58 protein-coding genes, 3 pseudogenes and 1 riboswitch (1 of these 62 cut by a window edge) are annotated in these 54,898 nt (G+C 67.9%); of the genes and pseudogenes, 34 read left to right on the top strand and 27 right to left on the bottom strand.

The genetic code is table 11. The features are described from left to right. Window positions 1–516, top strand: the 3' portion of a protein-coding gene (locus K3M35_RS16015) for an MFS transporter (protein WP_006551675.1). It extends 1,161 nt beyond the left edge of the window; 516 of the gene's 1,677 nt are visible here — the last part of the coding sequence; the start codon falls outside the window, past its left edge; its stop codon occupies window positions 514–516. Between the two features lies 1 nt (window position 517). Beyond that, entirely contained in the window at window positions 518–1,006 is a 489-nt protein-coding gene (locus tag K3M35_RS16010; RefSeq protein WP_006551676.1) for a DUF2771 domain-containing protein, read from the top strand. A gap of 68 nt (window positions 1,007–1,074) precedes the next feature. On the opposite strand, the gene K3M35_RS26670 is transcribed toward K3M35_RS16010, so the two are convergent. Next, the gene (locus K3M35_RS26670; RefSeq protein WP_006551677.1) at window positions 1,075–1,482 is read right to left on the bottom strand and encodes a cold-shock protein; all 408 of its coding nucleotides are present in this window, start codon (window positions 1,480–1,482) and stop codon (window positions 1,075–1,077) included. Window positions 1,483–1,676: 194 nt separating this feature from the next. Between K3M35_RS26670 and K3M35_RS26195 the strand changes: the two genes are divergently transcribed. From K3M35_RS26195 to K3M35_RS15990, 3 genes are all read left to right on the top strand, one after another. Continuing rightward, window positions 1,677–1,919 carry a hypothetical protein gene (locus tag K3M35_RS26195; protein ID WP_024103084.1) on the top strand — a complete coding sequence of 81 codons (243 nt, stop codon included), beginning with the start codon at window positions 1,677–1,679 and terminating at the stop codon, window positions 1,917–1,919. Next, window positions 1,916–2,308 (top strand): YccF domain-containing protein, encoded by a 393-nt coding sequence (locus tag K3M35_RS15995; RefSeq protein WP_006551679.1) that lies wholly within the window; start codon window positions 1,916–1,918, stop codon window positions 2,306–2,308. Before K3M35_RS26195 ends, K3M35_RS15995 begins: the two co-directional genes overlap by 4 nt. Window positions 2,309–2,635: 327 nt before the next feature. Further along, window positions 2,636–2,770, top strand: a riboswitch (cyclic di-AMP (ydaO/yuaA leader). Between the two features lie 10 nt (window positions 2,771–2,780). After that, complete coding sequence (locus K3M35_RS15990; protein ID WP_006551680.1) at window positions 2,781–3,362, top strand: transglycosylase family protein; 582 nt, start codon at window positions 2,781–2,783, stop codon at window positions 3,360–3,362. Between the two features lie 159 nt (window positions 3,363–3,521). Here the strand turns inward: K3M35_RS15990 and K3M35_RS15985 are convergent, their stop codons facing one another. Then, window positions 3,522–3,710: a hypothetical protein gene (locus K3M35_RS15985; protein WP_006551681.1), complete on the bottom strand. Its 189-nt coding sequence runs from the start codon at window positions 3,708–3,710 to the stop codon at window positions 3,522–3,524. A gap of 59 nt (window positions 3,711–3,769) precedes the next feature. Between K3M35_RS15985 and K3M35_RS15980 the strand changes: the two genes are divergently transcribed. After that, window positions 3,770–6,049, top strand: coding sequence for a helicase-associated domain-containing protein (locus K3M35_RS15980; RefSeq protein WP_006551682.1), 2,280 nt, complete (start codon window positions 3,770–3,772; stop codon window positions 6,047–6,049). 70 nt (window positions 6,050–6,119) lie between these two features. Here the strand turns inward: K3M35_RS15980 and K3M35_RS15975 are convergent, their stop codons facing one another. From K3M35_RS15975 to K3M35_RS15960, 4 genes are read right to left on the bottom strand one after another with little or no spacing between them, the layout of a single operon-like run. Next, window positions 6,120–7,475: an LLM class flavin-dependent oxidoreductase gene (locus K3M35_RS15975; RefSeq protein WP_220666686.1), complete on the bottom strand. Its 1,356-nt coding sequence runs from the start codon at window positions 7,473–7,475 to the stop codon at window positions 6,120–6,122. Between the two features lie 28 nt (window positions 7,476–7,503). After that, window positions 7,504–8,229, bottom strand: a complete 726-nt coding sequence (locus K3M35_RS15970) for an ABC transporter ATP-binding protein (protein ID WP_220666727.1) — start codon at window positions 8,227–8,229, stop codon at window positions 7,504–7,506. Continuing rightward, entirely contained in the window at window positions 8,205–9,068 is an 864-nt protein-coding gene (locus tag K3M35_RS15965; protein ID WP_024103079.1) for an ABC transporter permease, read from the bottom strand. The genes K3M35_RS15970 and K3M35_RS15965 overlap by 25 nt, the downstream gene beginning before the upstream one ends. After that, window positions 9,065–10,129: an ABC transporter substrate-binding protein gene (locus K3M35_RS15960; protein WP_220666685.1), complete on the bottom strand. Its 1,065-nt coding sequence runs from the start codon at window positions 10,127–10,129 to the stop codon at window positions 9,065–9,067. The genes K3M35_RS15965 and K3M35_RS15960 overlap by 4 nt, the downstream gene beginning before the upstream one ends. A 188-nt stretch (window positions 10,130–10,317) precedes the next feature. On the opposite strand from K3M35_RS15960, the gene K3M35_RS15955 reads away from it, so the two are divergent. From K3M35_RS15955 to K3M35_RS15940, 4 genes are all read left to right on the top strand, one after another. Next, entirely contained in the window at window positions 10,318–10,755 is a 438-nt protein-coding gene (locus K3M35_RS15955) for a hypothetical protein (protein ID WP_144376970.1), read from the top strand. A gap of 15 nt (window positions 10,756–10,770) precedes the next feature. Further along, window positions 10,771–10,938, top strand: coding sequence for a hypothetical protein (locus K3M35_RS15950; protein ID WP_019289942.1), 168 nt, complete (start codon window positions 10,771–10,773; stop codon window positions 10,936–10,938). Between the two features lie 23 nt (window positions 10,939–10,961). After that, a complete protein-coding gene (locus K3M35_RS15945) occupies window positions 10,962–11,120 on the top strand; it encodes a hypothetical protein (protein ID WP_019289943.1) in 159 nt (52 codons plus the stop codon). 132 nt (window positions 11,121–11,252) lie between these two features. Next, window positions 11,253–12,911, top strand: a complete 1,659-nt coding sequence (locus K3M35_RS15940; RefSeq protein ID WP_006551687.1) for a DNA repair helicase XPB — start codon at window positions 11,253–11,255, stop codon at window positions 12,909–12,911. Window positions 12,912–12,951: 40 nt separating this feature from the next. On the opposite strand, the gene K3M35_RS15935 is transcribed toward K3M35_RS15940, so the two are convergent. The 3 genes from K3M35_RS15935 to K3M35_RS15925 are packed head-to-tail and all read right to left on the bottom strand — an operon-like array spanning window position 12,952 to window position 16,686. Continuing rightward, window positions 12,952–13,614 (bottom strand): response regulator, encoded by a 663-nt coding sequence (locus tag K3M35_RS15935; RefSeq protein WP_006551688.1) that lies wholly within the window; start codon window positions 13,612–13,614, stop codon window positions 12,952–12,954. After that, window positions 13,596–15,266: a sensor histidine kinase gene (locus tag K3M35_RS15930; protein ID WP_220666684.1), complete on the bottom strand. Its 1,671-nt coding sequence runs from the start codon at window positions 15,264–15,266 to the stop codon at window positions 13,596–13,598. The genes K3M35_RS15935 and K3M35_RS15930 overlap by 19 nt, the downstream gene beginning before the upstream one ends. 49 nt (window positions 15,267–15,315) lie before the next feature. Then, a complete protein-coding gene (locus K3M35_RS15925) occupies window positions 15,316–16,686 on the bottom strand; it encodes a CitMHS family transporter (RefSeq protein ID WP_024103076.1) in 1,371 nt (456 codons plus the stop codon). A gap of 271 nt (window positions 16,687–16,957) precedes the next feature. Between K3M35_RS15925 and K3M35_RS15920 the strand changes: the two genes are divergently transcribed. Beyond that, window positions 16,958–17,626: a DUF3239 domain-containing protein gene (locus K3M35_RS15920; protein WP_024103075.1), complete on the top strand. Its 669-nt coding sequence runs from the start codon at window positions 16,958–16,960 to the stop codon at window positions 17,624–17,626. Between the two features lie 100 nt (window positions 17,627–17,726). Here the strand turns inward: K3M35_RS15920 and K3M35_RS15915 are convergent, their stop codons facing one another. The 7 genes and pseudogenes from K3M35_RS15915 to K3M35_RS15885 form a co-directional block, all read right to left on the bottom strand. After that, window positions 17,727–18,713, bottom strand: coding sequence for an LLM class F420-dependent oxidoreductase (locus K3M35_RS15915; protein ID WP_220666683.1), 987 nt, complete (start codon window positions 18,711–18,713; stop codon window positions 17,727–17,729). Between the two features lie 89 nt (window positions 18,714–18,802). Beyond that, window positions 18,803–19,354, bottom strand: a pseudogene (locus K3M35_RS15910) (MFS transporter); the annotation flags it as partial. 37 nt (window positions 19,355–19,391) lie between these two features. After that, window positions 19,392–20,255 (bottom strand): ABC transporter permease, encoded by an 864-nt coding sequence (locus tag K3M35_RS15905; protein WP_064060230.1) that lies wholly within the window; start codon window positions 20,253–20,255, stop codon window positions 19,392–19,394. Further along, window positions 20,242–21,069, bottom strand: a complete 828-nt coding sequence (locus K3M35_RS15900; protein WP_006551693.1) for an ABC transporter ATP-binding protein — start codon at window positions 21,067–21,069, stop codon at window positions 20,242–20,244. Before K3M35_RS15900 ends, K3M35_RS15905 begins: the two co-directional genes overlap by 14 nt. Beyond that, entirely contained in the window at window positions 21,066–22,151 is a 1,086-nt protein-coding gene (locus K3M35_RS15895; protein WP_006551694.1) for an ABC transporter substrate-binding protein, read from the bottom strand. Before K3M35_RS15895 ends, K3M35_RS15900 begins: the two co-directional genes overlap by 4 nt. 473 nt (window positions 22,152–22,624) lie before the next feature. Further along, window positions 22,625–22,999, bottom strand: a complete 375-nt coding sequence (gene trxA, locus K3M35_RS15890) for a thioredoxin (protein WP_006551696.1) — start codon at window positions 22,997–22,999, stop codon at window positions 22,625–22,627. A gap of 31 nt (window positions 23,000–23,030) precedes the next feature. Next, on the bottom strand, window positions 23,031–24,410 hold the full coding sequence (locus K3M35_RS15885; protein WP_220666681.1) for an MBL fold metallo-hydrolase: 1,380 nt from the start codon (window positions 24,408–24,410) through the stop codon (window positions 23,031–23,033). Window positions 24,411–24,645: 235 nt separating this feature from the next. Here K3M35_RS15885 and K3M35_RS15880 point away from each other — a divergent pair, with 235 nt between their 5' ends. The 5 genes from K3M35_RS15880 to K3M35_RS15860 all read left to right on the top strand — a co-directional run bounded on the left by K3M35_RS15880 (window position 24,646) and on the right by K3M35_RS15860 (window position 27,956). Next, on the top strand, window positions 24,646–25,260 hold the full coding sequence (locus tag K3M35_RS15880) for a rhodanese-like domain-containing protein (protein ID WP_217580150.1): 615 nt from the start codon (window positions 24,646–24,648) through the stop codon (window positions 25,258–25,260). Beyond that, the gene (locus tag K3M35_RS15875) at window positions 25,248–26,126 is read left to right on the top strand and encodes a sulfite exporter TauE/SafE family protein (protein WP_220666680.1); all 879 of its coding nucleotides are present in this window, start codon (window positions 25,248–25,250) and stop codon (window positions 26,124–26,126) included. Before K3M35_RS15880 ends, K3M35_RS15875 begins: the two co-directional genes overlap by 13 nt. A gap of 57 nt (window positions 26,127–26,183) precedes the next feature. After that, entirely contained in the window at window positions 26,184–26,498 is a 315-nt protein-coding gene (locus K3M35_RS15870) for a rhodanese-like domain-containing protein (RefSeq protein ID WP_006551700.1), read from the top strand. A gap of 127 nt (window positions 26,499–26,625) precedes the next feature. Then, window positions 26,626–27,003, top strand: coding sequence for a BlaI/MecI/CopY family transcriptional regulator (locus K3M35_RS15865; RefSeq protein WP_006551702.1), 378 nt, complete (start codon window positions 26,626–26,628; stop codon window positions 27,001–27,003). After that, window positions 27,000–27,956, top strand: coding sequence for a M56 family metallopeptidase (locus tag K3M35_RS15860; protein ID WP_220666679.1), 957 nt, complete (start codon window positions 27,000–27,002; stop codon window positions 27,954–27,956). The genes K3M35_RS15865 and K3M35_RS15860 overlap by 4 nt, the downstream gene beginning before the upstream one ends. On the opposite strand, the gene K3M35_RS15855 is transcribed toward K3M35_RS15860, so the two are convergent. Then, window positions 27,946–28,437, bottom strand: a complete 492-nt coding sequence (locus tag K3M35_RS15855) for a hypothetical protein (protein ID WP_308257079.1) — start codon at window positions 28,435–28,437, stop codon at window positions 27,946–27,948. The two genes, K3M35_RS15860 and K3M35_RS15855, sit on opposite strands and share 11 nt — an antisense overlap. A gap of 123 nt (window positions 28,438–28,560) precedes the next feature. On the opposite strand from K3M35_RS15855, the gene K3M35_RS15850 reads away from it, so the two are divergent. From K3M35_RS15850 to K3M35_RS15835, 4 genes are all read left to right on the top strand, one after another. Further along, entirely contained in the window at window positions 28,561–29,271 is a 711-nt protein-coding gene (locus tag K3M35_RS15850) for a thioredoxin domain-containing protein (RefSeq protein ID WP_220666678.1), read from the top strand. Beyond that, window positions 29,268–30,092, top strand: coding sequence for a cytochrome c biogenesis CcdA family protein (locus tag K3M35_RS15845; RefSeq protein ID WP_220666677.1), 825 nt, complete (start codon window positions 29,268–29,270; stop codon window positions 30,090–30,092). Before K3M35_RS15850 ends, K3M35_RS15845 begins: the two co-directional genes overlap by 4 nt. A gap of 116 nt (window positions 30,093–30,208) precedes the next feature. Then, the gene (locus K3M35_RS15840) at window positions 30,209–30,478 is read left to right on the top strand and encodes a metal-sensitive transcriptional regulator (RefSeq protein ID WP_220666676.1); all 270 of its coding nucleotides are present in this window, start codon (window positions 30,209–30,211) and stop codon (window positions 30,476–30,478) included. Between the two features lie 33 nt (window positions 30,479–30,511). Continuing rightward, window positions 30,512–30,925: a DUF302 domain-containing protein gene (locus K3M35_RS15835; protein WP_006551709.1), complete on the top strand. Its 414-nt coding sequence runs from the start codon at window positions 30,512–30,514 to the stop codon at window positions 30,923–30,925. Window positions 30,926–31,119: 194 nt separating this feature from the next. On the opposite strand, the gene K3M35_RS15830 is transcribed toward K3M35_RS15835, so the two are convergent. Together K3M35_RS15830 and K3M35_RS15825 are read right to left on the bottom strand one after the other, a co-directional pair. Then, window positions 31,120–31,614: an NUDIX domain-containing protein gene (locus K3M35_RS15830; RefSeq protein ID WP_220666675.1), complete on the bottom strand. Its 495-nt coding sequence runs from the start codon at window positions 31,612–31,614 to the stop codon at window positions 31,120–31,122. After that, a complete protein-coding gene (locus K3M35_RS15825; protein ID WP_220666674.1) occupies window positions 31,614–32,255 on the bottom strand; it encodes a GyrI-like domain-containing protein in 642 nt (213 codons plus the stop codon). Before K3M35_RS15825 ends, K3M35_RS15830 begins: the two co-directional genes overlap by 1 nt. Before the next feature lie 102 nt (window positions 32,256–32,357). Here K3M35_RS15825 and K3M35_RS15820 point away from each other — a divergent pair, with 102 nt between their 5' ends. After that, window positions 32,358–33,284 carry a sigma-70 family RNA polymerase sigma factor gene (locus K3M35_RS15820; protein ID WP_220666673.1) on the top strand — a complete coding sequence of 309 codons (927 nt, stop codon included), beginning with the start codon at window positions 32,358–32,360 and terminating at the stop codon, window positions 33,282–33,284. Between the two features lie 3 nt (window positions 33,285–33,287). Here K3M35_RS15820 and K3M35_RS15815 read toward each other — a convergent pair whose 3' ends face one another. Then, the gene (locus K3M35_RS15815; RefSeq protein ID WP_220666672.1) at window positions 33,288–33,872 is read right to left on the bottom strand and encodes a carboxymuconolactone decarboxylase family protein; all 585 of its coding nucleotides are present in this window, start codon (window positions 33,870–33,872) and stop codon (window positions 33,288–33,290) included. A gap of 112 nt (window positions 33,873–33,984) precedes the next feature. Here K3M35_RS15815 and K3M35_RS15810 point away from each other — a divergent pair, with 112 nt between their 5' ends. The 3 genes from K3M35_RS15810 (at window position 33,985) to thpD (ending at window position 37,267) form a co-directional block, all read left to right on the top strand. After that, window positions 33,985–35,178, top strand: a complete 1,194-nt coding sequence (locus tag K3M35_RS15810; RefSeq protein WP_220666671.1) for a pyridoxal phosphate-dependent aminotransferase — start codon at window positions 33,985–33,987, stop codon at window positions 35,176–35,178. Beyond that, window positions 35,179–36,183 carry an AraC family transcriptional regulator gene (locus tag K3M35_RS15805; protein WP_220666670.1) on the top strand — a complete coding sequence of 335 codons (1,005 nt, stop codon included), beginning with the start codon at window positions 35,179–35,181 and terminating at the stop codon, window positions 36,181–36,183. 193 nt (window positions 36,184–36,376) lie between these two features. Continuing rightward, window positions 36,377–37,267, top strand: coding sequence for an ectoine hydroxylase (gene thpD / locus K3M35_RS15800; RefSeq protein ID WP_220666669.1), 891 nt, complete (start codon window positions 36,377–36,379; stop codon window positions 37,265–37,267). Between the two features lie 65 nt (window positions 37,268–37,332). On the opposite strand, the gene K3M35_RS15795 is transcribed toward thpD, so the two are convergent. The 3 genes from K3M35_RS15795 to K3M35_RS26920 all read right to left on the bottom strand — a co-directional run bounded on the left by K3M35_RS15795 (window position 37,333) and on the right by K3M35_RS26920 (window position 39,842). Beyond that, window positions 37,333–38,217 (bottom strand): glycosyltransferase family 2 protein, encoded by an 885-nt coding sequence (locus K3M35_RS15795; protein WP_220666668.1) that lies wholly within the window; start codon window positions 38,215–38,217, stop codon window positions 37,333–37,335. Between the two features lie 81 nt (window positions 38,218–38,298). Continuing rightward, complete coding sequence (locus K3M35_RS15790) at window positions 38,299–39,396, bottom strand: 3-deoxy-7-phosphoheptulonate synthase (RefSeq protein WP_220666667.1); 1,098 nt, start codon at window positions 39,394–39,396, stop codon at window positions 38,299–38,301. Window positions 39,397–39,629: 233 nt separating this feature from the next. Next, window positions 39,630–39,842 carry a GPR1/FUN34/YaaH family transporter gene (locus K3M35_RS26920; RefSeq protein WP_220666725.1) on the bottom strand — a complete coding sequence of 71 codons (213 nt, stop codon included), beginning with the start codon at window positions 39,840–39,842 and terminating at the stop codon, window positions 39,630–39,632. Window positions 39,843–39,941: 99 nt separating this feature from the next. Here K3M35_RS26920 and K3M35_RS15780 point away from each other — a divergent pair, with 99 nt between their 5' ends. Next, the gene (locus K3M35_RS15780; RefSeq protein ID WP_024103059.1) at window positions 39,942–40,346 is read left to right on the top strand and encodes an SRPBCC family protein; all 405 of its coding nucleotides are present in this window, start codon (window positions 39,942–39,944) and stop codon (window positions 40,344–40,346) included. 23 nt (window positions 40,347–40,369) lie between these two features. Next, window positions 40,370–40,831: a PPOX class F420-dependent oxidoreductase gene (locus K3M35_RS15775; RefSeq protein WP_006551722.1), complete on the top strand. Its 462-nt coding sequence runs from the start codon at window positions 40,370–40,372 to the stop codon at window positions 40,829–40,831. Here the strand turns inward: K3M35_RS15775 and K3M35_RS26190 are convergent. Continuing rightward, complete coding sequence (locus tag K3M35_RS26190; protein ID WP_228044897.1) at window positions 40,773–40,952, bottom strand: ANTAR domain-containing protein; 180 nt, start codon at window positions 40,950–40,952, stop codon at window positions 40,773–40,775. The genes K3M35_RS15775 and K3M35_RS26190 overlap by 59 nt on opposite strands. A 148-nt stretch (window positions 40,953–41,100) precedes the next feature. Next, window positions 41,101–42,285: an acyl-CoA dehydrogenase family protein gene (locus K3M35_RS15765; RefSeq protein ID WP_183079167.1), complete on the bottom strand. Its 1,185-nt coding sequence runs from the start codon at window positions 42,283–42,285 to the stop codon at window positions 41,101–41,103. Between the two features lie 125 nt (window positions 42,286–42,410). Between K3M35_RS15765 and treS the strand changes: the two genes are divergently transcribed. Together treS and K3M35_RS15755 are read left to right on the top strand one after the other, a co-directional pair. Further along, window positions 42,411–44,234 carry a maltose alpha-D-glucosyltransferase gene (gene treS / locus K3M35_RS15760; RefSeq protein WP_220666666.1) on the top strand — a complete coding sequence of 608 codons (1,824 nt, stop codon included), beginning with the start codon at window positions 42,411–42,413 and terminating at the stop codon, window positions 44,232–44,234. 56 nt (window positions 44,235–44,290) lie between these two features. Next, window positions 44,291–45,625 (top strand): phosphotransferase, encoded by a 1,335-nt coding sequence (locus K3M35_RS15755; RefSeq protein WP_259444115.1) that lies wholly within the window; start codon window positions 44,291–44,293, stop codon window positions 45,623–45,625. Window positions 45,626–45,689: 64 nt separating this feature from the next. Here the strand turns inward: K3M35_RS15755 and K3M35_RS15750 are convergent, their stop codons facing one another. Then, the gene (locus K3M35_RS15750) at window positions 45,690–48,119 is read right to left on the bottom strand and encodes an ATP-dependent Clp protease ATP-binding subunit (RefSeq protein ID WP_220666664.1); all 2,430 of its coding nucleotides are present in this window, start codon (window positions 48,117–48,119) and stop codon (window positions 45,690–45,692) included. A 150-nt stretch (window positions 48,120–48,269) separates the two neighbouring features. Between K3M35_RS15750 and K3M35_RS15745 the strand changes: the two genes are divergently transcribed. From K3M35_RS15745 to K3M35_RS15735, 3 genes are all read left to right on the top strand, one after another. Further along, a complete protein-coding gene (locus K3M35_RS15745) occupies window positions 48,270–48,734 on the top strand; it encodes a MarR family winged helix-turn-helix transcriptional regulator (RefSeq protein ID WP_064255932.1) in 465 nt (154 codons plus the stop codon). Further along, on the top strand, window positions 48,731–49,153 hold the full coding sequence (locus K3M35_RS15740) for an organic hydroperoxide resistance protein (protein WP_006551727.1): 423 nt from the start codon (window positions 48,731–48,733) through the stop codon (window positions 49,151–49,153). The genes K3M35_RS15745 and K3M35_RS15740 overlap by 4 nt, the downstream gene beginning before the upstream one ends. A gap of 76 nt (window positions 49,154–49,229) precedes the next feature. Beyond that, on the top strand, window positions 49,230–51,530 hold the full coding sequence (locus K3M35_RS15735) for an RNA helicase (protein WP_220666663.1): 2,301 nt from the start codon (window positions 49,230–49,232) through the stop codon (window positions 51,528–51,530). 29 nt (window positions 51,531–51,559) lie between these two features. Here the strand turns inward: K3M35_RS15735 and K3M35_RS15730 are convergent, their stop codons facing one another. Then, a complete protein-coding gene (locus tag K3M35_RS15730) occupies window positions 51,560–52,447 on the bottom strand; it encodes an oxidoreductase (RefSeq protein WP_024103050.1) in 888 nt (295 codons plus the stop codon). A gap of 165 nt (window positions 52,448–52,612) precedes the next feature. Here K3M35_RS15730 and K3M35_RS15725 point away from each other — a divergent pair, with 165 nt between their 5' ends. The 3 genes and pseudogenes from K3M35_RS15725 to K3M35_RS15715 all read left to right on the top strand — a co-directional run. Continuing rightward, window positions 52,613–53,788: an RNA polymerase sigma factor gene (locus tag K3M35_RS15725; RefSeq protein ID WP_121208772.1), complete on the top strand. Its 1,176-nt coding sequence runs from the start codon at window positions 52,613–52,615 to the stop codon at window positions 53,786–53,788. A 102-nt stretch (window positions 53,789–53,890) separates the two neighbouring features. Then, a pseudogene (locus tag K3M35_RS15720) lies at window positions 53,891–54,325 on the top strand (GntR family transcriptional regulator); the annotation flags it as partial. 140 nt (window positions 54,326–54,465) lie between these two features. Beyond that, window positions 54,466–54,756 (top strand): annotated as a pseudogene (locus tag K3M35_RS15715) (cytosine permease); the annotation flags it as partial. Between the last annotated feature and the right edge of the window lie 142 nt (window positions 54,757–54,898).

Here is a 54,898-nt window from a genome sequence, read left to right as displayed (position 1 = left end):
GTCGGTGCCGCCGCCGCGGTCGGCAACTTCGCGGGCAACGCGACCGGAGCGCGACTCGCGCTCGGACGGCCCGCTCTCATCGTCGTGCGGTGCACCGCCGCGGTCGTCGTCGTGTCCGCCGTCGTCGCTGCGACCGGCAACGTCCTGGCCGCCGCGCTGGCGGCGCTCGTGGCGGCGTGCGCCAGCGCGCTGGCCAAGGTCTCGCTCGACGCATCGCTCCAGCAGGACCTTCCCGAGGAGTCCATCGCGTCCGGATTCGGCAGGTCCGAGACGGTTCTCCAGCTCAGCTGGGTGTTCGGCGGAGCGATGGGTGTGCTGTTGCCGACCGAACTGTGGCTCGGGTTCGCTGTGGTCTCGGTCGTGCTGGTTCTCGGATTCGCGCAGACGGTGCTGACATACCGTGGGGGGACATTGCTGCCGGGATTCGGCGGCCGTCGACCCGAACGCGTCTCCACCGAGACGGCTGCCGGGCGGAGGCGCGCCGGTGGATCCCCCACCGAAGATTGGAACAGTTGAGTTGCAGGCCCGGACGAAGAAGACTCTCGCGCTGCTGCTGGTGGCCCTGGTGGTCGTGGTAGCGGGAGTCGCCGCCACGGTGTGGAAACTGGTCGATTCGGCCGAGCCCACGCTCCCCACCATCACCGCGTACGCACGGGGAAAGACCGTGACGGTCGATCCCGCGCAGCACTGCAATCTCTATCTCGAGGACTGCGTGGAGAACCCGATCGGTCAGCTCGACGTGCCGGCCGGCTACCCGCTGCAGCTGTCGCTTCCGAACGAGATCGCCGATGCTCCGTGGCGCATCCTCACCGTCTACGGCGACACGCAGACCGGGCAGACCTACATCGACGGCGCGATGTTCGAGGCCGGTGCACGCCGCACCCTCACCGTGGAGAGCTCCCCGGAGCTGCAGTTGCTCGGAGTGGAGATCCAGCTGCCGTCGGCCGTCGTCGACGAGGCCGGTGAACCGATCGCGCACGCCGTGTGGGCCGTCAAGACGTTCTGAGTCCCGACCCCGCATACGACGACGGGCCGTCCTCGCACACGGCGAGGACGGCCCGTCGTGGTTCGTCCCTAGTGATCGAGCTCGCGCGCGATCGCCCGCATGACCTCGGAGATGCGCTGCCCGGTCTTGCGGTCGGGGTAACGCCCGCGCCGCAGATCGGGCTGGACCGCTGCTTCGAGCAGCTTGATCATGTCCTCGACCATGCCGTGCAGTTCGTCCGGCGCGCGGCGCTTCTGCTGGGCGGGAGCCTCGCGGCGACCCTGCCGCAACGTGGGCTGCTCGAGGAGCTCGACCTTCAGCGCCTGCGGACCCCGGCGGCCCACCGCCATACCGAACTCGACGCGCTGACCGGGCTTGAGCGCTTCCACTCCCTCCGGCAGTGCCGAGGCGCGGACGTAGACGTCCTCACCCTCGTCCTGGGACAGGAAGCCGAAGCCCTTCTCGACGTCGTACCACTTCACCTTGCCGGTCGGCACCGCGCTCACCTGCTCCTCGAAAGCTGTGCCCCACAGTGGGGCAACCCGTTTACCATGCAAAACAACGCGCCCCGGCTCGGTCGAGCGGGACGCGTAGACACCTGTCAGTGTACCCGCAGAGGTGGGTCCGCCCCCGAATCGTCTTCCCGCTCCCGGACGTCACCGTCCGTCCTTGCGGCGACTACCGTGGTCACGTGGGTACTTCATCTTCGGATTCGTCTGCCGCCCCGCGTAACGGCCTCCTGAAGGCCGCGATCGCCTGCTTCGTCGTCGGTGTGGTGGCGGTCGTCGCCATCTTCCTCATTCCGGCGGTCACCGACGGCACGCCCGGACTCGCGCTGTATCTGTTGACCCTCGCATGGCCGTTGGGTTTCGCCCTCGCCATCGCCTTCGCGCTGCGCTCGGGCCGGCGCGCTCGGAACGGAGACCGGACATGAGGATCCTGCTCAACATCATCTGGTTGATCTTCGGCGGGCTGTGGCTCGCGCTCGGCTACTTCGCGGCAGGTCTGATTTGCTGCATCCTCATCATCACCATCCCGTTCGGCATCGCGTCGTTCCGGATCGGTATCTACGCGCTCTGGCCGTTCGGCAAGACGACGGTCGACAAGCCGACGGCCGGCACCATGTCGCTGATCGGCAACGTCATCTGGATCCTGGTGGCCGGTATCTGGCTGGCCCTCGGCCACATCGCCACCGCGCTCGCCATGGCCGTCACGATCATCGGCATCCCGCTCGCCGTCGCCAACCTGAAGATGATCCCGATCTCCCTGATGCCCCTGGGGAAGGAGATCGTTCATGTGGATGCCCGTCCGAGTTACATGTGATCTTTCTCACATAACGAGCCGATAACGAGCAGGACTCGAAACGAAATTTCGGGTACCCGGACCCCACTACCTGGGACTTCATTCCCTGGTCCGCGCCACACACGGCTGTCGCCACACGAATCGGCGCGTTATCAATTGGTGACACTTCGCCCTCGGAACCGTTACCGTCATGTCCGGTCGAACCGCCTGGCTCGACCGGTCCGGAACCGCCGCGCCAAATTCCTGTCCCGTGGTTCCGGAAGTCCCGACGAACGATCCACAGGGGACAGGAAACGGGGGACCCACCGGTCTCCCAGGAACCGATCGGCCCACAGCCGGACGGTGTCCAGGAGGCCCGGGCCGACGCAAGCGCGACGGTCCTCGGGGTGAAGCCGAAGGCGCTCCCAACGGAGCGACACGGCCGGGCGACCTCTTCAGCCCGAACCCGACAGCTGACCTCGTAGGTGCGTACGGAGAGGAACACGGAACCGACATGAGCGGACGCCATCGCAAGCCCACCAATACCGGTCGTACCGTCGCGAAGTTCGCGCTGACGGGCGCAGTCCTCGGCGTCACGGGTGTCGCGTTCAGCGGCACGGCCGCTGCCGCCCCCGACTCCGACTGGGACCGCCTCGCACAGTGCGAGTCCGGCGGCAACTGGGGAATCAACACCGGCAACGGCTACCACGGTGGCCTGCAGTTCTCGCCGAGCACCTGGAACGCCTACGGCGGCCAGGAATACGCCGCCTCGGCCAGCCAGGCCAGCCGCGAGCAGCAGATCGCCGTCGCCGAGCGTGTCCTCGCCGGCCAGGGCTGGGGCGCATGGCCCTCCTGCTCGTCGAGCCTCGGCCTGTCGAGCGCGCCCACGCAGCGCTCCGTCGACGCAGCGCCCGCCGAGACCCCTGCGCCGGCCATCCAGAACGCTGTCCCGCAGCTTCCGGAGACCCCCGCTGTCCCCGCCGAGGTCCAGGGCATCCTGGCCGGCTTCGAGCAGGGCGTCACCGCACTCCAGGACGCCGGTGTCGAGCTCGACCCGAACATCCTGGACGCCGTTCGCGCGGTGCTCCCGCAGTAACACCCCGAACATCCCGGAAGGGCCTCGCACCGTTCACGGTGCGAGGCCCTTCCGCATATGCGGACGACCTTCGTTCATCCCTCACACACGACGACGCCCGGCCCCCACGAAGGGACCGGGCGCCGTACGGAAGAGTCTGTTCGGTGATCCGCGATCGGATCAGCGGTTGATCACCGTCTTCGGATGCGTGTAGGGCAGGTCCTCGACCGGCAACGGGAACACGGTGTCCTCACCGTACGGGGAGAGCGGACCGGAACGCGTGGACGACAGTTCGGTGACAGCGTGCTCACCGTCGGCCAGCTCGGGCCATCCGTGGTCGACGTAATGCTTTTTCGAAGAGGTAGCCATGCGCTCATTTTGGCAGGTGAGTTCGGGGCCTGCTACCGCAGGTCTCTAATCTGGAGGGGATGTCCCCGACCACGCCCGCTCCCGACACCGCCTCGGACTCCCTCGCCCGCTGGCTGGCAGGTCGACGCGACACGGATCTGGCCGCCACGCTGCGCGCCCGTCCGGATCTCGTAGTGCCGCCACCGGCGAGCATGAACGTGCTCGCGAGCCGGGCTCAGCAACGCGCCTCGGTGTTCCGTGCGGCCGACGAACTCGACACCGCCGCCTTCGGGATCATCGAGGTGCTGGCCCGTCTCGGAGCGGTGGACACCCCCGTCTCCCGCGCCGCCGTGCTCGACGAGGTCTCCGGCCGCATCAGCGCGAGGAATCTCGACCGGATCCTGTCCACCCTGCGCTCGCTGCTGCTCGTGTGGGGGTCCACCGACGAACTGCGTCTCGTCGCCGCCGCCGTGGACGCCGTTCCGTGGCGCGTCGGACGCACCGGCGACGTCACCGGACCGTCCCGGCAGGAGCTCGACGACCTCCTCGCGGCTCTTCCGCCCGAGCAGCGCAGCATCCTCGACACCCTGTCGCGTACGTCCCCGATCGGTCGGACCCGCGACGCCGCACCGGACACCCCCGCCGACCGGCCCGTGCAGAAGCTGCTCGCCGCCGGACTGCTCTTCCGCATCGACGACGAGACCGTCGAACTCCCCCACCGGGTGGGCCAGGCACTGCGCGACGACGCTCCCTTCGATCCGGCGGCGCTCGCTCCCCCGCGCGCACCGAAACCCACCCGATCGACCGCCGACGTCAATGCGACCGCCGGCGGCGCCGCCCTCGAACTGCTGCGGCACTGCGAAGACGTTCTCGACACCCTCGGTGCGCAAGCCGCCCCCGTCCTCAAGGCCGGTGGGCTCGGTGTCCGCGAACTGCATCGCATCGGGAAGGCGGTCGGACTCGACGACGACGAGACGGCGCTCGTCGTCGAGGTCCTCGCGGGTGCCGGTCTGATCGCGCGGGGCCTCCCCGATCCGCCGACACCGGGGGACGACGATCACTGGGCACCGACCACCGCCACCGACGCGTGGCTCGCGTCCTCCCCCGCCTACCGCTGGGCCGTGCTCGCCGGTGCCTGGCTCGATCTGCCGCGCCGGCCCTGGCTGATCGGCCGGCGCGACCAGAACGACAAGCCGGTCGCCGCGCTGTCCGACGAGGTGAAGTCCCCTACTGCCGCCCGCGACCGACGGTTGCTGCTCGACGCCCTCTCCGACGTGCCGGCGGCGGGCACGGACGTCGCCGACCTGCGTACCGCTGCGGCGTGGCGTCGTCCTCGCTGGGCGAGTCGCTTCGACACGACGAGCGTCGTGGAGACCGTGCGCGAGGCGACGACACTCGGTCTCGTCGCGCACGGCATGCTCGCGTCGCCGGGCAAGGCGCTGCTGCACGGCGGCGACGCCGAGGCCGAGATGGCAGCGGTGCTCCCCGAACCCGTCGACTACGTGCTCGTCCAGGCCGACCTCACGGTCGTCGCCCCCGGACCGCTCGTCCCCGAACTCGGCGAGCGGATCGCGCTCGTCGCCGACGTCGAATCGGCCGGTGCCGCGACCGTCTACCGGATCGGCGAGAGCAGTATCCGGCGCGCGCTCGACGCCGGGCTCGGCGCGAGCGACCTGCACGGCCTGTTCGCGACGCATTCGCGCACCCCGGTGCCGCAGTCGCTCACCTACCTGATCGACGACGTCGCGCGTCGCCACGGACGCCTGCGGGCCGGTGTGGCGACGTCCTTCGTCCGCGCCGACGATCCGGCTCTGCTCACCGAGGTACTGTCCGCCCCGGTCGCCGCCACGCTCGCCCTGCGCGCGGTCGCCCCGACCGTCGCGATCTCGCAGGCGCCTCTTGCCGAGGTGCTCACCGAGCTGCGCGCCGCTGGTTTCGCTCCCGCCGGGGAGGACGCATCGGGAGCGATCGTGGATCTACGGCCCCGGGGTGCCCGCGTCGCGATGCCGCGTGCCCGGGCCCGCTATGCCGGGCCCACCGCGCCGAGCGACGAGCAGCTCGACACCCTCGTGCGCACGCTGCGCGCCGGCGACCGTGCGGAGTCCGCGACACCGACGGCCTCGGCACGTGGTGACGGCAGCCGGTCCGGCGGTGCGGCGACGCTCGCGCTGCTGCAGCTGGCCGTGCACGGCAAGCGCAGCGTCACCCTCGGCTACGTCGACGCTCAGGGTGTGGCGACGCGCCGCATCGTCGACCCGGTGTCGGTGGGCGGCGGGCAGGTGCAGGCCTTCGACCCGGCGACCGGCTCGGTGCGCAGCTTCGTCCTGCACCGCGTTACGTCGGTGGCGCTGGTCGACTGACGACGGACCCGGGTGCGGTTGATCGAGCATCGCCTGGAACCGCCCACCACCGGCCCTTGGGCGGAGAGGCTCAGCGCTGCGTCGCGAACCCCACGAACGCCCCGCCGACGGTGAACTGGTTCTCCGGCCGTGGGAGCCCGTAGTGCCCACGCAGGGTGGATTCGGTGTACTCGGTGCGGAACAGACCGCGCTCCTGCAGGATCGGCACCACACCGTCGACGAACTTCTCGAGCCCCGACGGCAGCACGGCGGGCATGATGTTGAAGCCGTCGGCCGCGCCGCTGTGGAACCAGTGCTCGATCGTGTCGGCCACCTGCTCGGCCGTGCCCGCGAAGGTTCGATGGCCGCGACCGCCGCCGAGTCGTTCGATGAGCTGCCGCACCGTGAGGTTCTCCCGTCGCGCGAGCTGCACGATGAGCGTGTACCGGCTCTTGGCTCCCTCGATCTCGTCCTCGGACGGCAGGTTCTCCGGCAGCGGCTCGTCGAGCGGAAGCTGCCCCGGCCGCAACCCGAACCGGTCGGCGAGCTGGTGGCGCGCGTACTCGGGCGAGATCAGCCGGGCCAGTTCGGCGTCGAGTTCGCGTGCCTCATTCTCCGTATCGCCGATGACGGGCACGATGCCCGGGAGGATCAGCACCTGCCGCGGGTCGCGGCCGACCTTGCCGACCCGATCCTTCACGTCGTCGTAGAACGCCTTGCCCTCCTCGAAGGTGGGCTGGGCAGTGAAGATCGCCTCGGCGTACAGCGCGGCGAAGTCCTTGCCGTTCTCCGACGAGCCCGCCTGCACGAGCAGCGGATAGCCCTGCGGCGACCGCGGCACGTTGAGCGGCCCGGCCACCGAGAAGAACTCTCCCTCGTGTTCGAAGGTGTGGACCTTCGCGGAGTCGGCGTGGATCGCCGCCTCCTTGTCGGCGACGATCGCGTCGTCCTCCCAGCTGTCCCACAGCTTGGTCGACACCTCGACGAACTCGGCGGCCCGCGCGTAGCGGCTCTTGTGCGCCGGCACGCCGTCGAGACCGAAATTGCGAGCGGCGTCGTCACCGGCGGTAGTGACGATGTTCCAGCCGGCCCGTCCCCCGCTGACGAAATCCAGCGATGCGAATCGACGCGCGAGGTTGTAGGGCTCGTTGTAGGTCGTCGACGCGGTCCCGATGAGACCGATCCGCTCGGTGGCCGTCGCGATCGCGGTGAGGATGATCGTGGGTTCGAGCTTGCCGCTCGGACGCCGTTCGGGATTCGCGAACAGCACGGGGCTGTCGGCGAGGAACACCGAACCGAACCTGCCACGCTCGGCGGTGCGGGTGAGCGAGATGTAGTGCTGGATGTCGAGATTCGCGTTCGGGTCGCTCTCCGGCAGACGCCAGGCCGCTTCGTGATGGCCGACGGGCATGAGGAAGGCGTTGAGGTGCAATCGACGATCGGTCATGTCTTCTCCTGTCGTGAAAGGTCTTTCGTCACAGTTGCGTGATGACACCGAGGGCGGTGAGGAGGTCTTCACGGATGTCCCGGAAACCGGGATCCGTGATGGAACGGGGCTTGTCGAGATCCACGTGGCAGTCGACGGCGAGGCGCCCTTCGTCCAGCACGACGATCCGGTCGGCGAGCACTATCGCCTCGTCGACGTCGTGAGTCACGAGCAGCACGGTGGGACGGTGCGCGCGGACGAGGTCGTCGAGCAGTCCGTGCATCCTGATGCGGGTCAGGGCGTCGAGCGCGCCGAACGGCTCGTCGGCGAGCAGCAACTGCGGCTCCCGCACCAGGGCCCGGGCCAGCGCGACACGCTGTTGCTCCCCGCCCGAGAGTTCGAGCGGCCAGGCGTCCTCGCGCCCGGCCAGGCCGACCTCGACCAGCATCTCGGATCCCCGGCTCCTGCCCTGCCTGTCGAGCCCGAGCGTGACGTTGTCGAGCACGCGCAGCCAGGGCAGCAGGCGGGAGTCCTGGAAGGCGACGGAGACCTTCTCCGGTACCGCGAGGGCGCCGCCCCGGATCTCCACGTCGTAGTCGAGGCCGGCGAGCGCACGCAGCAGGGTGGACTTCCCGGATCCGCTCCTGCCGAGCAGGGCGACGAACTGTCCGTCGGGGATCTCGAGGTCGAGCCCGTCGAGCACGTTCCGGTCGCCGAAGCCGCGGATCAGGCCGCGGATGCGTACAGCGCTCATCCGCCCAGCGTCTTCCGCCAGGCGAGCGCCCGACGCTCGACCAACCGGAGACCGGCGTCGGATGCCAGACCGAAGATGCCGTAGACGAGCAATCCGACGAGGATGACGTCCGGCTGACCGTAGTTCTGGGCGTTGAACATCATCTTGCCCAGGCCGCTCACGGCGTTGATGCTCTCGACCACGATCAGGGTGAGCCACGCACCGGTCACCGCCAGGCGCAGACCGAGGAAGAATCCGGGCAGCGCTCCTCGCAGCACCACCTTCCACACGAACTGTGCGCGAGTGAGAGCGAGGACCTCGGCGAGTTCGACGTAGCGCTGTTCGAGGGCCGTGAGAGCGTTGTGCGTCTGGATGTAGATGGTCACGACCGTCCCGAGTGCGATCACCGTGATCTTGAAGGTCTCGCCGATGCCGAGCCACAGGATCAGCAGCGGGATGAGACCCAGCGTCGGGATCGCACGCTTGAACTGCACAGGGCCGTCGATCAGTGCTTCACCGGTGCGCGTCAGGCCGGATGCGAGCGCGAGCGCGGTGCCGATGACACATCCGATCACGAAGCCCAGCACGGCACGGCTCAACGATGCCAGGATGTGTTGTTGCAGAGTTCCTTCCGCGACGAGTTCGACCGCGCTGGTCACCACTGTCCAGGGAGCGGAGAGCTTGCGGTCGTCGATCCATCCGGCACCCGACCCGATCGCCCACACGACGAGCAGCAGAACCACGCCGGTCATGCGCGAGAACGGGACGGCCTTGCGGAGACCGAGCCGCCGGAGCGGCCTGATCCCCTCCGTCGGTGGCTGATCGGTGGGGTCCGGTGGGCGGGCGCCGACCTCCACCGGCCGTGTCAGTGTGCCGGTCACGAATCCGACCCCTTCCGGTACTCCTGCGGAACCGACTCCGCGGCAATCGTTTCGAATCTGCGATCGAAGATCTGCTCGACGTCGAACTCGTCGAACCATCCGGCTTCGTCGAGCAGTTCCGAGGTCTCCTGCGTCCATTCGATCGCGGAGTCCCAGTCGGTGGGATATGCCGGTTTCTGGCCGACGGTTTCGACAATCCGCCTGCCGCCCTCGTACGACACGCCCTCGCTCTCGACGTAGTACTTCCGAATCCACTCGTCCCGGTTCTCCCACGCCCAGACGTCACCCTGTGCCCACAACGGGATGAATTCCTTGATCGCCGCGACCTTCGCAGGATCCTCGAGCACGGACACCGGAGCCCACAGAACACTCAACGCGTCGACCTCGGGCGTGAACACCCCTCGCGCGCCCTCGGTTTCGTACTGGTTCAGGTACTTCGTGAGGGTAGGTTCCGCCAGCGGTGCGACGTCGACCTGTTTCGCCTGGAGCGCCGTGAGGAACTGCGTGCTCGGTAGTTCGACGAATTCCACCTCGTCGAGACCGATTCCGGCCGACTTCAGCGTCCGGAGCACGACGACACCCTGGGCCTGCCCCGGCGACAACGCGATCTTCCTGCCGCGCAGGTCGTCCAACGAATCGATGTCTGTACCGGGTGCCGTCGCGAGCGAGTACTGCGGCGAATCCTTCTCGCGTACGGCGACGATCCTGGCGTCGAGCCCGGTGGCACGGGCCTGGATGGGAGGAATCGCCGCATTGACCGCGAGGTCGACGGCGTCGCCGCGGAACGCCTGGATGACGCCGGGACCGGCCGAGACGTCGGGCCAGTCCGACACCGTGAACGGCAACTCGTCGATACGACCGGTCGCTTCGAGCTGGATACGGGTGGGCTTGACGGCAATGCTCAACGACGTCCCCGGTGGAATCTCCTCGGGGATTTCGGCGTCGGCGGACAATCCCCCGGTCGAACCGCCGGCGCACCCGGTGAGCACGACGCTCAGTGCGGCCGCGACGACGATCGGAGCGCGCGATCTTCGAGAGCGCACGAGTGAGGACACGATCATGAGCACTCCTTGCGAAGGTGAGGGGCGCGACATCGCGCGAATACGCCGACGTGCGCCACCGGAAGACGAGCGGGAACCCGAGCGCGGGCCCGACCGCGAGGACAGCAGTCCCGGAAACCGCAGTCCCGAAATCAGCGGTCACGGTACGGAGAACAGCGACAGTGCGGACAGCCACGGAACCGCGATCGGTGGACGACACGACACGCACGGTGTTCGCGACGCGAGGCACTGCGGCCTGCGATCACGGTCCGGCCCATCGCTCTCCCCCGTCCGCCCGGGCTGTGGACGTCCTCTGTCTGCACAGCATCGCCGGTGACGGTATCGGCCGCGCGGAACTTCCCGACAGGGATCAGCGCACGGTGAAATCAACTCCGGACACCGGAGTACGGAACATTTCTGCGCCGTGTTCGGATGGCGCACAGAATAATTCGAGCGACTGGCTTTTTCCGGGAAATGACGTATGGTGTGGTCTTGTCGAGTGGTTGTTCATCGAAGATGGAGTGACAATGGCCGACAAGGGCAAGAATTCGAAGAAGCCAGCGAAGTCCCTGAAGGAACGTCGTCAGGAGAAGCGGCAGAAGGCCGCCGAAGCCGGCGAGTTCATTCGTAAGCGGAAGCGGAGCTGAATCCGGTTGCAGGCCATGGATCTCGAAATCGCAGCGCTCGAAGCGCTGTACGACAAGATAAGTGGATTGTCCGGTCGGGAAACGGGCACCGACGCACAGCGGCACGGATATCGCGCCGCCTTGGCGCGTGCACGGGTGTTCGTTCTCGACGAGCGTGCCGGCGCGATGAAACAGCCGGCCTGAGAAAAGAGAAAATCGGTACTGGAATGAAGCGGACGCTGCATGCCCTGGACAAGATCCAGGAACGACTCGAATCGGAACTGGATTCGAGACCTCCCACCTCTGAGAAAGACGCCGGCTACCGGTCCGGTATCTCCGAGGCGCTGGTGTGCGTGATGGAGGTGCGGCAGTCGCTCGCACGGTGAGTACGCCGTGAAACCGGTCGGCCGTGCGTTCCCGCCACGGGGGAACGCACGGCCGTACACCGTCGTGGTGGCGCGGTACGGCCCGAACCTGGAGAATGGGAAAGTTCTACTTTCCATCCACAGGAGGCACTCGTGGCCGACGGACCGCTCATCGTCCAGTCCGACAAGACCGTGCTCCTCGAGGTCGATCACGACCGGGCGAACGAGGCGCGGCAGGCGATCGCACCGTTCGCCGAGCTCGAACGCGCCCCCGAGCACATCCACACCTACCGGGTGACGCCGCTGGCATTGTGGAACGCCCGTGCCGCCGGTCACGACGCCGAGCAGGTCGTCGACGCGCTGGTCTCGCATTCCCGGTTCGCCGTCCCGCAGGCGCTGCTCGTCGACATCGTCGACACCATGAGCCGCTACGGGCGCCTCCAGCTGGTCAAGAACCCCGCCCACGGCCTGACCCTGGTCAGCCTCGACCGGGCGGTGCTCGCCGAGGTCCTGAGAAACAAGAAGATCGCCCCGATGCTCGGTGCGCGCATCGACGACGACACCGTGATCGTGCATCCGAGCGAGCGCGGACGCGTCAAGCAGATGCTGCTGAAGATCGGCTGGCCGGCCGAGGACCTCGCGGGGTACGTCGACGGCGAGGCCCATTCGATCTCGCTGGACTTCGAGACGAACCCCTGGCACCTGCGCGACTACCAGGAACTGGCCGCCGACTCGTTCTGGTCGGGCGGCTCGGGTGTCGTGGTGCTGCCGTGCGGTGCCGGTAAGACGATGGTCGGCGCGGCCGCGATGGCGAAGGCCGGCGCGACGACGCTCATCCTCGTGACGAACACGGTCGCCGGGCGCCAGTGGAAGCGCGAGCTGATCGCCCGCACCTCCCTCACCGAGGACGAGATCGGCGAGTACTCGGGCGAGAAGAAGGAGATCCGCCCGGTCACCATCGCCACCTACCAGGTGATCACCCGCAAGTCGAAGGGTGAATACCGCAATCTCGAGTTGTTCGACTCCCGCGACTGGGGGCTGATGATCTACGACGAGGTGCACCTGCTGCCGGCGCCGGTCTTCCGTATGACCGCAGACCTGCAGTCCCGCCGCCGCCTCGGTCTCACCGCGACCCTCGTGCGCGAGGACGGACGCGAAGGCGACGTCTTCTCGCTCATCGGCCCGAAGCGGTTCGACGCGCCGTGGAAGGACATCGAAGCCCAGGGCTGGATCGCCCCCGCCGACTGCGTGGAGGTCCGCGTGACCCTCACCGACGCCGAGCGCATGGCGTACGCGGTCGCCGAGCCCGAGGAACGGTACAAGCTGTGCTCGACCGCGCGCACCAAGATCCCGGTCGTGAAGTCGATCCTCGAGCAGCACCAGGACGCCCCGACACTGATCATCGGTGCCTACATCGATCAGCTCGACGAGCTCGGTGAAGCGCTCGACGCCCCGGTCATCAAGGGTTCGACGAAGACGAAGGAACGCGAGGCGCTGTTCGACCGGTTCCGGTCGGGCGAGCTGAAGGTGCTCGTCGTGTCGAAGGTCGCGAACTTCTCCATCGACCTGCCGGAGGCCTCGGTCGCGATCCAGGTGTCGGGCACCTTCGGCTCGCGTCAGGAGGAGGCCCAGCGTCTCGGGCGGCTGCTGCGTCCGAAGCACGACGGCGGGCAGGCCCACTTCTACTCCGTGGTCTCGCGCGACACCCTCGACGCCGAATACGCCGCGCATCGCCAGCGGTTCCTCGCCGAGCAGGGTTACGCGTACCGGATCACCGACGCCGACGACCTGCTCGGACCGCAGATCGGCTGACGCGGAGCGTCCCTGCGCGACGCGTCACAGGGACTTCGTGTCACTGCGGCCGGTATTCCTGTTCGGGACGGCCGGTGGTGCCGTAGCGCAACTGCATCCGCAGGCGTTTCTTCGCGACGAGCGCCGCGAGATAGCGCTGTGCGGTCGCGCGCGACACCCCGATCGTCACGGCCACCTCCCCCGCCGACATCGGTTCCGGTGATTCCCGGAGCGCCTGCATCACGAGCTCTTCGGTCATCGAACGCGAGGGTGCCGGGCGGGCGGCCGGCAACACCGGCCGCAGTGCGGCCAGCGCCGTGTCGATCTCGGTCTGGGTGAGCTCCTCCCCCGCGACGACCCTGCGGTACTGCGCGTAGGCCGCCAGCCGCCGGGCCAGTTCGGTGCTTGCGAACGGCTTGACCAGATACACCAGCGCACCGGCGGTGAGTGCCGCGCGCACCGTCGTGCCCTCGCCGGCGGCACCGAGCACGAAACTGTCGCATTCGAGGCTCCGGATCAGGTCGATCCCGGAGCCGTCCGGTAGGTACACGTCCACGAGGGCGAGATCGACGGGACCGGCCCGAACGGCGTCCCGGGCCGCCGCGATGCTCCCGGCGACCGCGCAGACCTCGAATCCCGCCACACCCGAGACCACGGAGGCGTGGAGTTCGGCGACCCGGAAGTCGTCGTCGACGACGAGGACCTTCAGATCCGTTCCGCCCATCCCGTGTCCCTTTCGTCGAGCATCCCGGGCAGCGTCGCCAGGAAGACCGCACCCCCGGTCGGATTCTCCGGCGTGCGCTGCCCGCCACGGTCCGCCAGCACGACGTCGCCGCCGTGCAGCCGCGCGATGCGCCGTGCCAGCGCCAGCCCCATTCCCCGGCCACCGGGCACCGTCGGATCGCTGCGGGTCGTTGCGCCCTCGGCGAAGACGTCGGGCAGCGCGGGATCGACGCCGTCGCCGGTGTCCGCGACACTCACGTGCAGGTCGGCACCGTCCTCCATCAGTTCCACCTCGACCTCGGCCGGAGCGCGCCCGCTCGTGCGTGCCGCCTCGATCGAGTTGTCGAGCAGGTTGCCGAGCACCGTCGTGACGTCGACGGGTGCCCGCACGGTGGCGTGCGCCCACGTGTTCTCGCCGAGCACGAGCGTGACTCCCTGCTCGCGCGCATGCGCGGCCTTCGCGACGAGGAAGGCGTGCAGGTACGGGTCGGTGATCGCGTCGATGCCCTCGAGCTGTTCACCGAGCGGACCCGAACCGAGGATCTGTTCGATGTACTCGAGCGCCTGCTCCGCATGCCCCCGGCGGAGCAGTCCGTCGAGCAGGTGGAGCCGGTTCGCGAACTCGTGCCGTTGGGCCCGCAGTGCCGTACTCATCGCCTTGACCGCGTCGAGTTCGCGCGTGAGCGTCTCGATGTCGGTCCGGTCCCGCACCGACATCACCGTGCCGAGATCCCGGCCGTCGCGCACCACACGCCGCGAAACGGCGACGACGACCCGGTCGCCGGTGGTCGCCGCAACCGGGATGCCCTCCGCGGAGCGCAGCACGTCGAGCAACCGCGGGGTCATTCCGAGGGTGTCGACACTGCGACCGATTCCGTCGTCGAGATCGAGCAGACGACGCGCCTCGGCGTTGACGACGGTGACGTTGCCGCGCGCGTCGGTGCCGACGACCCCGTCGGAGATCCCGTGCAGCACGACCTCCTGTTCGCGGACCAGCTCGGTGAGCTGTTCGGGTTCGAGTCCCAGAGTGAGCCGCTTCCAGCGGTTGGCGAGCAGCAACGATCCGACAGCACCGCACACGAGTGCTGCGAGCGCGATCAGGACGGCATCGGCGAGGTCGCTGCGCAGGTCGGCGCGCACCCGGTCGGTGGCGATGCCGACGCTCACCTCCCCGACCACCCTGCCCGAGACGGGATCGCTCACCGGCACCTTGGCCCGGACCGAATCGCCGAGCGTGCCCGACTCGCTGGTCACGACCTCCCGTCCGGCGAGTGCCTCGGTGGGGTCGGTGCTCACCCTCCGGCCGAGCTGCTCCGGATCGGGATGCGCGAGCCGGAGTCCCTGGTCGTCGGTGACCACGACGAACAACGCTCCGGTGGCGGTGCGGACGGCCTCGGCGGCCTCCTGCACCGCACCGGATGCGAGTTCCGGGTTGTCCGGGGAAACCACCCCGTCGTCGGCGGCCGAATAGCGTGCGACCTCGTCCCGCACGGTCGGGTCCGCGGACACCGACCGTGCGATCGCGAGCGCCCGCTGACCGTGCTCGTCGGTGACTCGGTCCTCGGTGGTGGTGGCGAACACCGTGAATCCGATGCCGAGTGCCACCGCCACCACCGCGGACTGGAGCAGAAGTACCTGGGTGCGAAGTTTCACGGCGTCGCTCCCGTTCGTCCCATCCGTCCAGTGTGGCCCGGGGCCGATCTCATCCGAACGGAATCTGCCCGAGTACCACCCCGACGACGAGCATCACGACCGACACCACTCCGGCGCGCCACAGCACCTTGCGGTGATGGTCGGCCAGTGGCACCCCGGCGAGGGTCACCAGCAGCAGAATCGCCGGGACCAGCGGGCTCTGCATGTGGACGGGCTGTCCGGTAATCGATGCGCGCGCCATCTCGACCGGTTCGATGCCGTACTGCGCTGCCGTCTCCGCCAGCACCGGGAGCACCCCGAAGTAGAAGGCGTCGTTGGTCATGAAGAAGGTCATCGGGATGCTGAGCAGGCCGGTGATGACGGCGAGGAACGGGCCGAGTGCGTCGGGGACGACGCCGGTGAGCCACAACGCCATCGATTCGACCATGCCGGTGCCTTGGAACACGCCGGTCAGGACGGCGGCGGCGAACACCATCGCGACGACCGACACGATGCTCGATGAATGGCGTGCGATCGCGGCGGACTGATCGACGACGCGAGGGAAATTCACGGCCAGCGCGATACCGGCGGCGATCATGAACAGCACGGGGATCGGCAGGATGTCGAGGCCGAGGACGACGAGCAGCGCCACCGTGAGGATCGCGTTGAAGGGCAGCAGACGCGGACGCAGGGTCGGACGGTCGGGGTCGAGTCCGGCAGCCAACCGACCGACCTCCCCGTCGGTCGTATCGGTGCCCTTTCCGACCGTCGTACCCACTCCGGACGGACCAGCGCCGAGCGGCATCAGGTCGGGCTTCCACGTGAGCTTTCCGAGACGGCGACGTTCGACGAAGCCCAGGTGAGCAGCGAAGCCCAGCACGACCACGAGTCCGACGACGAGCGACGGGATCATCGGGACGAATACGTCGGACGGGGACAACCCGAGCGCGCTGGCTGCACGGACCGTCGGCCCGCCCCACGGGATGATGTTCATCGTGGCGTTCGCCAGGCCCGCGACGACGGTGAGGACGACCGGGCTGACCTTCAGTTTCAGGTAGAGCGGCAACAGTGCGGAGGTGGTGATGATGAACGTCGTGGACCCGTCCCCGTCGAGGGAGACGACCATCGCCAGCACAGCGGTTCCGATCACCAGTCGTGCCGGGTCGTCGCGCACGAGCCGCAGAATGAGCCGCACGAGGGGGTCGAACAGGCCGACGTCGATCATGATGCCGAAGAAGATGATCGCGAAGAACAGCAGCGCCGCTGTGGGGGCGAGACTTTCGACGCCGTCGACGATCATGTCGCCGATGTCGGTGCCGGCTCCGGCGATCAGGCCGAACGCGACCGGGATCAGGATCAGGCCGACGACCGGGGTGGCCCGTTTCGACATGATCAGGTACATGAACGTGGCGACCATCAGGAAGCCGAGGACGACGAGCATGGCGGTGCCCACTTTCTGACGTGATCGGGGCCGGTCCGGGCACACGTCGACCACGGGTCGCGGGCGCGACCGGAGGTCTGGTGTGGGGGTCCGGCTCGAAGCCGTGAGGTTGTGTGATCTCTGCTACAGCAGAGTGTGTGGCCACGTCCCTCACCGAGTCACCGTTGCGCGCGAAAGCGCCGTTGTGCGCATTCTGCTCGAGCCCGTCGTGGTCGGGCTCGCCGCCGGAGGCCGACAGTGGTCGGCCCAAGGGCTCCAATAAGCTGGTGGCGTGCGCCGCTTCGACTTCCCTGTGGACCTGCCCCATGCCAAGGCCGTGAACCAGACCCTCGCGGATGTCCGTCGTCTGCGGTGGTCGGCGATATTCGTCGGCCTGGTGTGCGTCGCGGGTGCGGTGGGTCTGTTCCTGCTCGGCGAAGCCTGGGCGTACATCGTCGCCGCCGTGCTGGCGGTCGCGGCCGCGACGTCGGTGTGGGTGGCGCTGTGGGCGCCGCGCAAGGTGGGGACCATCGAACAGCTCTACCGCGACAGCCCTCTCGTCCCGGCCGTCGTCGCCGCCGAGCGTGCCCGCGGGCTGACGCTGCTCGCGCTCGTCGACATCGCCAAGCCCGAGACGTCCGGCCGGCACTTCGCCCTGGTCACCCGCAACGTGGAGGCGGTGCCGGGTCACCGGATCGCGATCGGTGAGCGCGTGCCGTGTGCCGCGGTCCTTTCCGACCGCACGACCCGCAACGACTCGGGGGTGTGGCAGATGGTCGGCCCCATGCCGATCGCCTGGGGTACCCGTGATCAGAAGGTCATCGCCGACGCGGTCGCGCAGATCCCCGAAGTGGAGTGGCGCGTGCTGAAGGACAAGCTGAAGATGGTGGACCAGGTCGATGCCACCGACGAGCGTCGCCTCGAACTGGCGAGCAAGGAACTGCCGCCCGAACTGCGGTGACGGGGCGTGCCGCGGGACGTTGTGGGTCGCCGGATTGTCGGCCGACGACCCACACGGCCCGTGAACGGCTGGCCCCTCCGGCTCTCAGGGGCAGTGGGCATCACGCGAGGTGCGGGAGCACTTCCTTCTCGAGCAGTTCCAGCCCCGAGGTGTCGTAGGCGGCCTCGGGAACGTAGAAGATCGCGTACTCGAGCCCCTGCTTCTTCAGCGCGGTGAGGTTCTCGACGATCTGCTCGGGGGTGCCGACGGCGGGCATCCCCCGGAAAGCGTCGAGCGCCCCGTCGGCCTTCTTCGCTCCGACGATCGGTTCGAGACGGGCCCGCAGTGCCTCGAGCCGGTCCTGCACCTCGGCTTCGGTGCGGCCGATCGCCACGTTGTAGTTGGCCGATCGCACGATGGCGTCGAAGTCGGTGCCGACCTCGGCGCAGTGCTCGCGCAGGATTTCCGACTTGCGCGCGAACCCTTCGGGTGTGCCGTCGAAGTTGGTGTACTGCGCGTACTTCGCGGCGATCTTCAAGGTAACCTTCTCGCCGCCGCCGGCGATCCACAGCGGAATACCGCCCTCCTGCAGCGGAAGCGGGCGGACGATGGCTCCGTCGACGGTGTAATGCCTACCTGAGAACGTCGCGGAACCCGTGGTCCACGCCTGTCGGAAGATCTGCACGCCCTCGTCGAGTCGGCGCAGCCGCTCACCCGGCGACGGGAATCCGTAACCGTATGCGCGCCATTCGTGTTCGTACCATCCGCCACCGATCCCCATCTCGATGCGCCCGCCGGAGATGATGTCGGCGGTGGCCGCGACCTTCGCGAGATAGGCGGGGTTGCGATAGGCCATGGCGGTACACATCTGGCCGATGCGCACACGCTCGGTGACGGCGGCGAAAGCCGACACGAGGCTCCATGCCTCGTGGGTGGCCTCGTCGGTGGGCGCAGGGACGGTGTGGAAGTGGTCGTACACCCAGATCGATTCCCACGGTCCGCGATCGGCGCGGAGCGCGAGATCGCGCATCACCTGCCACTGGTCGGAGGGGTCGATGCCGACGAGGTCCAGTCGCCAACCTTGGGGGACGAACAGTCCGAAACGCATACGTGTCCTAGGGTCGAAGTGATGTTGTGCAGTGCCGGTTCGGCCGGCGCCACCTGTTCCAGTGTGCGCCGCGGCCATGGCGAGTATCGCGGAACGAAGCGGAACATGCAGGCCGCTCCGAGCAGAGCCAGACCGCCCACGGTCAGGGCACCGGCGGCCAGGGACAGGGTGGCGACGGCGCCGACGGCGAACGGACCGAGGAAGAAACCGAGTCGCCACATCGTGGCGAAGGCCGCCATGGCCCGTGCTCGTCGCTCGATCGGCACGGCCTCGGCGAGATAGCTCTGTCGCGCCAGACCCCACACCGCGTTGGCGAACCCGGTGAGCACCGCGCCCGCGGCGAGAACCGCCGGTGTCCAGGCCATGAGGGAGACCAGGACACCGACGGTTCCCAGGGCGGTACCTGCTAGGATCGCGCGACGCTCCCCCAACCGCGCGACGATGCTTCCCGCCGGCAGGTCGCCGCTCACGGCGCCGAGCGCGACGAGTGCGACGACCACCCCCGCCACGGGCACCGACGCGCCGAGTTCGCGCGCGAGCAGTGCCACGACGGGGGCACCGGCACCCTGGCCGATCCCGAAGATCGCCGACGGCACGAAGACCGCGGTGATCAGCGATTTCGGGTCGAATCCCTCCGTCATGCGGCCACGACTCGGGGCTCGGACGGTTCGGCGGGGATCACTGGTCGGCGCGCCACCGCGACAGGCGGCGTTCGATCGCGACGAGGACGCCGTTGAAGACGAGCCCGACGAGCGAGATCGCGATGATGCCCGCGTACATGTCGGGGATCCGGAAGTTCAGCTGCGACGCGGTGATCAGGTAGCCGAGACCGGCCTTCGCGCCGACCATCTCGGCGGCGATGAGCACCAGGATCGACGATGCCGCCGCCATCCGGACACCGGTGAAGATCGTCGGCACGGCCGCGGGCAGCACGACCTTCTGGAACAGGCGGTGCGCCGGAAGACCCAGCGATCGCGCGGACTTCACCAGCAGCGGATCCACCGTGCGCACACCGGAGATGGTGTTGAGGAGGATCGGGAAAGTGCACGCATAGATCACCAGCGCGACCTTCGAGGTCTCCCCGAGACCCAGGATCAGGATGAACACCGGGAGCAGCGCGAGGGCGGCCGTGTTGCGGAAGACCTCCAGGATCGGGTTCAGCAGATCCGCGACCGGCTTGTACCAACCGATCGCCACCCCGAGCGGCACCGCGATCGCGACGGCGACGAAGAACCCTACGAGCGCGCGGGACAGGCTCGCCGCCAGATGGTCGGCGAGCTGACCGTTGCCGATCAGGTCGAGGAACGCTCCGACCACGGTGGTGAACGGCGGCAGGAACACCTCGTCGACGAGCCCGACCCGGGGAGCGATCTCCCACAGCGCCAGGAAGGCGACGATCGCGACGGCCGGCTTGACGAAACGCCACACCAGGGCACCGGTACGCCGCCCGACGCTGCGCACCGAGGATCCGGCCGGCGTGACTGCGGGTGTGATGCGGTCGTCGAGCTCGGGCTTCGTCAGAACGGCACTAGTGCTGGACATGCTGGGCCTCTTCCGTTGCTGTGGCGAGTTCGAGGTCGTGCGCGCGGGCCACCTCCGAGTGCAGCAGCGACCAGATGTCGTGCCGCAGCGCCCGGAATGCTTCGCTCGAGCGGACGTCGTCGACGTTCCGGTCGATGTCGACGTCGACGACGGTCTTGATCCGACCCGGTCGGGACGTGAGGATCGCGACGCGCTGTCCCAGATAGACGGCTTCGTCGATGCCGTGGGTGATGAACAGGATCGTCTTGCCGGTCTCGCGCCGGATGCGGAGCAGTTCGTCCTGCAAGGATTCGCGGGTCTGGGCGTCGAGTGCCGCGAACGGCTCGTCCATGAGCAACACTTCGGGATCGAAGGCGAGGCTGCGTGCGATGGCGACGCGCTGCTTCATGCCTCCCGACAACTCGTGCGGGTAGCGGTCGCCGAATCCGTGCAGGCCTACGAGATCGAGGTAGTGCCCGGCGAGATCGCGACGCTCCCGCTTGGGCAGACCCTTCGCCTCCAGACCGAATTCGATGTTGCTACGGGCCGTGCGCCACGGGAGCAGTGCGTACTGCTGGAAGACGATTCCACGGTCCAGTCCGGGACCGGTGACGGGCCTCCCGTCGAGCAGGATCTGCCCCGAGGTCGGTGTGCTGAGACCACCGAGAAGGTCGAGCAGGGTGGACTTTCCGCAACCGCTCGGTCCGACCAGGACGAGGAACTCCCCGTCGGCGAGGTCGAGACTGATGTCGTCGAGCGCGGTGAAGGTGTCGTTCGTGCCGCGCACCGGGAACTTCTTGGTGACGTGGTCGATCCGGAGTTTGGGCTCGCTCACTTCGCCTCCTCGAGGGGTTCGCCGTTCGGGCCGCTGGTGGGCTCGTAGGTGCCGTTGGCGTAGGGGTTGAATTCGTTCGTGTAGACGTCGTCGAGTTCGATCTGCCCTTCGTCGAGCTCGCCGTTGCGCGTGAGCCAGTCGATCCACGTCCGGATCTCCTGGTCGGTGATCACCCCACCGGGGCCGGCGACGCCGGGGCTGCGCCAGTACGCGACGAGGCTCGTCGACTCGTTGCGTCCACGACCGTCGATGATCTCCTCGAACTTCGCAATCACCTCGTCGCGCGGGGTCACCTGGGTCCAGCGGATGGCACGGGCCGTGCCCTGCACCAGGTCGGCGACGACATCGCGGTTCCGCTCGATGAAGTCGTTGCGGAACACGAGTGTCCCGTAGGAGAACGACCCGAAGAGGGACTCGTCGGTGAACAGCGGCCGGATGCCGCCCCGTTCCACCGCGGTCTCGCGGAACACGCTGCCGAGCGTCCCGACGTCGATCTGTCCTTCGCGCAGAGCCTGCTCGGTGTTGACGGGCGGGACCACGATGAGCTCTACCTGCGCGATCTCCTCGGGGGTCAGGCCCTGCTGAGCGAGCCACTCCCGCACCAGGAATTCGTGGTGGGCACCGAGGGTGTTCATGCCGACCTTCTTGCCGATCAGATCGCGCGCGGTGCGGATCGGGCTGTCCTCGAGGACGAAGTAGCCGTTGAAGGTCTGCTCGTCGGAGCCGTAGTAGGCGAGCACGGAGGTCAGCGGGGAGTTGCCGGCCTGCGCCTTGATCACGGCACCGTTGAACGCGCCACCGAAGTCGACCTGGTTCGTGGCGGTGTTCTGGAGCGACTGGGGACCGTTGCCGTTGTCTCCGATCCACTCCAGTTCGACGTCTTCGAAGTACCCGAGCGCTTCGGCGAGTTCGGGGAATCCGACCTGGCCGGCCGAACCCTCGTAGCGGAGGACGGTTCTTCCGTCCGCGGTGGTGGTCGCCCCGGAACCCGAGCACGCGGTCGCGACGGAGGCGAGGGTGAGAAACGCTGCGGCGGCAGCGACGACGCGCAGACTACTTCTGCGCAGAGGGGATGCGGGCATCAGGATTCGAGTCCTCGTATCGGCCCGAGCGTACGGGCGCGGTCACAACGATTGTGCGCAGAGTGATCCGAAGTGGGTGAATCCTCGTCCACACACGACGAAGGCCGGCACATCGACTGTGCCGGCCTTCGCCGTGGTGGACACGATCCGCGCGGGCGCTTCACCGCCTCGGATCGTGTCCGTCTTCCGCCCCCTACCGATCGGCCGGGAGCGGTGGGTGGGTTTCGTACACCGTCTCCCTGTTGCGGCCGAGGTCAGCGACGGAAGAGCGACCGTATGCTCCGACGCTCGGCGCGGGTCGGGACGGTGTCCTGACCGCAGGTGCAGCGATCGGCGGCGGGGACGGAACGCAGGACGGCGTCGACATGCTGTCCGCATCCACCCCATCCGGTCTTTCCGCAGTTCGGACAGGCGACGGGGTAACACATGAGAGTCCTCCTCGATGAGAATTCGCTACGGACCCGGCGACGGGGTCAGGAGCGCGAGGCTGCACGTCGTTCGGCAGCCCGGTTGTGGATCTCGGTCATGTCGAGGGCCTCGATCCGGGTGATCAGGTCCTCGAGAGCCGGTGCCGGCAACGCCCCGGGCTGCGAGTAGACGAGCACACCCTCCCGGAAGGCCATGATCGTCGGAATCGAGCGGATGTTCGCCGTGGCAGCGAGTTGCTGTTCGGCTTCGGTGTCGACCTTGGCATGCACGATCTCGGGGTGCGCCTGCGACGACTTCTCGAAGACCGGCCCGAAGGCACGGCACGGGCCGCACCACGATGCCCAGAAGTCGACGAGCACGATGTCGTTGCCGAGAACGGTGGATTCGAAGTCCGCCATCGTGAGGTTCTTCGTCGTCATGAGTTCTGCTTCCTTCTCGGGGTCGGCACGATCAGGCGGGGACGTGGGATTCGGCCCATGCGTTGTAGCCTCCGAGCAGATCCGTGACGTTCTCGAAGCCCTGGGCCCGCAACAGTGAGGCCGCGACGCTCGAACGCCATCCCCCTGCACAGTGCACGACGATCGGCTTGCCGGACGGGACCTGGCCCAAGCGGGTACGCAACTGGGCCAGCGGGATCGGCATCGCACCCGGAATGGTTCCGAACTCGCGCTCACCGGGATTGCGGATGTCGACGAGGGTGACCGCGTCGGCGGCGAGCAACCGGTCGAGTTCGTCGACCGATGTCCTGGATGCGGTCTCGACCAGATCGGCCAGTTCCGCCGGGAACACCCCGTCCCGATCGACGTTCAGATAGCCTGCAGCGCCGTCCGATCCGATTCGGGCCAGACGCACCGCGGCGTCCTGCTCCTCGCCGGGATAGGTGATCAGTACGATCTTCTCGCCCACCTCGGCGACCATGCCGCCGGTCTCGGCGAAACGCCCGTCGAATCCGACGTTGATCGAACCGCGCAGATGCCCGGCGGCGAAGTCGTCGACGCTGCGCGCATCGAGGACACGCGTGCCGGCGGCGAGTTCCGCCTTCATCCGCTCGGGGCTCAGCTCGGGAATCGTGTGATCCTGCGCCAGAAGCGGGTGCATCCGCTTGTTCATCGCGGCGTCGACCGAGAAGTACGACGGTGCGGCCGGCTGACCTTCGGTGACCAGGGCGACGAAGTCGTCCTCGCTCATCGGCTGCACGGACGGGTTGGTGGCGCGCTGTTCGCCGATGGTCGAGGTGAGTTCGGTCGACAGGTTCTTCCCGCAGGACGAACCGGCACCGTGAGCAGGCATGACGACGACTTCGTCGGGCAATGTCAGCAGCTTCTCGTGCACGGTGCGGTACATCGCGCGAGCCAGATCGGCACTCGAGCCGTCGCCGAGGTTGACCAGATCGGGACGTCCGACGTCGCCGATGAACAGCGAGTCCCCGGTGAGCACTGCGGCCGGGACGGCGCCGGAATGCTCGCGCACCAGCACCGAGATCGACTCCCAGGTGTGGCCCGGGGTGGACAGGATCTCGAGTTCGACCTCCCCCAGCGACAACTTCTCGCCGTCACGCAGACGGCGGATCGGGTAGTCGGTCTCCGCCGCTTCACCGAATCCGATCCACGCACCCGTGGCGTCGACCAGCTCGAGATGACCGGAGACGAAGTCCGCGTGGAAGTGGGTGTTGATCACACCCTCGATGGTCAGGCCGTACTTCTCTGCGTCGGAAAGATATTCGGTGATGTCGCGGCGGGGATCGACCACGACCGCCCTGCCCGTGTTCTCGTCACCGATGAGGTAGGACGCATGGGAGAGGCACTCGATGTAGTACTGCTCGAGAATCATGGATTCCTCCGTTGCTGGATCCGGATGGCGTTCCGGTGATATGGACATCGTGGCATATACCCCCTAGGGTATGTCAAGTACCCCCTGGGGTATCAGTTCGCCCCCGGAGCCCGGCCCTGCCGGGACGATCACATTTCTTGCATATACCCCCTGGGGTATGCATACGATGGTCCTGCAATACCCCCGGGGGCACCTCCTCGAACCCCTACCGATCCTCACGCTCGAAAGGCCACTCATGACCGAGTCCCCTACCGCCACCGTCGATCCGAATTCGCTGCACGAGTCGATCGATTCGGGCGGGCCCGTACGGATCGTCGACGTCCGGACTCCCGGCGAATTCGAGTCCGTGCACATTCCCGGCGCCTACAACGTCCCCCTCGGCCTGCTGCGTGAGCATCGCGACGAGTTCTGCGCCCATCTCGACGAGAACGTCGTACTGGTGTGCCGCTCCGGGCAGCGTGCCGGCCAGGCCGAACAGGCCCTGCGTGAAGCAGGGTTGCCGAACCTCCACATCCTCGAGGGCGGCATGCTCGGCTGGGAATCGGCCGGCCTGCCCGTCAACCGCGGCGCAGATCGCTGGGATCTCGAACGCCAGGTCCGGCTCGTCGCCGGCTCGCTCGTCCTGGGCTCGGTTCTCGGAAGCATCGCCGTGCCGAAACTCAAGTGGCTCGCTGCCGGCATCGGCGGCGGGTTGACCTTCGCCGCACTGTCGGACACCTGCGCGATGGGCATGCTGCTGTCCAAGCTGCCCTACAACCGCGGGGCCCAGTGGGATCTCCAGAACGTCGTCACCCAGTTGACCGGAGGTCCGTCCTGCCCGGCCGAAAGGAAACTGGCATGGTCGCGCTGACCGTAGCCCTGGCGGTCCTGGTCGGCGTCACCCTCGGACTGCTCGGTGGCGGGGGCTCGATTCTCACCGTCCCCCTACTCGCTTACGTCGCAGGGATGGACGCAAAGGAGGCGATCGCCACCTCGCTGCTGGTCGTGGGTGTCACCAGCGCGGTCGGCGCGATCTCCCACGCTCGCGCCGGCCGCGTGCAGTGGCGTACCGGCATCCTGTTCGGCCTGGCCGGCATGGTCGGCGCCTACGGCGGTGGTCTGCTCTCGCGCTTCATTCCGGGCACCGTACTGCTGCTCGGCTTCGCCGTGATGATGATCGCCACAGCGATCGCCATGCTCCGCGGCCGCAAGAACAAGGCCGCGGCCGGTGAGGGCGACGCTGCGATGCCCGTCGGCAAGATCCTGCTCGACGGTGTCGTGGTCGGCCTGGTCACCGGTCTCGTCGGTGCCGGCGGCGGCTTCCTCGTCGTGCCGGCCCTGGCATTGCTCGGCGGCCTGCCCATGCCGATCGCGGTCGGCACGTCGCTGATCGTGATCGCCATGAAGTCCTTCGCCGGACTCGGAGGCTATCTGTCCACCGTGCAGATCGACTGGCGTCTCGCGGCGATGGTCACCGGTGCCGCCGTCGTGGGCAGCCTCATCGGCGGCCGCCTGACCTCGCTGGTCGATCCGGACACCCTGCGCAAGAGCTTCGGCTGGTTCGTGCTGATCATGTCCTCCGTCATCCTCGCGCAGGAGATCCACCCCGGCGTCGGCTTTGCCACGGCGGCACTCACTATGGTCGCCGCCGGCGCCACCTATGTCTGCAACCGCAGCGAGCACTGCCCACTGCAACGCCTCGGAGGACACTCTCGCACAGCCGCGGCGGCGGGCTGAACGCACGACGCGGAAGCGCTCACCCGTTCTCGACAGACCCGAACCGAGGAGTTCACCATGCAGGAAGTCGACACTGTCGCTCTGATCACGGCGTGGGAGTCCGGAGCTCCGGTGCTCGATGTCCGCGAGGACTACGAGTACCTCCGGGGCCACGTCCCCGGCGCTCGGTCGATCCCCCTCCCCGAACTGTCCGCCCGCGTAGGGGAGGTACCGCCGGGAGGGACCGTCTATGTGATCTGCGCGTCCGGAAACCGGAGCAAGCGTGGAGCCGAGATCCTCGAATCCGCGGGACGGTCCGCAGTGTCCGTCGCCGGCGGGACGAGGGCGTGGGTCTCCGCGGGTCGGGAAGTGCGGCGCGGACCCACCCCCTGAGCGCCGCGCCGAACTTCTTCACCAGCGGCCTGCATGCCGCCTTCGATGACGGCATGCAGGCCGTAGAGTGGAACTTCGCCGGGCCGGGCCCGGACGATGGTGAAACGAAAGCGGTGACACGGACGTGATGGGCCTCGGCGAGCTGGAATCGGCGATCATGGACGTGCTGTGGCAGAGCGACGAACCCCTTCGTGTACGCGATGTGCTGGCACGCCTCGAGCCCGACCGGTCGCCGGCCTACACGACCGTGATGACGGTCCTGGACAACCTGCACACCAAGGGCATGGTCACCCGCAGCCGAATCGGCCGTGGTTACAGCTACCGCGCAACCCGTAGCCGCGAGGAAACCGCGGCAGAACTGCTGCGGCACGTGCTCCGGACGTCCGGCGACGCCGAACAGGTCATGCTGCACTTCGCCAGTTCTGCGACGGAGGACGAATCCCGGATCCTGCGCCGCGCCGCCCGGCGGACCACGGCCCGCAACCGCAGGAATCTGCCCTCGTGATCGTTGCAGCAGCACTGTTCGTGGCAGCGCTCGTCCTCGGTTTCGCAGCGCCGCGATGGCTTTCGCATCTGGCCTCCCCGGGCCGCGATCCGCGCGGTGCGCTCACCGCGTGGGTGTCGACCGAGGTCCTGTTCGTCGCGGCACTGGCCGGCGGTCCCCTGGCGGTAGCCACGCGACCCGGCTTGCAGATCGATCATCTGCCGGTACCGGCGTCGTGTGTGCGTACGGCGCGGGACGAAGGATTGCTGCCGTGGCTGCCCTATCTGGAGACAGCGCTGTGGGTGGTCGCGGGCGCGGTTCTCGTGCGGATCGCCGTGGTGGTGTCCCGTTCGTACCGCAGGCACCGCCGCGAAACCGTTGCCCACCTCAACCTGGTCCGCATCCTCGGAAGGATCCGGAGACACGCCGGGGGTGAAGTCATCTGGTTGCAGGACACCGCCTGCGCGGCATACAGCATCGGCGGCCGTAACGGCACTGTCGTGGCCGGCGAGGGACTGAAAGCGCTGGACCCACCGACGCGTCGGGCGGTACTCGATCACGAGTACGCACACATCCGCGGTCGCCACCATGTGCTGGTGGCGATCAGCGGGGCCCTGAGGACGGCGTTGCCGTTCGTGCCGCTGTGCCGCCAGGGAGCGCCGTGGATACGTGTGCTCGTCGAGCTGGCAGCAGATCGCCGGGCCGCGCAGTCCTGCGGACACGATGCGGTCCGCGATGCTCTGCTCCGGTGCGCAACGACGCTCGATCCGGCGGCACGAGAAGAAGCATCCGGCGGGTATCTCGACGCGAGGCTCCGGTGGTTGAGTCCGGTTCGCCGGTCGGGCCGTTCGCACGGCGTACTCGCTCGTCCTTTCGCCACTCGTCCTTTCGCAGTGGCCTTGTCCGCTCTTCCCGCATTCCTCACGGGAGTCTCCGTCGTCGGAATCGTGACCGCGTCCTGCCTCACCGTGTGATCGGCGATTCACAGGAGTCGTCGCAGGGACGTCGCCGCCACCGGTAGAGAACGGCGCCGGCGAGCAGGGCCAGCGAAAGGACGGCGAGGATCGGCTGTAGCGGGGCCCACCATCCGAGTGCTCCGGACGCGCCGATCGTGACGAGCACCATTTTGTTGCAGACCGGGCAGCCCACGGCGAACACGGTCAGCATCACTCCGGCCGCGGGTGTCGCCGTCCGCGGACTGCCGGAGTGGGAGTTCTGTAGACCGAACCACAGCGCGGTCAGCACCACGGTCGCGCCGAGCACCGGGTATTCCCACCAGCGCACCGGGATCTCCCGGCCGAACCACGGATTCGCGAGGATGTCCGTCGGTACGCCGACGACCAGAAGAGTGATCACCCCCGCGGCCACCGCTCGGAGCAGGGCTCTGATCCGATACGAATTCTTCTGAGCGATTGCGGGATTGCGAGTCTCGAGAGCTGCGGGAGGGGTGGTCACATCGGGATCCTTGTCGACGGAGAGCGGCGCAACTACTAACCAGCTTAGTAGCTCGAGCTACTATCCTGCTTAGTAGTTCGGGGCGGTCGATCCACTCCGGCACGACCGACCGTGGAGGCACGCATGACCCCGACGAAACACACCGTCCGCACCCGGCGGGACCTGTGGCTGCTCGGCGCGCTCGGCGTCGTCGTCGCGGTTCTGCTCGCGTTTCTCGTCGTCGGCCGCACCGGCGCCGAAGATGCGGCCGACCCTGTGACGGCTCCGCAGATGGGACCGGTCGGAGATATGTCCCGGCGCATCGACGGTGACCCGTTGGCGATCGGTGCGGTGGATGCTCCCGTGGTGTTGGTCGAGTACTCCGACTACCGCTGCCCGTTCTGCGCCAAGTTCAGCCGAGACGTCGAGCCGGCTCTGATCGACAAGTACGTCGACGAGGGCATTCTGCGCATGGAATGGCGCGATCTTCCGATCTTCGGCGACCAATCGATGGCCGCTGCCCGTGCCGGACGCGCCGCTGCCGCACAGGGGAAGTTCTGGGAATTCAACGAGACCGTCTACGCAGCTTCCCCCGATCGCGGCCATCCCGACCTGACGCCGGAATCTCTGCGCAGCTTCGCAGCTGCGGCCGGAGTGCCCGACCTGGATCGATTCGACCGGGAGGCCGCGGACCCGTCCGTCGACCAGTCCATCTACGCCGACATGCTCGAGGCGAACACCATCGGCGTATCGAGTACGCCGTCGTTCGTGATCAACGGCACCCCGATCCTGGGCGCACAGCCGCTCGGAGTCTTCGAGCAGGTCATCGAGGCAGCAGCCGGGGCGGCGGAGTGACCGAGATCGGCCTGCTCGGCGCTCTGCTCGGCGGCGTGCTCTCCCTGCTCAGCCCGTGCTCGGCGCTGCTGCTGCCCTCGTTCTTCGCGTATGCCTTCGACGGTGCGGGGCGCCTGGCGGCACGCACCGCACTCTTCTACGCCGGATTGACCTCGGTACTCGCGCCCCTGGGAGCCGGACTGGGATTGATCGGTGCGCTCCTGACCCAGCACCGCTCCGTGATCACCCTGGTCAGCGGCATCATTCTCATCGGTCTCGGCATCATGACCGTTGCCGGCGGAGGCTTCGCATCGAAGTCGGCGCAGCAAGCCGCGAACTCGCTGACCGGCTCCGGCGCCCTGTCGGTGTTCGCGCTCGGAGCCGTGTACGGATTCGCAGGATTCTGCTCCGGACCCCTGCTCGGGAGCGTGCTGACCATCGCGGTCGCCGGGGGGCACCCGCTGCACGGGGCCGTGCTGATGGCTGTCTACGCCCTCGGTATGGCGCTGCCGCTGTTCGCACTGGCCCTCGCGTGGGAACGATTCAAGCTGCGAAAGCGCACCTGGCTACGAGGACGTCCCATCACCCTCGGCCCCCTGCGAACCCATACCACGTCTTTGATCTCGGGGCTGCTGTTCATCGGCATCGGCGTGCTGTTCCTCGTCACCGACGGCACCGCGAATCTCACCGGGCCGATGGGTGTCGACGAGCAGTTCGATCTGCAAGTAGCACTCGGCCGGTGGACACAGGAGGTGCCCGTCGTCCCGATTCTTCTGATCGTCACGCTCGTCGCGTTCTTCGTCGTCATGCTCCGCGTGGTGCGTCAACGGCAAAGACGCTGATACGCGCCACCGCGATCGTCGGGTCGCTCGCCGGGTGCCGTCGGTCGCACGACTCACACGCCGATTTGATACCCCCGGGGGTACACTGGTCTGCAGAACTAGGAAAGGACGCCTCCATGGTCGGCGACGAAGACAGCATCGCATTGGTACTCAACCGACTGCGCCGCGCACAGGGTCAGCTCGGCGGAGTGATCGCGATGATCGAACAGGGCCGGGACTGCAAGGACGTCGTCACTCAGCTTGCAGCCGTGTCGCGCGCGCTGGACCGCGCCGGTTTCAAGATCGTGGCGAGCGGGCTGAAAGAATGCATGAACGGCAATGCCGAGGACGGCAAGGAACCGATGACCGAGGTCGAACTCGAGAAGCTCTTCCTCACCCTGGCCTGACCCCTCCCCCTTCCGAGAGAAAGCAGGACACCCATGACACTCGCACTCTCGACCACCCTGCACACCTCGTTCCCCGACGCGGTCGAACGCACCCGTAAGGCGCTGTCCGAGCAGGGATTCGGCGTGCTCACCGAGATCGACATGAAGGCCACCCTGAAGGCGAAGCTCGGCGAGGACATGGAGGACTACGTGATCCTCGGGGCATGCAATCCGCCACTGGCACACCGCGCAGTGACGGTCGACAGGCAGATCGGGCTCCTGCTCCCCTGCAACGTCGTGGTCCGCACCGATCCGAACAACCCGGAAACGGTCGTGGTCGACGCGATGAACCCGCAGATGATGGTGCAGGTCGCCGATCAACCGGGACTCGCGGAGGTCGCCGACGACGCCACCACCGCCCTGCAGGCCGCAATCGATTCGCTGAAGGCGGACGTACCGAAGAACTGAAGGCGACAGAAACCATGAAGGCCGGCACAGAGCTGTGCCGGCCTTCGCCGGCCGTCTCGAGTTCCGCCGGGTCGGACCAGGACGGAAGTTGCCGGGCGTGTTCCATGAAGTCGCGCAGGTCGTTCGGAAGTCCTCAGGGCGACGGCCGAGAGTTCTTCCGCCCGGCAGTTCCTCGTTCCGATGGTGCTGCCGGACTACGGCTCGACGCGGTAGTACCGGCCTTCTTCGTCCAATCGCATACGCAGCGCTTCCAGCACCGGCCGCTGCCCCTTGTGCAGTTTCGTCTCGGCATCCGCCGCGACGATCCAGCGCGCATCGTCGACCTCCGGGATCGTGATCCGCTTACCGGACTTCGGCGGCCATTCGACCTCGCACTTGTTGCTTTCGACGAAGTCCAGCTCGTCCGTCGTCTCTCCTGCGTAGATGCTGACGATCTTGCCGGACGACTGCCGGTAGCGACCGAGCAACGACAGCGGCACGTCCGGCGGTTCGACCCCGCACTCCTCGGTGAACTCGCGCAGGGCGACCTCCCGGGGGTCCTCCTCCGGCCCGTACTCCCCCTTCGGCACCGACCAGGCCGCTTCGTCCTTCCCCTTCCAGAACGGGCCGCCGGGGTGGACGAGCCACACGCTGAGCAGACCGGTGTCGTCGACGCGGTAGAACATCAGACCTGCGCTGGTGACGGCCATCATTGCTCCTGTATGCCTGCGACAGGTTGACGCAGGATGGTTTTCAGCTTCTCGGGGGCCGTGCGGCGAGGGTCGGACAGATAGATCTCGTGGTGGTCGCCGGCGAACGTCACCCCTCGTTCGGGCATCACCTGCGTGTGCAGGCACTGCAGGACGGGGCCTTCGTCGTCGTACGGCCCGACGTGCAGGATCTGCAGCGCCCTGCCCTCCGCCAGCCGGAACGGCCGCACACGCGGCAGGGACGGGAGCGGATTCTTCTTCGCCCGGGCCTTGTCGCCCGCCGTCTCGATCGCGTCGTTCATCATGTCGTCGGTGATCCAGGGCGGCTGCGCGATGAGCATGCGCCACGACCAGGAGTCCTTGTCCCGCGTGAGGAAGGTGGTCATTTCCTCACTCCACCACAGGCCTTCGAGAGGTCCGACGACGAAATCCCGCCCGAGTTCCTTCTTGGAGGTGAACTTCAGGGTGTACGCCACCGAGTAGAGGGCCTCGACGGCATCGGCGTACTCCTCGGAACCGTTCGGATCACCCTTGCCGTCCACGGCGAGGTAGTCGAACTCGGGAGCGTGCACCTCGGCGAAATCCTCGGCCGAGCACGAGTACAGCTCGCGGTGCTCACGCTTGATGTCGTATTTGTCCACGGCGCCCCTTCCGTTCGAGGACGAGAATAGGCGCCCGACAGCATCCGTACGCGCGATCGACACCCCTTCGCCCCGCAGCCGATCGCGTCTAGCATCGTCCCCATGCTCGACGAGAGCACCCAGAAGACATTCGAGGAGAACCGCACCCACCTGCTGTCGGTGGCGTACCGCCTCACCGGCAGCATCGCCGACGCCGAGGACGCCGTGCAGGACGCATGGCTGCGACTCGTGGGCGCGGATGTCTCCGAGGTGCGCGACCTGCGTGCCTGGCTGACGACAGTCGTAGGACGGTTGTGCCTCGACAGACTGCGCTCGGCCGCGGTGCGCCGCGAGACCTACGTGGGCCAGTGGCTGCCCGAACCCGTCGTGGCGCCCCTCGGCTCCCTCGCTCCCCCGGACCCGCTCGACGAGATCGTGCGCGACGAGGACAACCGCCTGGCCGCGCTCGTCGTCCTCGACAGCCTGACACCGGCACAGCGCGTGGCGTTCGTGCTCCACGACGCGTTCGACATCTCGTTCGACGACATCGCCCGCATCCTCGGCGTCGCCACCCCGACCGCCCGCCAGCTGGCCTCCCGCGCCCGCCGTACGGTCTCGGCCGTTCCACCGCCGAGTTCACCGGCCGAACACGAGGAGGTCGTCGGGCGGCTCGTCGCGGCCTTCGCGGGCGCCGACCTCGACGCCGTCGTCGCCGCGCTCCATCCCGACGCCCGCATGATCGGCGACGCCGGCGGCACGACCCGTACGGCGCTGAACGTCGTGGTCGGAGCCGAGAAGGTCGCGCGGTTCATCCTCGGACTGCTGCGGCTCTACGGAGCCGAGGCGTTGACGGCCTTCGAACCGGTCCTCGTCAACGGCGAGATGGGTCTGTTGAACCGCGGTCGCCCGGCCGAGGACGGTCGGCCGGGCTTCCCTCCGCGCGTAACGGCGTGGACCGTGCGGGACGGACGGATCTGGGCGGCCTACGACATCGCGAACCCCGAGAAGCTCGGACGCGGAGTGCTCCTGCCCGACAGCATCTTCGACTAGGCGTCACGCGTTCCCGGCTTCGTCGGCCCAGGGTACCCGGCAGGCGTCCGTGCTGAATCCCTGATCGTGGATGCCCAGCGCCGAGTTCATGCGCGCACGCATGTTCTCGAGCGCGATCTGATAGGTGAGTTCGACGACGCCCGCCGGCCCGAAACGACGCTCGAGGTCGGCGACCTGTTCGTCGGTGACCTCCTTCGCCACGTCGCCGGTCATCGCATCGGCATAGGCGATCGCGGCTTTCTCGTCGTCGCTGTAGAGATCGGAGGTCTCGTACTCGGCGATGTGGGCGAGTCGTTCGGTGTCGAGTCCGTCCAGTCGCTGCAGCATCGTCCCGAAGTCGATGCACCACGAGCATCCGACGGTCCACGCCACGCGGTAGACGGCGATCTCCCGGACCGCGGCGGGCAGGACGGTGGAGGCGCGTTGGGCGAGCATCTCGTGGACTCCGCTCGTACGCACCAACCGCGGATGGTGCGCGGCCACCGCGAAGGGTTCGGGGACCGAACCGAACCTGCGGCGGGCGAGCGCATACATCGCACGGGTCATCGGACCGGTGCGGTCGGGAGCGACGGCTTCGAGTCGTGCCATGACGGTGTCCTTCCGGTGCGACCGACGGATACTCCGCCGGTTCGAGGTGGCCTACATCATGGAGACGAGGCAGACCTCACGGATGTGACACCGCGGGCGCTACGCTGCAGGAATGGCTGATTCGACGACTTCGGGACGAGTTCGTACGGTCTCCCGGTTACGACCGTTCGCCTCGACGATCTTCGCCGAGATGACCGAACTCGCCGTCCGGCACGGCGCGATCAACCTCGGGCAGGGATTTCCCGACGTCGACGGCCCGCCCGCAATGCTCGAGATCGCCCGCCGCGCCATCACCGAGGGGGTCAACCAGTACCCGCCCGGGTCCGGCATGCCGGTCCTGCGCGAGGCGATCGCCGCCGACCGCGCCGCACGGTACGGCCTGCACCACGACCCCGAATCCGAGGTGCTCGTCACCGTCGGTGCCACCGAGGCGATCAGCGCCGCCATCCTCGGGCTCGTCGAACCCGGAGAGGAGGTGCTCCTCACGGAGCCGTACTACGACTCGTATGCGGCCTCGGTGGCGCTCGCCGGCGCGACGCGACGGACCGTGCCGCTGGCCCGTTCCGGGAACGGTTTCGTGCTCGACGTCGACGCCCTGCGCGCCGCCGTCACCGACCGGACACGGATGCTGGTCGTCAACAGCCCGCACAATCCCACCAGCACCGTCTACGACCGTGAAGCGCTGACCGCCCTGGCCGAGCTCGCCTGCGAACGCGAACTGCTGGTGCTGTCCGACGAGGTGTACGAGCATCTGGTCTTCGACGGCCGCACGCACATCCCGATCGCATCGTTGCCCGGCATGGCCGAACGGACGATCACGGTCTCGAGTGCCGCCAAGACCTTCAACGTCACCGGATGGAAGATCGGGTGGGCGATGGGCCCGCGCGAGCTGATCGACGGGGTGCGCGCCGCGAAACAGTTCATGACGTTCGTCGGTGGGGCGCCCTTCCAACCGGCGGTCGCACATGCGTTGACGCACGAACAGGAATGGATCGCGTCGATGCGCGCCGACCTCGAGCGCAAGCGAACGTTCCTGTCCCACGCACTCTCCGAGGCCGGCCTGAATGTGTTCGACTCCGCCGGAACGTATTTCGTGTGCGCCGATCTGACACCCCTCGGCCGGACCGACGCGGTGGCCTTCTGCCGGGAACTTCCGGGCCGCATCGGGGTGGCCGCGGTACCGGTGAGCGTCTTCGTGGACGACACCGCGTCATGGAACCATCTGGTGCGCTTCGCGTTCTGCAAACGGGACGAGGTGCTCACCGAAGCGGTGGCACGTCTGAACGGATTGCAGGAGGCGCGCTAGATGTTGCGACCGACCATCCCGTCGGACTTCGTGTCGCGAGCGGTACAGGTGGGAGCCGAGGAGGGCATCGATCTGCAACCGGCCCTCGAGGCAGCACGCATCAGCCGCGCGGTGCTCACCCATCCCCATGCCCGGCTCACGCCCGCCCAGGTCAGTCGTTTCACGCAGGTGGTCTGGCAGATCACCGACGACGAACTCTTCGGCATCGCAGCGGCTCCCGTGCCCCGCGGCACCTTCCGGGTTATGTGCCTGACCCTCATCCACCGACCCGATCTCGACCACGCTCTGCAACGGATGATCGAGGTGAACCATGTCATCCGGTCCCTGCCGCAGTTGAGCCTGACCCCGGGTGCGTCCACCACCTTCCTGGACGTGGAACTGCCGGAGGTCGTGGACGACAAGACCCGCGTGGTGGTGGATTTCCTTCTCATGCTGCTGCACCGCTTCGCCGCGTGGCTGGTGGGTGGGCGTGTCCCCCTCGAGTCGGTGTTCCTGCCGTACACCGAACCCGATCCCGTCCTGGCCCGCAGTTACGACGCGATCTTCGGCGTGCCGGTGACCTTCGGTGCGGGACGGGCCGCGCTCGAGATCGACAATGCTGCACTGAAGTCGCCACTCGTGCAGACCGAGGAATCACTCGAGGAGTACCTGCGGGATTCTCCGAATCTCATTCTCTCCGAACGTGAATACGAGTCGACGGTGTCGTCCCAGGTGCGGCGGATCTTCGAATCGGGCATCGACGGCCGGACGGCGACCGCCGAGGACATCGCCGGCAGGCTCGCGGTGAGCCCTCCCCATCTGCGACGCCTGCTCCGCCAGGAGGGCACGTCGCTGGGGCAGTTGCGCGAGGAGGTCCTCCGCGACCTCGCGATCGCGGGCCTGAGACGCGGTGAAGCGGTCGACGATCTGTCGTCCCGGCTCGGTTTCTCCGAGCCGAGCGCCTTCCGCCGTGCGTTCAAGAGGTGGACCGGAAACACCCCTCGCGCATACCGAGAGCACCGCTGACGCGCACCGGCTGCCGACCGTCGCGACGCCACCGGATACCCGGCCGGTTCCGGAACGAAACTCGATTCGACCAGGAGTTATGGGCGAGGAGTCGGTACGCGGACATGTCGGGGCCCGGCTTGCATTCCTGCATTTTCAGTGGGAACGTCGGAAGCGAACCGTCATCGACTTTCGAGAGGGTGATCTACGAGCTATGCGCACGACCGTTCGCGACGACTATCCGACCCGCGGTCGCACCGCCTGCGAGTCCGTCGAGAGGAGGGATCCCGTCGTCTGGGGTTCGGCTGCCGGCGGGCCGCTCGACGCCGAGGCCGTGGTCGAATACGACCGCCGCGGGTTCCACACCGCCGAAGGACTTCTCGCCGCCCATGACGTCGGTAACCTTCTGGAGGAGACCTCACGACTCGGCCGGGAACTCGGCGACGACGACCGTGTGGTCCGCGAAAAGGGCAGCGGCGACGTCCGCTCGGTCTTCGACGTGCACCGGCTCAGCGATCTTGTGGACTCGATCGTCCGCAGGTCCGAAATCGCCGGAATCGCACGGCAACTGCTGGGATCCGAGGTGTACGTCCACCAGTCGCGGCTCAACGTCAAGCCCGGCTTCCGCGGTGGACCGTTCTACTGGCATTCGGACTTCGAGACGTGGCACGCAGAGGACGGCATGCCCAAGCCGCGTGCTCTGAGCATCTCGATCGCCCTCACCGAGAATTACGGCTACAACGGCGGTCTGATGATCATGCCGGGTTCGCACAAGACGTATGTCTCGTGTGCCGGTGAGACGCCCGACGACTACTACCGGGAGTCGCTGGTCACCCACGTTCCGCCGACAGGTTCGCCCGACGAGGACACCCTCACCCGTTTGGCCGCCGAGCACGGTATCGCGACCTTCACCGGCCCGGCGGGGTCGGCGACGGTCTTCGATTCGAACTGCATGCACGGTTCCAACGGGAACATCACTCCGTTCCCGCGCTCGAATCTGTTCGTCGTGTTCAACAGCGTCGAGAACACGCTCGTCGAGCCGTTCGCCGCCTCGAGGCCGCGTCCTCCCTATCTCGGCAGCCGCGATTTCACGCCGCTGAGGTGACCTGAGGCGAGAAGATCCCACGACGGGTGGCCGGGACGGTCCTGCGGCGTCCCGGCCACCCGTCGTCAGGGGGACGGCGTGCGGCCCTTCGTGTCGATCGGCATCGCACGTCCGCCGGAGCCGAAGATCGCTCGCCGGAGGGTGAATCTGCCCAGATCGGGGTCGTAGGGCCGGTATGCCGCATACACGAGGACGTGGAGACGTGACTGTAGACGGATGAGCCTGAGGATCTCCGGCGTCAGGCGGCCGTGCAGTTCGAAGGTGTCGATTCCCGACTGGATATAGGCCGCGTACTCACGGGGCGGGGTGTAGGCCCGACGCGGCGACAGGTCGGCGTACAGATCGGTCAGCTGGGCGATCTCGATGTCCACCTCACGCAGACACAGTGCCAGATCCAGATCCTCGTGGATTCTCGGGTCCGTACTGACGACGTCCCGGACACGCTCCCACGCCGAGCGTCGCAGTGCCATGTTCGCGCCGTGCAGATTGTCGATCCGCCGTTCCCCGCCGAATGTTCCTTGCGCGACCCGTTTGTCGATGTACCACTGTTTGAGCCTGCGGTAGGGGGAATCGTAGGAGTTGCTGAGTCCGCTGATCGCTCCCACCTCGGCGGTGTCGTCGCGGGCGAAAAAACTGCGGACGGTGTGCGCCCAATCGGGACGAACCCGCGTGTCCGCATCGATCCGTCCGATGAGATCTCCTGTGGCCGCGTCGTATCCGGCATTGCGCGCGAATGCGACACCCGGTCTTGGCTCGACGATCCGTCGCACGAGGGGCTCGCCGGCGGCAATGGCTTCGATGATCTGCGCGGTGCGATCGGTCGAATTGTTGTCAACGACCAGGATTTCGTGGATCTCCGACTTCTGGGCGAGCAGCACCGCAAGGCATTTCGCGATGTAACGCTCCTCGTTGTGGGCCGGCACGACGATCGACAACCTGTTCGTAGTCATGGAAACGACGCTACCGAACCGACGAGGGCCGGCGGTTCGTCATCGCTGACGACTCCGCCGGCCCTTCGCGCCGCAGACGGTTCAGCCGCGACGGGTGCGCACGGCCTGCGCGAGGCGGTCGAGCTGCGCGACGGTGGTGTCCCAGTCGATGCACGCGTCGGTGATCGACTTGCCGTAGTCGAGCTTGTCGGCCTCGCCGAGGGTCAGGTCCTGACGTCCCGCCTCGATGAAGCTCTCGAGCATCAGTCCGACTATGCCCTTCTCGCCGGCCTCGATGCGCTCGGCGACATCGGTGACGACGTCGACCTGCTTGTTGTGGTCCTTGCGGCTGTTGCCGTGGCTTGCGTCGATGACGACACGCTCGGGAAGACCGGCCTTGCGCAGGCGGGCCATCGTGTCGGCCACGGTCTCGGCGTCGTAGTTCGGCCCCGCGCTGCCACCGCGCAGGATGACGTGGCAGTCCGGGTTGCCTACGGTCTCGATCAGCGCGGCCTGACCGTCGAGGTCGGTGCCGGGGAAGACGTGACTGGCCGCTGCGGCACGGGTGCCGTCGACCGCGACCTGCACGTCACCTTCGGTGGAGTTCTTGATGCCGACGGGCATGGACAGCGCGCTGCACAGCTGGCGGTGAACCTGACTCGCGGCGGTGCGGGCGCCGATGGCTCCGTAGGTGACCAGGTCGGCGTAGTACTGCGGAAGGATCGGGTCGAGGAACTCGCAGCCGACGGGCAGGCCGAGACCGGAGACGTCGAGCAGCAGCTTACGGCCGATGCGCAGACCGGTGTTGATATCGAAGGTGCCGTCGAGGTGCGGGTCGTTGAGCAGACCCTTCCACCCGAGCGTGGTGCGCGGCTTCTCGAAGTACACACGCATCACGACGTGCAGGTCGTCGCGCAGCTCCTCGGCCTTGGCGGCCAGACGGCGCGCGTAGTCCATCGCAGCGGCGGGGTCGTGCACGGAGCAGGGGCCGACCACGACGACGAGACGGTCGTCGGTGCCGTTCAGGATGTCGACGGTGCCGGCGCGGCCCGAACGGACGGTCGCTGCGACGACGGCGTCGGGTGCGTACTCGGCACGGATCTCGGAAGGTGCGACGAGAGGGCTGACCTTGACGGTGCGCTGTTCGTCGAGATTCGACGTGGAGATTCCGGTGGTCGCGGTTCCGGTGCTGGGGCTCATCGATGGTTCCTGTTCTCGGTGGTTCGGATTCCGACCCGAGAGAACCTGAGATTCCGACGAGCCGGTCTGGATCCGGCTCGTAGGTGAAGAAGTCAGCGCGCGGTCACGCCGACCGACCCACCCCGGGCCGGCCTGCTAAACCAGAAATATGCACGCTGCATAGCCCCGGACTGTACCAGGACGGCCGATGCGCCTGTCAAACCGCCCCCGCACGGGAACGAAGAGGTGCCCCGTCAGCGTGGGCCCGTGGGCAGGACGACACGCCCGAAGGTCGTGCTCAGCACCCCGGCAGCGGAGGTGTACCAGGCGCCGGCGGCAGCGGCGAGCCCGAAATAACCCCCGACCCTCGTCGGACCGGCCTGCTCCAGTAGCGCTCCGAGGGCGAGGAAGACGAAGACGAAGACGGCGAGGAGTACCGAGAAGGTGACGAAGGGGGCCGTGCCGATCCGGGTACCGGCTGAACGCCGTCGCTCCGAAGACGTTGCGCTTCAGGAACTCCCACATTCCGGCGGCGATCGACCTCCCGAACTTCTAATGTGGCGAGCATGAGCACGCACGTCGTCCGCAGCCGCCATGTCGCTCGGGTCGTCCGATGCCCACCGCGCCGGGTCTACGAGTTCGCCGCGGATCCCGACAACCTGCCGAAGTGGGCGGCCGGTCTGGCACAAAGCGAGGTGCGGCGGATCGGCGACGCCCTCGTCGCGGACTCCCCGATGGGCGAGGTCACCGTGCGGTTCGTCGGCGCCAACGATTACGGGGTGCTCGACCACGAGGTGACACTGCCGTCGGGTACGACGGTGCACAACCCGATGCGGGTACTCCCCCATCCGGACGGTGCCGAAGTCGTCCTCACCGTCCGGCAGATCGAACTGACCGACGACGAGTTCGACCGCGACACGCGCATGGTGGAAGAGGACCTCGCGCGACTCGCGGCGCTCCTCGAGTCGTGACCCTTCGGAACAGGAGAACGTGAATGGCCCGCAAGATCGCCACCAACACCGCGGTCGGCCTGCAGGAACTGCTGGACTTCGTCCGGCCCCGGCACCGAATGATCCTCATGACGCAACGCGACGACGGCACACCGCAGGCCTCCCCCGTCACCGGCGGCGTCGACGACCGCGGACGCATCGTGATCGCGACCTATCCCCGGCGCGCCAAGACCCGCAACGCCCGCAGCCGGCCCGAGGTCGGTGTCGTCGTGCTGTCCGACGACTGGAACGACGCGTGGGTGCAGGTCGACGGAACCGCGGAGGTGATCGATGCCCACGACGACGTCGAACCGCTCGTCGAGTACTTCCGCAACATCGCCGGGGAACATTCGGACTGGGACGAGTACCGGCAGGCCATGCGCGATCAGCGCAAGTCGCTGATCCGGATCACCCCGACCCGCTGGAGCCCGGTGGCCACGGGAGGCTTCCCACCCGAACTGGCATAGATACCTCACCGCCCGCGTCGACCACGTGCCCCGCGATCCGTCGCAGGGGCACGTTGCGTTCCTCGGACAACTTCCGGAGCAGGACGAACGCATCGTCGGCACCCACCGCGAAGCGTTCCATGAGATCACCCTTCGGACCGCGCGCCGCTCGACCGCTCCCTGTTGCCGACCTCCCCCGATGCCACGCCACATACTTGCATCGACCTCCCGGCGTGCCGAAGAACCCTAGTGCGAAGAGCAGGTCGCATTGGTCACGAGCGGCCGGCGGTCTACCGCCACGGCACGCGTTCCGGGTCGCGCAGCATCCGCCGTGCCGTGGACATCCGGTGCACCTCGTCGGGGCCGTCGTAGATACGGGCGTAGCGCGCCCGCCGGTACATCCCCTCGAGCGGCGTGTCGGCGGTGAGACCGAGCGCCCCGTACACCTGGATCGCACGGTCGACGACATCGTGCAGCATCTGCGCGCCGCGGAACTTGATGAGCCCGATCCGGACCCGGGCGTCCTCCCCCGCATCCATCACCCGCGCGGCGTCCAGCGTCATCAGACGGGCGGCCTGGATGTCGGCGGCGGATTCGGCGATGTAGCGCTGGATCTCACCCTTCTCGGCGAGCAGCGATCCGTGGGCGAAGCGGGAGTTGGCGCGCGCACACATGAGTTCGAAGGCCCGTTGGGCCTGGCCGAGCCACCGCATGCAGTGGAAGATCCGTCCCGGCCCGAGCCGGTCCTGCGCGACGACGAAGCCGTTGCCGCGTTCACCGAGCACGTTCTCCTCGGGAACGCGCGCACCGTCGTACCGCACCTCGTAGTGATCGCTCGGGTCGTGCCCCATCGTGGGGATCGCCCGCACGATCTCGAGTCCGGGGGTGTCGATGGGCACGATGATCGCGCTGATGCTGCGGTGCAGCGGAGTCGACTCGGGTTCGGTCCGGGCGAAGACCGTGCAGTAGCCGGCCTGCGCGGCGCCGGTGGTGAACCACTTGTGCCCGTCGATCACCCATTCGCCGTTCTCGAGCCGGGCGGTGGTCTGCACGAGCACGGGGTCGGATCCCGCCACCTCCGGCTCGGTCATGCCGACAGAGGGCAGGATGTCGCCGGAGACGAGCCCTGGGATCCAGCGCTCGCGTTGTTCGGCGGTGCCGTGCCGCTGGATCATCAGGGCGTCCTGCATGGACACCGATCCCACCGCGAGCTGACCGTACTCGGAGCGGCCGATGATCTCGTTGAGGTAGACGAAGTCGAGGAAGGGAACCCCGCCCCCTCCCATCTCCTCGGGATGCCCCAGAGCCCACAGCCCGAGTTCCTTCGCCCTGGCCTTCAGCCCGACGAGCGCCTCGGCGGCCTTGTCGTCGTGACGGCTCAGGACGGGTTCGAGAGGAATCACCTCGTCGTCGATGAACGAACGCATGCGGGTGCATAGCTCGGCCACCCGCCCTTCGGGCCGGTTCGCAGTCATGCCCGCCAATCTATCGGCGCACACGTGCACTCACATAGCGTTCCGTCCGGCCCGGGTGTGGAAATCCGTCCGCCGGGGCATTCTGGGGCGAGTCCATCCTGCGACGCGACGAGCACGGAGGTGCCATGCCGGATCCGTCCGACCGAGTACCCGAATACGAACACACCGAAGACGGTCATCTCGTCGAGAGCCGGGCGGAGGATTTCGCCCATGCGCGCAGCCTGCCCGTCGACCCGGACTGGTTCAAGACCGCGGTGTTCTACGAGGTTCTCGCCCGCGCTTTCAACGACTCGAACAACGACGGCACCGGCGACCTACGGGGGCTGACCGAGAAACTCGACTACATCGCATGGCTCGGCGCCGACTGCATCTGGCTGCCGCCCTTCTACGATTCACCGCTCCGCGACGGCGGCTACGACATCCGCGACTTCCGGTCGGTGCTACCGGAATTCGGCACGGTCGAAGATTTCGTGCTCTTCCTCGACGAGGCGCACAAACGCGGTATCCGCGTCATCACCGACCTCGTCATGAACCACACGTCCGACACGCACGCGTGGTTCCAGGAATCGCGGAGCGACCCCGACGGGCCGTACGGCGACTTCTACGTGTGGTCGGATGTCGACGACCGATACCAGGAAGCCCGCATCATCTTCGTCGACACCGAGACGTCCAACTGGACGTGGGATCCGGTGCGCAAGCAGTACTACTGGCACCGGTTCTTCTCGCACCAGCCCGACCTGAACTACGACAACCCCGAAGTACAGGACGCGATGCTCGACGTCCTGCGGTTCTGGCTCGATCTCGGCATCGACGGGTTCCGCCTCGACGCGGTCCCCTATCTGTTCGAGCGTGAGGGGACTAACTGCGAGAACCTCCCCGAGACGCACGCCTTCCTCAAGAAGTGCCGTGCGGTGATGGATGCCGAATATCCCGGCCGGGTGATGCTGGCGGAGGCGAACCAGTGGCCCACCGACGTCGTCGAGTACTTCGGCGAACCCGAAATCGGCGACGAGTGCCACATGGCTTTCCACTTCCCGCTGATGCCGCGCATCTTCATGGCGGTGCGGCGACAGAACCGTTTCCCGATCTCGGAGATCCTCGCCCAGACCCCGCCGATCCCGAAGACCGCCCAGTGGGGCATCTTCCTCCGCAATCACGACGAGCTGACCCTCGAGATGGTGACGGACGAGGAACGCGACTACATGTACGCCGAGTACGTCACCGACCCGCGGATGCGCGCGAACATCGGCATCCGCCGTCGTCTGGCGCCGTTGCTGGAGAACGACCGCAACCAGCTCGAGCTCTTCACCGCTCTGTTGCTGAGCCTGCCGGGCTCCCCCGTACTGTACTACGGCGACGAGATCGGCATGGGCGACAACATCTGGCTCGGCGACCGCGACGCGGTGCGGACCCCGATGCAGTGGACCCCCGACCGCAACGCGGGCTTCTCCCGCGCCGATCCGGGCCGGTTGTACCTGCCGGTGATCATGGATCCCACCTACGGGTACCAGGCGGTGAACGTCGAATCGCAGATGAACTCGACGAACTCGCTGTTGCACTGGACGCGGCGGATGATCCAGGTCCGCAAGCAGCATCCGGCCTTCGGTGAGGCCTCGTTCACCGAACTCGGCAGCGCGAATCCCGCGATCCTGTCCTATCTGCGCGAGATGTTGCCCGGCCCGGAACGCAACTACAGCGACGTCATCCTGTGCGTGAACAACCTGTCGCGCTATCCGCAGGCGGTCGTCCTCGATCTGTCGCGCTTCGCCGGGTGGATCCCGGTGGAGCTGACCGGGTCCGTCCCGTTCCCGACGATCACGGAGGAGGGTTACATGATCACCCTGCCCGGTCACGGATTCTTCTGGTTCGCGCTGCAACCCGATCCGTCCAAGGAGGGACCGGGCGAACACCCGGTGAGCAGCGAAGCGGAAGCGGCGGTGCAGCCGTGACGACCAACAACGAGCTCTACCCGGACGAACGGCTCGTCGAGGATCTGCGCGAATGGATGCCGCACCAGCGATGGTTCGCGGCCAAGGGCCACACCATCACCGGGATCGGTGTCGTCCTGCGTAATCCGCTCGTGGAGGAGTCCGGTTTCGGGGCCGACCATCTGATCGTGAAGGTCTCGTTCGACTCGACCGCGGACCAGATCTATCAGGTGCCCCTCGGTTTCCGTTCCCATCTCCCCGAGGAACTGCAGTCGTGGAGCGTGGTCGGCCCCGACGACTCCCACGACCACGGCCTGCACGTCTACGACGGCCTCCGCGATCAGGAGATCCTCGACCGGTATTCGCGCAATCTGGCGAGCGGCACCCCCGCCGGCCCGGTGGATCTCCACACCGTGCCGGGTGCGGTCATCGAACCGGGCCTGCGTGGGCGTGCGCTGAGCGCGGAGCAGTCCAACACCTCCGTGGTCCTCGGAGAGAAGTTGCTGCTCAAGATGTTTCGTCGGCTCACGCTCGGCATCAATCCGGACGTCGAACTGCCGCTCGCGCTCGGCGAGGACGGATGTCGGTCGATCGCCCCGATCCGGGCATGGATCGAAGCGGAGGTCGACGGGGTCCGCACCACGCTGGCGATGGTGCAGGACTTCGCGGCGAACTCGGCCGACGGCTGGTCGATGGCACTCGGCAGTGTCCGGGACCTGCTCCTGGAAGGAGACCTGCGCGCCGACGAGGTGGGCACCGACTTCGCCGGGGAATCCCATCGCATCGGTGCGGCCGTGGCGGATGTGCACGCCCATCTCGGCTCCGCGCTCGGCACCGACGAGCGCGCCGCCGCCGAACTGGCCGAGGGCATGATCCGCCGGCTCGAGGGTGCGGCGGCCGAGGTCCCCGAGCTCGCCGAACTCACCGACGCGGTCCGGGCCCGGTTCGATGAGGTTGCGGCGCTGGGTCAGGTTCCGGTGCACCGCATCCACGGCGACCTGCATCTCGGGCAGGTGCTGCGTACCCCCGAGCGCTGGTTGCTCATCGACTTCGAGGGCGAACCCGCGAAGTCGCTCGAGGAGCGCCGCAAGCCCGACAGTCCGTTCCGGGACGTGGCGGGAATGCTGCGGTCGTTCGACTACGCCGCGCATCATTCGATCCGTGAATCCGAACAAGGCACGGCGGTGGAGTCGCAGCGGGAGTTCCGGGCCCGGGAGTGGGCCGAACGCAACTGTGCCGCCTTCTGCGACGGCTACGCAGCTGCCTCGGGCACGGATCCACGGGGCTCCGACGTCCTGCTGCGTGGTTACGAGCTCGACAAGGCGGTCTACGAGGTGGTCTACGAGGCTCGGCACCGTCCCTCGTGGCTTCATCTGCCGCTCGAGGCGATCCGTCGTCTCACCGCCCGCTGACCACCCCCCGAACGCGGGAAGGGGAGAGATGCCGTGGCATCTCTCCCCTTCCTCGTCGTGCGGGTCAGCTCACCTGGAGCAGCAGTTCGTCCTCGACGACGTCCGCCGTGACCCGGTTGCCCTCGGCGAGCACGTCGTCGAGCAGCATGTCGGCGATGCGGTCGTCGACCACCCGGGAGATCGAGCGGCGCAACGGACGGGCACCGAACTCGGGCTGGTGACCGTTGCGGGCGATCCACGCCACCGCGTCGGCGGTGAACTCGAGGTCGATCCCCCTGCTCTGCAGCCGCTTCCGGCTGTCGTCGAGCAGCAGCTCGGTGATCCGGTGCAGCTGGTCGTCGTCGAGCTTGCGGAACATCACGATCTCGTCGATGCGGTTGAGGAACTCCGGCCGCATCGATTCGCGCAGCCGTCCCATGACCCGGTCACGCAGCGGCTTCTCGGCCGCCTCGGCGTCACCGGTGGTGAAGCCGAGCGCGCCTCCGCGGCTCGAGATGATGTCCGAACCGAGGTTGCTGGTCATGATGACGACGGTATTGGTGAAGTCCACCGTGCGTCCCTCACCGTCAGTGAGGCGACCGTCGTCGAGGACCTGCAGCAGTGTGTTGAACACGTCCGGGTGCGCCTTCTCGATCTCGTCGAGCAGCACCACCGAGTAGGGGTGGCGACGCACCTGTTCGGTGAGCTGTCCGGCCTCGCCGTAACCGACGTAACCGGGAGGGGCGCCGACGAGACGGCTCACGGTGTGGCGTTCGCCGAACTCGCTCATATCGATGCGCAGCATGGTGCGCTCGTCACCGAAGAGCACCTCGGCGAGGGCCTTCGCGAGCTCGGTCTTGCCGACGCCGGTGGGACCGAGGAACAGGAAGCTGCCCACCGGACGACGCGGGTCGCTCATGCCGGAGCGGCTGCGCCGCACGGCACGTGCCACGGCGTGGACGGCTTCGTCCTGTCCGACGACGCGCTTGTGCAGCTCGTCCTCGAGAGTGCGCAGCCTCTCCTTCTCGGCGCGGGTCATCCGCGATGCGGGGACTCCGGTGGCCCGCGAGACGATCTCGGCGATCAGCTCCGGGTCGACGGTCGGAGTTCCCTCTCCGTTGCCCTCGCTGTCGCCACCGTCGATCCGAGCCTGGACGCGAAGGATCTCGTCGCGGATGCGCGAGGCATCCTCGTACTGTTCGGCCTCGACGGCGCGATCCTTCTCCGCTTCGAGTTCGTCCAGCCTCGAACGCAGTTCGGTCACGTCGGTGCGCGGCACCCGCAGGCGCAGTCGTGCACCGGCCTGGTCGACGAGGTCGATCGCCTTGTCCGGCAGGTGCCGGTCGGGCAGGTACCGCATCGACAGGTCGACGGCCGCTTCGAGCGCTTCGTCGGTGTACCGGACCTTGTGGAACTCGGCGTACCGATCGGCGAGACCCTTCAGGATCGCGACGGCGTCGTCGCGTGCCGGCTCGTCGACCGTGACGGGCTGGAAACGGCGTTCGAGCGCCGGATCCTTCTCGATGTGCTTGCGGTACTCGTCGAGGGTGGTCGCACCGACGACATGCAGTTCACCGCGGGCGAGCTTCGGCTTGAGGATGTTCGCCGCGTCCATCGCGCCCTCGCTGCCGGCGCCTGCACCGACGACGGTGTGGATCTCGTCGATGAAGACGATGAGCTTGCCCTGCTGGGCGGTGATCTCGTCGAGCGCTGTGGTGAGACGTTCCTCGAAGTCGCCCCGGTATCGGGTTCCGGCGACCATCGCCGTCAGGTCGAGCTGGACGATCCGCTTGTCCTGCAGGATGTCCGGGACGTCCCCGTCGACGATGCGCTGGGCGAGTCCTTCGACGATGGCGGTCTTGCCGACGCCGGCCTCACCGACGAGCACCGGGTTGTTCTTGGTGCGTCGCGCGAGGATCTCGATCGTCTGCTCGATCTCGTCGGTACGGCCGATGACGGGGTCGATGCCGCCGCCGCGCGCCCGCTCGGTGAGGTCGACGCCGAATTTGTCGAGCGTCGGCGTCGGGGTCTCCTCCGCGGCGGGAGCTGCGGGGGTGGGCTGCAGTGCGGTCTGCAACGCCTGCGGGGTCACGCCCAGGGACGCCAGCAGGCGTCCGGGAGCGCGGGTCTGGTCGGCCGCGAGCGTGAAGAACAGGTGCTCGGGGTCGATGTAGGTGGAGCCGAGCGCACGCGAGAGCTGGTGCGCTTCGAGGAGTGCGGTCTTCACGGCACCGGTCAGTGCGGGTGCGGAGACGGCCTCACCGGGGCGGCTCTGCGGCAGCCGCTGGTCGACGGCGGCAGCGACGTCGGCGGGGTCGGCTCCGGCGCGCGTCATGACCGTGCGGGACGGATCCTGCTCCGCCATCGCGCGGAGGAGGTGGAGCACGTCGAGTTCCGCGTCACCACGGTCGGTGGCGTAGCGCGCTGCGTGGGCGAGGAGGTCCTGGGTACCGCGGCTCATGAAACGTGTGATGTCCATTCGGCCGGGGCCACCAGGCCCGAAGAATGCCGGCATTCCGAAGCCTTTCTGTCGAACTTGAGCCATTCTCACTCAACTAACGTGCCCAGAGCGCTCTCAATTCCCACATGGAAGTGATCCGGAACACCTATCGAGTTGTGGCCATTAATGTTGTGTACAACAAAACGGTGCGCTACATTCATTCCCGTGCCGTCTCCACTCGAACTCGACCAGCAGGTGTGCTTCGCGCTCTACCGCGCCTCCCGCACCATCACGGCCGCATATCGGCCACATCTCGATCGGCTGGGCATCACCTACCCGCAGTACCTGGTCCTCCTGGCGCTGTGGGAACGCGATGCGCGAGGCGTGCAGGATCTGTGCGACTCGCTCGATCTCGACACAGGCACACTCTCTCCCCTGCTCAAACGGCTCGAGGCCGCCGGATACGTCGAACGACGCCGGCAGCAGACCGACGAACGTCGTGTCGTCGTCCACCTCACCGAATCGGGAGATGCACTCCGGACAGAGGCCACGGACATCCCCGGCTGCGTGACGCGGGACAGCCGGTTCGACGTCGACGAACTGGTCGCGCTGCGCGAGACGCTCCACCGCCTGACCGCCGCGTTGCAGGAAGCACCCGGCGCACTCTCGAAGAAAGGCAGGACATCGTGAACATCATCTACACCGCCGAAGCACTCGCCACCGGAGCAGGCCGCGACGGCCACGCCCGCACCAGCGACGGCAAGCTCGACCTCGACCTGTCCATCCCCACCGAGATGGGCGGCAGCGGCAAGGGCACCAACCCCGAACAACTCTTCGCCGCCGGGTACGCCGCGTGCTTCCACTCGGCACTGCAGATGATCGCCCGACAGGAGAAGGCAGACGTCAGCGACTCCGCGGTCGGCGCCCGCGTCGGCATCGGCCCGACCGACGGCGGCGGATTCGGTCTCGCCGTCACCCTCGAGGTGACTCTTCCGAACCTCCCCCGCGAGCAGGCGCTCGAGCTCACCGAGAAGGCCCATCAGGTGTGCCCGTACTCCAACGCGACCCGCGGCAACATCGACGTCACCCTCGAGGTGACGGAGGACTGAGTCACCCTCGAAGGTGACGGAGGACTGAGTCACCCTGCGCTGCGCACATGTCCGCGCCGACCCGTAGCGTGGACACGTGCGCACGCAGGACCGGTCGCAACTCGCGCTGTTCGCGACCGAACTCGATTTCCCCCTCGACGACTTCCAGGTCGAGGCCTGCCGCGCCCTCGAGGACGACCGCGACGTCCTGGTGTGCGCCCCCACCGGGGCGGGCAAGACCGTCGTCGGTGAATTCGCCGCCCGTCTCGCGCTCGCAGCGGGCGGACGCTGCTTCTACACCACCCCCATCAAGGCGCTGAGCAACCAGAAGTACTTCGACCTGTCGCGTCGCTTCGGCGACGACCGCGTCGGTCTGCTCACCGGCGACATCTCGCTGGACCCGCGCGCGCCCGTGGTCGTCATGACCACCGAAGTGCTGCGCAGCATGCTGCACGGCGGCTCCCCGCTCCTGCACGGACTCACCCACGTCGTCATGGACGAGGTGCACTATCTCGCCGACCGCGAGCGCGGTGCGGTGTGGGAGGAAGCGATCCTCTCCCTTCCCGATGACGTGCGGCTGACCAGCCTGTCGGCCACGGTGAGCAACGCCGAGGAGTTCGGCGGCTGGCTGCGCGGCGTCCGTGGCGACCTCGCGGTCGTCGTCGAGGAGACCCGGCCCGTCCCGCTCACCCAGCACATGCTCGCCGGCGGGCGGCTGTTCGACCTGTTGTCCCCGTCCGGCACCGTCGACGAGACCCTCGAGCGGTACATCGCCCACCGCCAGCTCGTCGAGGCCGCGCCCGGCCCCGCGACCGGCCGTGGACGACGACGGCGACGTGCGCGCGGAGCACCCGGACCGGCCGGTGCCGACCTGCCCGAGGTCGTCGCCCGGCTCGAGGCCGAACAACTGTTGCCGGCCATCTGGTTCCGGTTCAGCCGCAACGGGTGCGACGGCGCCGTCGCCGAATGCCTCGAATCGTCGGTTCGGCTCACCGAGGCGGCCGACGTCGCCGAGATCCGCGCGGTCGCCGACCGGCACACCGCAGCGCTGCCGCCCGCAGATCTCGACGCCGTCGGTCACGCCGAGTGGCTCGAAGGACTCGAACGCGGTTTCGCCGCGCACCACGCCGGTCTGATCCCGGCCTTCCGTCACACCGTCGAGGAGTTGTTCGCCCGCGGTCTCGTGCGGGTCGTGTTCGCCACTGAGACCCTCGCCGTGGGGGTGAACATGCCGGCGCGCACCGTCGTCCTCGAACGCCTCGTCAAACCCACCGCCGACGGACCGGTGCGCCTCTCCCCCGGCGAGTACACCCAGCTCACCGGTCGCGCCGGTCGGCGCGGCATCGATGTCGAAGGCCACGCCGTCGTGCTGTGGAGTCCCGAGGCCGCCCCCGCGACCGTCGCCGGCCTCGCCGGCGCACGCTCGTACCCGCTCCACAGTTCGCTGCGCGTCGGCTACAACACCGCGGTCAACCTGGTCGCCGGTCGCGGCATCCCCGGCTCCCGCGAGTTCCTGCGACGCTCGTTCGCCCAGTTCCAGGCCGAACGATCCGTCGCGGCGCTCACCGACGCCGTCCGCGCGAACACGACGGCGCTGCGTGATCTCGACACCGAACTCGGGGACGCCGAGGGCTTCACCGAGTACCGGCACCTGTGCGACCGGCTCGCCGAGGCACGACGCTCCGGTTCGGCCGAGCTGGTGACGTCGCTGGCACGGGCGGTGCGGTCGCATCCTGCGCATCGACGCGGCGATAGGGAGCGCCTCCTCGCCCTCTCTGCGCGACGCGCCGCGGTGCACGGCGACACCGAACGGATGCGGTCGCAGATCGACACGGTCACCGGACGCCTCGTCGAGACCTTCGATCGCACACTGGATCTGCTCGAGGAGCGGGGTTATCTGCTCCGCGACCCGATGGGCGGGTCGGCCTACGTCACCGACGACGGTCGTCGTCTGGGCCGGATCTACTGCGCGAACGACCTTCTCGTCGCCGAATGCGTGCGGACGGGCGCGTGGTCGGGGCTGACACCGGCCGAGCTCGCCGCCGTCGCCTCGAGCGCTCTGGGCGAGACCCGGCGCCGCACCGTCGGAGTCCCGGGACGCACCACCCCGGCGATCGACGAGGCGCTGCGCGCCACCTCACGGCTGTGGAGCGAACTCGCCGGACGCGAAGAGCGTCTCGGCCTGGAAGTGGGGCCGGATCCGGATCCCATCGCCGTCGCCGCGATCCACCGCTGGGCACGCGGGGACGGACTCGCCGCCGCCCTGCGCACCGCATCGGATGCGGGGCTCTCGGCAGGCGATCTGGTCCGGCGTTATCTGCGCACCCTCGACCTCGTGGATCAGACCGGACTGTGCCGACGCGACGATCTGCCGCCGGTCTCGTTCACCCTGACCTGAGAACTGCAGGATCTACGGTATCGAAAGATCTAGGGCATCGAGTACTCGACGGAGCACACCCGCTCCGACAGTTCCCACAACCTCCGCGCCAGGATCTCGTCGCGTGACCGCGAGGTGGACTGCACCCGCTTCGGCCGGCCGCGCATCTCGAAGAAGGAATCCGGCCCGTAGTAGCCACCCGGCTCCGCATTCGGTGAGGTCGCCGCGTAGAGCGTCGGGAGCGCACCCTGCTGCGGGGACTGCCCGATGATCGGGGTGACGAGTTCGACGATCTTCCCGTGCCAGGACTCGCTGCGGTACTGCAGATTCGTCGACGAATAACCCGGATGCGCGGCAAGCGAACTCACGCTCGATCCGGCTGCGGTCAGGCGTCGCTGCAGTTCGTACGCGAACAACAGGTTCGCGAGCTTCGACTGCCCGTAGGCGAGCCACCGCTCGTAGCGGCGACGTTCCCAATCGATGTCGTCGAGATCGATGCTGCCGATGCGGTGCATCGTGCTGCTGACCGTCACCACCCGGTCGGTGATGCGGTCGAGCAGCAACCCGGTGAGCGCGAAGTGGCCGAAGTGATTGGTACCGATCTGCATCTCGAAACCGTCGGCCGTCCGCCGCAGCGGTACCGCCATGACGCCGGCGTTGTTGACCAGGACGTCGATACGCTCGTGCTCGGCACGCACCTCGTCGGCGAACGCACGGATCGACGAGAGATCCGCCAGGTCCAGACGGCGCACGGTGGCGCGGTCGCCGAGATCGGCCGCGACCGACTCACCCTTGGCGACATCGCGGCACGCGAGCACCACCTCGGCACCGGCGTGCGCCAGCGCCCGGGCGGTCTCTGCACCGAGTCCGCTGTTGGCCCCCGTCACGATCATCGTGCGTCCCGACAGATCCGGAATATCGTTCGTGGTCCACCCCATGCCCGCCACCCTACGGACGCGCGCCGCGTGGCGACACTCCCGTTTCCGGCGTCGACGGTCCCGATGGATCGCATCCTCGCCGTGGGGCGCACCTGCTCGTAGACTTCCCCGGAACTCACGACCGCAGGCGCGCGGGGGCGCATGCACGACAGGGAGGTTCCATCGATGGGGCACCACCCCGGACGTCCGGACCGCGAACTCGCCGCAGCGTTGCGGAACGGGGAGCCGGACGCCACGGCAGCGGTCTTCGACCGTTTCGCCCCCGGCCTGTACGCGTACGCGTGCGGCTTCGTCGCCGTGTCATCGGCCTCGGACGTGGTGTACGACGCGGTCTGGACGGCGACCGCGCGGATCCGGTCGCTGCGCGACGAGAGTCTCCTGCGGGCCTGGCTCTACGCCGTGGTCCGTGCCGAATGCATCCGCGTGCTCGAGCGCACCGGCTCCGCCCTCGAATATCTCCCCGCGGCCGACCCCGCCTATCAGGCCGCTTCCGACGTGCTCGACGTCCGTGAGGCGGTCCACCTGCTCGACGGCACCGCGCGCGAGGTCGTCGACCTGATGGTCCGGCATCACTTCTCGTTCCACGAGATCGAGGCGTTGCTCGGTTCCGCCGGCGAGGGACATGTCCTCGCCCATGCGCAGGACTTCGTCGACCGTGCGGTGCCCCGCGTGCCGAATGCGCTCGGAACGTTCTCGCTTCTCCCCTTCACCCCTCTGCCCGCGCACCTGCGTGGACGGCTGCTCACGGTGCAGCCCTCGGAGGCGGAACTGCTCGATCTCGGGCGCCGGCTCGAACCGCTGGACCGGGAGGGCTTCCCCCGTCGCGATCGTCGGGCGAAGCGCACCGTTCCCGTCATCGCGGCGTCGGTGGCGGTGTTCGCGGTGCTGGGCGTCGGTGCGTTGTTCGTGTTCCCGCAGGCCGAGCCCGTCGAGCGGCAGGTCCTGCGTCCTGCGGCCGAGCCGACGCTCGACATCGGGTCGCCGGTGGCGACGAGCACGACCGCAGCGACGACCGAGACCACGCCCACCGAGCCCGCGGAGACGACGACGGGGGAACCCGAGTTCGAGGCACCGGTGGTGACCCCCACCTCGGCAGCGACCGCCGAGCCCGCTGCGGAATCCACCGCCGCTTCCGCCACCACGGCGACATCGACCGTCGGTGGCTTCACCAGGCGCGGCGGGCCGGGTCGCGGGACCGAGCCGGACGAGGACCGCCCGCGCCGGGACACCGAGGAGAGCGACACGCCGAACACCGGGACGCCTCGCCCCACCACGGGGACGCCCACCTCACCGCGGCCGATGCCGACGCTGCCGACCTTCCCTCCGCGCGGCGGGGTATGAGGTGGGCATCCCCGTCACACGGCGGAGACGAGGACGTAACACGACGGGACTACCTTCGCGGAGTCGAGCACTCGCATTCCGGGGACGAAGGAGGACCCGGTCGTGGCACCACGCCGTAGATCCGCGTTGCTGGACGAGCTCCGCGTCGACGTACCGGGCCGCCCGCAGGACGTGATCCTCGAAGAGTTGCGCCGCGCCTTCCTCTCCGGAGCCGCACCCCCGGGCACACCGATCCCCGTCGGGGAGGTCACGGAGCTGTTCGGGGTGAGTCGCATCCCGGTCCGGGAAGCACTCGAGACCCTCATCGGCGAAGGTCTCGTGACCCACCGGCAGAACCATGGATACATCGTCGCCCAGCTGACGATCGCGGAGCTGCGCGAGATGTATTCAGTCCGTGAGACTCTCGAATCGGCGTCGCTCACGGCGGCCGTGCGCAACGCCACCGAGGAGGACGACCGGCGCGCCGAAGAGTCGCACCGTCTTCTCGAATGCGCTGTGCAGGAAGGCGACTCGCGTGGCTATCACCGCGAGAGCCGGGTAACTCTCCGGCAATATCGCTCCATTACGGTCTGCACATCGGAATTCACCACCGCCGTTGATGTTCCGTCGATCGATTCGACTCCGCCCACCGGGCTCGCACCGGGACACGGGCGGCTCCCCCTCGCACAGGAGCAGGCATGACCGAAGTGCTGACACCGAGCGCCGGCAACGTCCCCGCCGCAGCCCCGCCGCCCGCGACCGGATACGACCCGCGGTTGACCAACGACGACCTCGCCCCGCTGAAGAACCAGCGGTGGGGTTCGTACAACATCTTCGCGTTCTGGATGTCCGACGTCCACAGCGTGGGCGGGTACGTCACCGCCGGAAGCCTGTTCGCTCTCGGTCTGGCCAGCTGGCAGGTCCTCGTGGCCCTGCTCGTGGGCATCACGATCGTCTACTTCTTCTGCAATCTCGTCGTCAAGGTGTCGGCCCCCGAGACCGCCGGAAGGCACTAGCCTCAAACTTTCGTCTGGCTAGGCTGACCTGCGGATAAGTCGTAGGTGGCTGCGTTGTCGGATGAAGGCATGAGGGATCGCCGGCGCTGCGTTCGCCGGTTCTCCATGATTGCTC

It is taken from the genome of Rhodococcus sp. DMU2021 (genome assembly GCF_019641445.1).
Taxonomy (GTDB): domain Bacteria; phylum Actinomycetota; class Actinomycetes; order Mycobacteriales; family Mycobacteriaceae; genus Rhodococcus; species Rhodococcus pyridinivorans.
The sequence above is the reverse complement of the archived record's forward strand: the minus strand, read 5'-3'. Positions and strand labels throughout refer to the sequence as shown.

Excerpts from the sequence above, each read along its gene's own strand:
- K3M35_RS15730 (WP_024103050.1), bottom strand. The coding sequence starts at position 52,447 with ATGGGGTGGACCACGAACGATATTCCGGATCTGTCGGGACGCACGATG.
- K3M35_RS15795 (WP_220666668.1), bottom strand. The coding sequence starts at position 38,217 with ATGACTACGAACAGGTTGTCGATCGTCGTGCCGGCCCACAACGAGGAG.
- K3M35_RS15830 (WP_220666675.1), bottom strand. The coding sequence starts at position 31,614 with ATGGCCGTCACCAGCGCAGGTCTGATGTTCTACCGCGTCGACGACACC.
- K3M35_RS15870 (WP_006551700.1), top strand. The coding sequence starts at position 26,184 with ATGCAGGAAGTCGACACTGTCGCTCTGATCACGGCGTGGGAGTCCGGA.
- K3M35_RS15810 (WP_220666671.1), top strand. The coding sequence starts at position 33,985 with ATGGCTGATTCGACGACTTCGGGACGAGTTCGTACGGTCTCCCGGTTA.
- K3M35_RS15960 (WP_220666685.1), bottom strand. The coding sequence starts at position 10,129 with ATGATCGTGTCCTCACTCGTGCGCTCTCGAAGATCGCGCGCTCCGATC.
- K3M35_RS15925 (WP_024103076.1), bottom strand. The coding sequence starts at position 16,686 with ATGCTCGTCGTCCTCGGCTTCCTGATGGTCGCCACGTTCATGTACCTG.
- K3M35_RS15875 (WP_220666680.1), top strand. The coding sequence starts at position 25,248 with ATGGTCGCGCTGACCGTAGCCCTGGCGGTCCTGGTCGGCGTCACCCTC.
- K3M35_RS15935 (WP_006551688.1), bottom strand. The coding sequence starts at position 13,614 with ATGGGCGGAACGGATCTGAAGGTCCTCGTCGTCGACGACGACTTCCGG.
- K3M35_RS15755 (WP_259444115.1), top strand. The coding sequence starts at position 44,291 with ATGCCGCACCAGCGATGGTTCGCGGCCAAGGGCCACACCATCACCGGG.
- K3M35_RS15865 (WP_006551702.1), top strand. The coding sequence starts at position 26,626 with ATGGGCCTCGGCGAGCTGGAATCGGCGATCATGGACGTGCTGTGGCAG.
- K3M35_RS15905 (WP_064060230.1), bottom strand. The coding sequence starts at position 20,255 with ATGTCCAGCACTAGTGCCGTTCTGACGAAGCCCGAGCTCGACGACCGC.
- K3M35_RS15990 (WP_006551680.1), top strand. The coding sequence starts at position 2,781 with ATGAGCGGACGCCATCGCAAGCCCACCAATACCGGTCGTACCGTCGCG.
- K3M35_RS15815 (WP_220666672.1), bottom strand. The coding sequence starts at position 33,872 with ATGGCACGACTCGAAGCCGTCGCTCCCGACCGCACCGGTCCGATGACC.
- K3M35_RS15790 (WP_220666667.1), bottom strand. The coding sequence starts at position 39,396 with ATGAGCCCCAGCACCGGAACCGCGACCACCGGAATCTCCACGTCGAAT.
- K3M35_RS15995 (WP_006551679.1), top strand. The coding sequence starts at position 1,916 with ATGAGGATCCTGCTCAACATCATCTGGTTGATCTTCGGCGGGCTGTGG.
- treS (WP_220666666.1), top strand. The coding sequence starts at position 42,411 with ATGCCGGATCCGTCCGACCGAGTACCCGAATACGAACACACCGAAGAC.
- K3M35_RS15725 (WP_121208772.1), top strand. The coding sequence starts at position 52,613 with ATGGGGCACCACCCCGGACGTCCGGACCGCGAACTCGCCGCAGCGTTG.
- K3M35_RS15750 (WP_220666664.1), bottom strand. The coding sequence starts at position 48,119 with ATGCCGGCATTCTTCGGGCCTGGTGGCCCCGGCCGAATGGACATCACA.
- K3M35_RS15780 (WP_024103059.1), top strand. The coding sequence starts at position 39,942 with ATGAGCACGCACGTCGTCCGCAGCCGCCATGTCGCTCGGGTCGTCCGA.
- K3M35_RS15945 (WP_019289943.1), top strand. The coding sequence starts at position 10,962 with ATGAAGCGGACGCTGCATGCCCTGGACAAGATCCAGGAACGACTCGAA.
- K3M35_RS15885 (WP_220666681.1), bottom strand. The coding sequence starts at position 24,410 with ATGATTCTCGAGCAGTACTACATCGAGTGCCTCTCCCATGCGTCCTAC.
- K3M35_RS15915 (WP_220666683.1), bottom strand. The coding sequence starts at position 18,713 with ATGCGTTTCGGACTGTTCGTCCCCCAAGGTTGGCGACTGGACCTCGTC.
- K3M35_RS15765 (WP_183079167.1), bottom strand. The coding sequence starts at position 42,285 with ATGACTGCGAACCGGCCCGAAGGGCGGGTGGCCGAGCTATGCACCCGC.
- K3M35_RS15805 (WP_220666670.1), top strand. The coding sequence starts at position 35,179 with ATGTTGCGACCGACCATCCCGTCGGACTTCGTGTCGCGAGCGGTACAG.
- K3M35_RS15850 (WP_220666678.1), top strand. The coding sequence starts at position 28,561 with ATGACCCCGACGAAACACACCGTCCGCACCCGGCGGGACCTGTGGCTG.
- K3M35_RS15985 (WP_006551681.1), bottom strand. The coding sequence starts at position 3,710 with ATGGCTACCTCTTCGAAAAAGCATTACGTCGACCACGGATGGCCCGAG.
- K3M35_RS15840 (WP_220666676.1), top strand. The coding sequence starts at position 30,209 with ATGGTCGGCGACGAAGACAGCATCGCATTGGTACTCAACCGACTGCGC.
- thpD (WP_220666669.1), top strand. The coding sequence starts at position 36,377 with ATGCGCACGACCGTTCGCGACGACTATCCGACCCGCGGTCGCACCGCC.
- K3M35_RS15835 (WP_006551709.1), top strand. The coding sequence starts at position 30,512 with ATGACACTCGCACTCTCGACCACCCTGCACACCTCGTTCCCCGACGCG.
- K3M35_RS26190 (WP_228044897.1), bottom strand. The coding sequence starts at position 40,952 with ATGGAACGCTTCGCGGTGGGTGCCGACGATGCGTTCGTCCTGCTCCGG.
- K3M35_RS15820 (WP_220666673.1), top strand. The coding sequence starts at position 32,358 with ATGCTCGACGAGAGCACCCAGAAGACATTCGAGGAGAACCGCACCCAC.
- K3M35_RS15895 (WP_006551694.1), bottom strand. The coding sequence starts at position 22,151 with ATGCCCGCATCCCCTCTGCGCAGAAGTAGTCTGCGCGTCGTCGCTGCC.
- K3M35_RS15975 (WP_220666686.1), bottom strand. The coding sequence starts at position 7,475 with ATGACCGATCGTCGATTGCACCTCAACGCCTTCCTCATGCCCGTCGGC.
- K3M35_RS15950 (WP_019289942.1), top strand. The coding sequence starts at position 10,771 with ATGGATCTCGAAATCGCAGCGCTCGAAGCGCTGTACGACAAGATAAGT.
- K3M35_RS15980 (WP_006551682.1), top strand. The coding sequence starts at position 3,770 with ATGTCCCCGACCACGCCCGCTCCCGACACCGCCTCGGACTCCCTCGCC.
- trxA (WP_006551696.1), bottom strand. The coding sequence starts at position 22,999 with ATGACGACGAAGAACCTCACGATGGCGGACTTCGAATCCACCGTTCTC.
- K3M35_RS15880 (WP_217580150.1), top strand. The coding sequence starts at position 24,646 with ATGACCGAGTCCCCTACCGCCACCGTCGATCCGAATTCGCTGCACGAG.
- K3M35_RS15775 (WP_006551722.1), top strand. The coding sequence starts at position 40,370 with ATGGCCCGCAAGATCGCCACCAACACCGCGGTCGGCCTGCAGGAACTG.